A 57671-nucleotide genomic window follows, 5' to 3' on the forward strand; every position below is an offset into this window, starting at 1 on the left:
AGAGGTCACACCCGTTCCCATGCCGAACACGGAAGTTAAGCTCTCTAGCGCCGATGGTAGTTGGGACTTTGTCCCTGTGAGAGTAGGACGTTGCCAGGCTTATATGGAGGATTAGCTCAGCTGGGAGAGCACCTGCCTTACAAGCAGGGGGTCGGCGGTTCGATCCCGTCATCCTCCACCATTTATAAAGCCGGTGTAGCTCAATTGGTAGAGCAACTGACTTGTAATCAGTAGGTTGGGGGTTCAAGTCCTCTCGCCGGCACCACTTGTACGAGCCATTAGCTCAGTTGGTAGAGCATCTGACTTTTAATCAGAGGGTCGAAGGTTCGAGTCCTTCATGGCTCACCATTTGATTGTCCGCGGGTGTGGCGGAATTGGCAGACGCGCTAGACTTAGGATCTAGTGTCTTATGACGTGGGGGTTCAAGTCCCTTCACCCGCATCTTAATTAAATACTTTTGCGCGGAAGTAGTTCAGTGGTAGAACACCACCTTGCCAAGGTGGGGGTCGCGGGTTCGAATCCCGTCTTCCGCTCCACAAAAAGTCCTGCCGGGGTGGTGGAATTGGCAGACACACAGGACTTAAAATCCTGCGGTAGGTGACTACCGTGCCGGTTCAAGTCCGGCCCTCGGCACCATTTAAATAGCGCCCGTAGCTCAATTGGATAGAGCGTTTGACTACGGATCAAAAGGTTAGGGGTTCGAGTCCTCTCGGGCGCGCCATATTATACTAGTTACATGAAAATGTAACGGGGAGTAGCTCAGCTTGGTAGAGCACATGGTTTGGGACCATGGGGTCGCAGGTTCGAATCCTGTCTTCCCGACCATTAAACAACTTTTGGGGCCTTAGCTCAGCTGGGAGAGCGCCTGCCTTGCACGCAGGAGGTCAGCGGTTCGATCCCGCTAGGCTCCACCAATTATAATTCATAAATCTTTTCGATATGGCGGTGTAGCTCAGCTGGCTAGAGCGTACGGTTCATACCCGTGAGGTCGGGGGTTCGATCCCCTCCGCCGCTACCATATTGAAGGACCTTTAGCTCAGCTGGTTAGAGCAGACGGCTCATAACCGTCCGGTCGTAGGTTCGAGTCCTACAAGGTCCACCAGTTGAATCGAAGGATATATACGGAGGAATACCCAAGTCTGGCTGAAGGGATCGGTCTTGAAAACCGACAGGGGTGTCAAAGCCCGCGGGGGTTCGAATCCCTCTTCCTCCTCCATATTAACTTAATATGTTTGATATTTATATTATCGCGGGGTGGAGCAGTCTGGTAGCTCGTCGGGCTCATAACCCGAAGGTCGCAGGTTCAAATCCTGTCCCCGCAACCAAAGTGGTCCCGTGGTGTAGCGGTTAACATGCCTGCCTGTCACGCAGGAGATCGCGGGTTCGATTCCCGTCGGGACCGCCATTTTAAAAAGGCTCGGTAGCTCAGTCGGTAGAGCAATGGACTGAAAATCCATGTGTCGGCGGTTCGATTCCGTCCCGAGCCACCATTTTAAAGATAAATAATGGCGGCTGTGGCGAAGTGGTTAACGCACCAGATTGTGGCTCTGGCACTCGTGGGTTCGATTCCCATCAGTCGCCCCATTATAAATTTAAAAATGCGGGTGTAGTTTAATGGTAAAACCTCAGCCTTCCAAGCTGATGTCGTGGGTTCGATTCCCATCACCCGCTCCAAATAGGGGCCTATAGCTCAGCTGGTTAGAGCGCACGCCTGATAAGCGTGAGGTCGGTGGTTCGAGTCCACTTAGGCCCACCATCTATTATTCCACAGTAGCTCAGTGGTAGAGCAATCGGCTGTTAACCGATCGGTCGTAGGTTCGAGTCCTACCTGTGGAGCCATTATACGGGGAAGTACTCAAGTGGCTGAAGAGGCGCCCCTGCTAAGGGTGTAGGTCGTGTAAGCGGCGCGAGGGTTCAAATCCCTCCTTCTCCGCCAGAGTAATTTAAACTATTATCTTAGGCCCGTTGGTCAAGCGGTTAAGACACCGCCCTTTCACGGCGGTAACACGGGTTCGAATCCCGTACGGGTCATCATAACAAAAAGCAGTTTGCATTTATGCAAACTGCTTTTTGTTATGTCATTTAATCTGTAAACTTTTTATACTCATCTACAAAACGTTTTTGCCCAGGATTAGATAAATCGAAATCCGAATAAATACCTGTATAAGGTCCTCTAAACATATCAACTGCTAAAATCTTATTATCTGGTGCTTCAAAATAAGGTTTGATTTCTTCGTTTATTTCTGGTTGCTTATTTTTTTTTGCCATTTTATTTTCTCCATTTATTCGTTATGACGTTACTTTCATTTTCTGCATTACAAATAGAAATATACTTTTTAATTAAGAAAACAAACATCATTCATGTAGTGAAAGCAGTTTTGTCGCAAAATGTCGGAATAAAAAGAAAGATTAAAGGAGGTTTTTTGCAATTTTTCTTGAACTTGGTTATGTATTACCAAAATGATGGTTGAGAGGGTGACGAAAATTGGAATCAACAATTCAACCTACAGAATTCGATGTTCATCTCTTTCATGAAGGTAGCTTATATGAAAGCTATTCTTTATTTGGAGCACATTTGGTTGAAGAAAATCATGTACAAGGTGTCCGTTTTTGTGTATGGGCTCCTCAAGCAAAAGAAGTTCGAGTAGTAGGGGATTTTAACGATTGGAATGGTTCAAATCATCGTTTAATGAAAATAAGCGAGCAAGGTATTTGGATGTTATTTGTTCCATCATTAAAACAGGGAACAATTTATAAATATGAAATTCATACGTTAGACAATCGTTCTTTCCTTAAATCTGATCCTTATGCATTTTATAGCGAAGAAAGGCCAAATACGGCTTCTGTTGTTTACAATTTAGAAGGCTATAAGTGGAATGATCAATATTGGAAGCGAAAGAAAAAGACGAAAAAACCATATGATTCACCTCTTTTTATTTATGAACTTCATGCAGGAACATGGAAAAAGCATAAAGACGGTAGTCTATATACGTATTCAGAATTAGCAGATGAGCTTATTCCATATATATCAGAACATGGATTTACTCACATTGAATTATTACCTCTTGTTGAGCATCCATTTGATCGATCATGGGGATATCAAGGTACAGGGTATTACTCAGCTACTAGCCGATATGGCTCTCCTAAAGAACTAATGGATTTTATTGATCGTTGTCACCAGGAAAGTATTGGAGTTATTTTAGATTGGGTTCCTGGCCATTTTTGCAAAGACCAGCATGGACTTTATATGTTTGATGGTACTCCTACATATGAATACCAAAATGAATCAGATCGAGAAAATTATGTATGGGGAACAGCTAACTTTGATCTCGGAAAACCAGAGGTGCAAAGCTATTTAATTTCTAACGCTTTGTTTTGGATGCACTATTTTCATATTGATGGATTTCGTGTTGATGCGGTTGCTAACATGTTGTATTGGCAAAATGCACCTGATCTATCTGAGAACCCTTATTCAGTTGCATTTTTAAGGAAGCTAAATGAAGCGGTATTCTCAAGTGATCCAACGGTACTCATGATTGCAGAAGACTCTACAGATTGGCCTTTAGTAACAGCTCCTACGATAGATAATGGACTAGGCTTCAATTACAAATGGAATATGGGTTGGATGAATGATGTTTTGCATTATATGGAGGCAAGTGTAGATGAACGTAAAGGTTTACACAATAGGATAACGTTTTCGTTGATTTATGCGTTTAATGAGAACTTTATTTTACCTTTTTCTCACGATGAAGTCGTTCATGGAAAGCGTTCATTGTTAAATAAAATGCCAGGAGACTATACTGATAAATTTGCACAACTTCGCTTATTATATGGGTATTTACTAACTCATCCAGGAAAGAAGCTACTTTTTATGGGCGGAGAATTTGGTCAATTCGATGAATGGAAAGATTTAGAGGATTTAGATTGGGTATTATTTGATTTTGATATGCATAAAAAGATAAATCATTACTTCAAAGAGTTAGTAAAGCTTTACCGTAGAAGTAAACCATTGTATGAACTAGATCATCAATCAGAAGGATTTGAATGGATTGATGCAAATAATGCAGAGCAGCAAATTTTCTCTTTTGCTAGAAAAGGGAAAAAAGCGGATGACCTTTTTGTCGTTGTATGTAACTTCTCAGATGTTTCATATGAAGGTTACAAGATAGGGGTTCCATTATTAACAGATTATATTGAAGTTCTAAATAGTGACGATGCTGCATTTGGGGGATCTGGTTGTGAAAATAAAAAAGCAGTAACTGCTGTAGAAGGCTCATATCATGAAAAGCCCTTTCATATTGAAATCAATATCCCTAGATTCGGGATTAGTGTATTGCGAGCGAAGAAAAAACGAGGGGAGAGAAAGAAATAATGTTAAAGAAAAATTGTGTAGCCATGCTATTAGCTGGAGGAAAAGGAAGTCGATTGAGCTCACTTACAAAAAACATTGCAAAACCAGCCGTACCGTTTGGAGGCAAATATCGCATTATTGATTTTGCTCTTAGTAATTGCACAAACTCTGGTATTGAAACTGTAGGTGTATTAACACAATACCAACCTTTAGTATTAAATTCATATATTGGAATTGGAAGTGCATGGGACTTAGATCGACATAATGGTGGTGTAACAGTATTACCTCCATATTCGGAATCTTCAGGCGTTAAGTGGTATAAGGGAACAGCAAGTGCTATTTATGAAAACTTAAATTACTTACATCAATATGATCCAGATTACGTACTTATTTTATCAGGAGATCATATTTACAAGATGGATTATAGCCTTATGTTGGATTATCACCTTGAAAAAGAGGCAGATGTAACCATTTCAGTTATTGAAGTACCATGGGAAGAAGCTAGTCGATTTGGGATTATGAATACAAATAGCCAATACGATATTTTAGAATTTGAAGAAAAACCAGCATTTCCAAAGAATAATTTGGCTTCAATGGGCATTTACATCTTTAAATGGAGTGTGCTGAAAGAGTTCTTAGAAATGGATGCACGTAATCCAGATTCTAGCCACGATTTCGGAAAAGATGTAATTCCTCTACTTTTAGAAGAAAAGAAAAGAGTCATGGCATATCCATTTACAGGCTATTGGAAAGACGTAGGTACAGTTAAAAGTTTATGGGAAGCCAATATGGATTTACTGCTTAAGGACACAGAATTAGATCTATATGATTCATCTTGGAAAGTATATTCTGTTAACCCGAGTGAACCACCTCAATATATTGCACCATCTGCACAAGTCATTGAATCTCTTGTAAATGAAGGATGTGTAGTGGAAGGGGAAATCAAGCATTCGGTATTATTTCAAGGTGTACATGTAGGAGCAGATTCAGAGCTAACACGAACCGTCGTAATGCCTTACGCTAAAATTGGTAGCAATGTGTATATTGAAAATGCCATTGTACCTGAAGGCGTTGTAATTCCAGACGGAACCATTATTAAACCGTTAAAAGAAAGTGATGAAGTAATTCTAGTTACAAACGAACTGGTCGAATCATTAGCATAACATTATTTATACAACGAAAGGATGACCAATATGAATACACAAATGCTTGGAATTATTGACGCTTGTACAAATACAAAATCGCTACAACCTTTAACCTCTTATCGATCTATTGCAGCATTACCGTTTGCGGGAAGGTATCGATTAATTGATTTTGCATTATCAAATATGGTTCATTCTGGCATTCATAGCGTTGCGCTTTTTCCTCGTTATCATTACCGCTCATTAATGGACCATCTTGGTTCAGGGAAAGAATGGGACCTTAACCGTAAAAGAGATGGCTTATTTATTTTTCCACCAATGATTGAAAATAATCTTTTTGAAGCACCATCTGTCTTTTCACAGTTACGTTATCATATCAATTACTTTTTAAGAAGCACTCAAAAATATGCGGTTATTGCAAATAGCTATACTGTTTGTAATATTAATTTTCAGCAAGTTTTAGCCAGACATATTGATACGGGAGCGACAATTACAGAAGTCGTACAAAATGGTGAATCCCTTCACATGTATATAATAGAGACTGAAACATTAGTCGATATGTTACAAAACAGCACATACGACTTTGCGACTATTGAGGACTTTGTTGCATATATGGCCCAATGCTCAAAAGTATTACCATATGAACACGTAGGGTACGTAGCCACTATTTCAAGTACTCAATCCTATTTCGAAGCAAGTATGGATATTTTATCATCTCAAACATGGAAGCAATTATTTATGAAAGAGAGACCTGTTTATACAAAGGTTAAAGATGAACCACCTACTCGATATGCGACTGGTGCAACTGTCAAAAACTCTGTTATCGCGAATGGATGCATCATTGAAGGACACGTTGAAAACAGTATTATTTTTAGAGGTGTTAGGATTGAAAAAGGAGTAGTAATAAAGAATAGCATTGTGATGCAAAAAGGAATTGTTAAGACGAATAGCTTATTAAACAGTGCCATTTTGGATAAAGATGTAAAGGTAGGACCAGGTTTCAAATTAATTGGAGATACAAACATGCCTCATGTTATCGCAAAAGGAAGTATTCAAGGAGCGTTGATGAAATCGTGAATGTATTATTTGCTGTATCTGAATGTGTACCATTTGTTAAAACAGGAGGGCTTGCTGATGTAGCAGGCTCTCTTCCAAAAGATTTAGTTAAGCTAGGAACTAATGTATGCGTGATAATGCCAAAGTACGGGCAGATTGCACAGAAATATAAAGAAGAAATGAAGTTGAAAAAAGTAATAAATGTGCAAGTTGGATGGAGAAACCAATATTGTGGATTAGAAGTGATGCAAGTAGATGGCGTTACATATGTATTTCTTGATAATGAGTATTACTTCAATAGAGAGACATTGTATGGTCATTATGATGATGGAGAGAGATTTTCTTTTTTTTGTAGGGCTGTTATTGAATCTATCCCATTTTTAGAGTTTACACCTGATATTATTCATTGTCATGATTGGCATACGGGTATGATTCCCTTTTTATTACGTGCACATTATGAACAGTACGATGCTATACAAACAGTCTTTACTATTCATAACTTACAGTTTCAAGGCATATTCTCAAAAAGTATTTTGCATGACTTGTTAAACATGAATGATTATTATTTTACTGAAAATCAATTAGAATTCTATGGGGACGTTAACTTTATGAAAGCAGCGATTGTTGCGTCTGATAAAATTACAACCGTCAGTCCAACATATCGCAATGAAATACAAATTCCTTATTATGGTGAAAAACTAGATGGCTTGTTAAGAGAGCGTCATGATGATTTGTTAGGGATTATTAACGGTATTGATGACACGATGTATAATCCACAAATAGATGAATGCATTCCTTATCAGTACTCAGTAGAAAATTTAGAGAATAAAGAAAGAAATAAAAGGTATATTCAGCGAAAGCTTGGATTATCTCAAGGTGAAGATATTCCAATTATATCAATGGTAACAAGATTAACAGCGCAAAAAGGACTTGAGCTAGTTAAGCATGTTTTTCATGAAATAATGGCATTGAACGTTCAAGTGATTGTATTAGGCACGGGAGATGTCGAATTTGAGGACTTTTTTGTTGAGATGGAAAAGTGTTATCCAGGAAAAGTTAAAACCATTATTGGTTTTAATGAAGAGCTCGCACATTTGATTTATGCAGGATCTGATCTATTTTTAATGCCTTCTAAATTTGAACCTTGTGGATTAGGTCAATTAATTGCCTTAAAGTATGGAGCTGTTCCTATTGTAAGAGAAACAGGTGGATTAAATGATACTGTACAATCTTACAATGAAGAAAGCGGTGATGGAAACGGCTTTAGCTTTAAGAATGTTAATGCACACGATATGTTACATACCATTAAGCGAGCGAAAGACCTTTACGAATGTAAAGATGTATGGAAACAGTTGATGGTAAAAGGAATGACTCAAGATTATAGTTGGGCTCAATCCGCATTTAAGTACAATCAGCTTTACGCGAGTTTACTATTAAAGGAGTGAAAGCATGTTCTCTAGCAAAGAAAGTTTTCAAAAAGCTTTTTTAAAGAAGCTGGAAATGACATACGGTAAAAGCTTTAGCGAGTCCACTGTTCGAGATCAGTATCATACATTAGGGAATATGGTGAGAGAGTACATTAGTAGCAATTGGATTGCGACTAATGAGAGAAATCGTAACTCAAATACGAAACAAGTTTATTATTTATCGATTGAATTTCTTCTTGGTAGACTATTAGGTCAAAACTTATTGAATTTAGGTATTCGAGACGTAGTCGAACAAGGGTTAGGAGAATTAGGTATCTCCATTGAAGATATGGAAGAAGTAGAAGCAGATGCAGGTCTTGGAAATGGTGGATTAGGACGATTAGCTGCATGTTTTCTTGACTCCTTAGCATCTACTAATCTTCCCGGACATGGATTTGGTATACGCTATAAACATGGTTTATTTGAACAAAAAATTGTAGATGGATTTCAAGTAGAGCTACCTGAACAATGGTTAAGGCATGAAAACTCTTGGGAAGTTCGAAAGTCTGATCAAGCTGTAGAGGTAGGGTTTTGGGGAGAAATTGAATCGTATTGTGAAAGAGGCAGATTACAGTTTCGACATATTGATGGTGAAACAATTACAGCTGTTCCTTATGACATTCCAATTATCGGATTTAGCAATGAGACCGTTAATACGTTAAGACTATGGAATGCAGAGCCTTCTTCATTTCCTATTTATAAAGATGTAATGGAATATAAACGAGAAACTGAAGCAGTTTCAGAATTTTTATATCCTGATGACACACACGATGACGGAAAAATTTTACGCTTAAAACAACAATATTTCTTAGTATCAGCTAGTCTCCAAAACATTGTCAATTCTCATCGTAAAACGTATGGAACACTATTGAACTTTCATGAAAAAGTAGCCATTCAAATTAATGATACCCATCCTGTATTAGCGATTCCTGAACTTATGCGTATCCTTTTAGATGAGGAAAAAATAGGATGGGATGAAGCGTGGTCAATTACTACCCAAACCATTTCATATACAAATCATACCACCTTGTCGGAAGCGCTTGAAAAGTGGCCAGTTCATATTTTTAAGCCATTGCTTCCACGTATTTTTATGATCATTGAAGAAGTGAATGAGCGTTATTGTAAAGAACTTTGGGAACGCTACCCAGGTGATTGGACAAAAATTGAACATATGGCTATTATCGCACATGGGTTAGTGAAGATGGCTCACCTTGCCATTGTAGGAAGCTATCAAGTAAATGGTGTGGCAAAAATCCACACAGAAATTTTAAAAGAGCGGGAAATGAAAGATTTTTATGAAGTGTATCCAGAAAAATTTTCGAATAAAACAAACGGAATTACTCATCGTCGTTGGCTATTAAAAGCAAATTCTCAACTTTCATCGTTAATTAGTGAAACGATTGGAGACGAATGGGTTCAACACCCGCAGCTTCTATCACGTCTAAATGAGTATGCGTATGACAATAGTTTTAAAGAACGACTTGAATACGTAAAGAAAGAAAAGAAGTTAGCACTCGCTCAGATTATTAAAGAGAAAAATGGCATTGTTATAGATGAGCACTCTATCTTTGACGTACATGTAAAAAGACTGCATGCATATAAGCGGCAGTTGTTAAATGTGCTGCATATTATGTATCTCTATAATCGTTTGAAAGAAGACTCTAATTTTTCGATTCATCCAAGAACATTTATTTTTGGTGCTAAAGCATCACCTGGCTATTATTATGCAAAAAAAGTCATTAAGCTTATTAATTCACTTGCTGATAAAGTGAACAATGATCCTCAAACTTCTCATCTGTTAAAAGTTATATTTCTAGAAAACTATCGTGTTTCTCTAGCAGAAAAAGTGTTTCCTGCTGCAGATGTAAGTGAGCAAATTTCTACGGCGAGTAAAGAAGCATCAGGAACGGGAAACATGAAATTTATGATGAATGGAGCTCTAACAGTAGGAACATTAGACGGAGCAAATGTTGAGATCTGCGAAGAGATTGGTGAGCATAATATGTTTCTTTTTGGCTTAAAAGCTGAGGAAGTTCTACACTATAATCGTAATGGAGGGTATCGATCTTACGATTATTATCATCACGATAAACGAATTAAGCAAGTAATGGAGCAATTAATCAATGGATTCTTTCCTCATTCTTATGATTCGTTTGAACCAATCTACGATTCATTGCTTATGCAAAATGATGAATATTATGTGTTAAGAGACTTTGCTTCTTACGTGATGGCACATGAACAAATAAATGAAGCCTATCAAAATAAGCCTAAGTGGTTTGAAATGAGCACCATTAATATTGCTCAATCAGGTTACTTTTCGAGTGACCGAACCATTAAAGAATATGCTGACCATATTTGGAACATCAAACCAACTAATCGTGTTCAACATTCTTAATCGTTAGTAAAGAGCTGTGTTAAAAGTTAACACAACTTTCTTCAACATTCCTTGCTGCTTAAATCCAATCATACGATTATTGGATAGACGGGCAAGGAATGTTGAAAAAAATAATCTGGTTCAACCTATAGAAAAGCTTTTAGTCTTCAACATATGGATCTTTTTCATAACCATGTAAATCACCAAATACAGACATGGTTCCTTCTTCATCAAGCGCTTTTTCATACATGTCATGTTTTTTTGTTGGATAGATTGGTAATGGATGACCATACAAATCATTAGCAGCAAAGTTTTCATAATCTTCTACATAGCCAAGGCGTTCATCAGCTTCAACATATGTTTCGCTATAGTACTCAGTATCTTCAACAAAATCTGATGGTGAATCAGACGTTCCGTAACGAGCGACATCTTGCCATGTATCTTCAGAGTCATAAGGCTCTGCATATTTTTCATCGTACTCATATTGGCCAAACGGATGATTTAATACGGCCTCTTCAATTGGACGATCTGTTGATGTGTGTTGAGATGGACTATGCTCTTTACAGTATTGTGTAGTAGGAACAGCTTGTAATCGTTCAAATGAGATGTCTTGTCCACATACTTTACATACCCCATATTTATTTGCTGCCATTGCTTGCAAAGCTTCATTAATTTCTGTTAATTCTTCTTGCATATGTTCATTTAATGCATAATCTTTTTCACGCTCATAGGTTTCAGTTGCTGTATCAGCAGGGTGATTATCATAGCTTGATAATTCGCCTGTTGAATCATGTGCATCGCTACGAGTTAATCCAAATGAATCATTTTGTTCAAAGTGATCTTCGATTGCTTGTTTGCGATTCATAAGCTCTGTCTTTAGTTCATGTATTTGAGCTGATTGTAACAAAATCATATCCCCCTTTAGAAAGTAACGCTTCTTCTTTTGCTATTATTTACGAAAAGAAATAAAAAAACACGACCCTATGCTAAAAGGAGGAAAAAGGGTTTTATTTGTTAGAGACTAAAAACCCTCTGTTTCATCCAGCCTTTAAAATGGTTGGAGAAAGCAGAGGATTTTATTGAACATATTTACTTATCTTTTACAATAACTGTGACTACGTGCTTAGAGAAAATAACTAATAAATAAACCAACTGATAAAAGGAAACCAAAAATCGTGTTTGTTTGAGCAGTCGCCTTCATGGCTGGCATCATTTGAATCGGGATGGTCTTTCCAATGAATCCCTTTACAGCTTTTACAGGCTTTGGAATACTTAGAAAGACAAGAAGGATCCAAGGGCTGGCATAGCCAACTACCACTAAACCAATAATCCAACTATAAGAAACCACAAACATAGCGGCCAATAAATAAATGGATCCTTTTCTTCCTACTAAGATGGCAATGGTCTTTCTGCCAAATTCTTTATCTCCATCAAGATCTCGAATATTATTAGCAAGAAGGATGGCTCCAACAAGAATGGCAATGGGAATTGAAATCAGTACACTTTCAGTTGTCACTGTACCAGCTTGAATAAAGAATGAAATTAAAATGATTGTTAACCCCATAAAAAGTCCAGCGGCTAATTCTCCAAAAGGCGTATAAGCAATTGGTAGTGGTCCACCAGTATAAAAGTAACCGGCTGCCATACAAACTAATCCAACTACTGCAAGCCACCAGCTACTGTTCATACAAATATAAACACCTAGTAGGAGTGCTAGACCATAGCAGCCTAAAGCTAAATTCAACACGGTAGAGGGTTTAAATCCATCTCGAACGATGGCTCCACCAATTCCAACAGATTCAGCTGTATCAAGTCCACGTTTATAGTCGTAATATTCATTGAACATGTTTGTAGCTGCTTGTATGAGCAAACAAGCTACTAACATCGCAACGAACAGAGAGACATTAATGTTGGTGTAGAACATGGCTAATGCTGTGCCGATTAAAACAGGTACAAATGCAGCAGTAAGCGTATGTGGTCGAGTTAATTGCCATAAAACTTTACCACGGCTTTGTTTTGCTACTGCTGTGTCATTCTGGATGTTTGCTTGCATGAAGCTTCTTCCTTTCTTTATGAAAAAGGTCACTAGTTAGTTTACACCTTTTCTTCGTTTACCTTTCAACTAAGAAATAGGTAACAAATACATGTCAAATTATTTTCCAACGAGTACACGTTAATAATAGAACAAATGGTACATATTTAGTGTAGAAAAAGCCTTATAGAGTGTCAACGTTTTTCGATTGAGAAAGAAACATTCCTTTACGTAAAATTATGGATAAACACTTGTTACAATGGCCAAAGCTAGATTTTTTATATGTAAAAGATTATAATAAATTAGTTAAAGATAACAAATAAATGGATGGGGGGACGTAGTGTGATTGCAGTAACAGATCAATTCATACAAAAACAACTTAAAGAAGTGATTGAATGTGTAAACATAGACGGCAAAACAAAACTCGTCAGCTTAGTGAAAAAAGTGAAGCCTATTGATCCCCTTATATTTTATAGAAATGGTACGAAAGAGTTTTCTCATCAACGTTTTTTCTGGCAAGATCCAGATCGAACGTTTTCACTAGTAGGATTAGGATACACTCATATCATAAGCACAGAACGTCATCAAGATCGTTTTCACTATATCGAAAAAGAATGGAAGCGCTTTATAGATAGAGATGTTATTTGCATGGGTGATATTCCAAGTGGAACAGGTCCATTGTTATTTGGCGGTTTTTCTTTTGATCCTAAGCAAGACAAAGACACAAGATGGAATGAATTTTCAAGTGGGAAATTTGTTGTCCCTGCTTATTTATATACAGTAAAGGGTGGCGAAGCTTTCTTCACGGCGAACCTTCTTATCCATCCGACAGATGAAACACAAAAATATAACCATTTCTTTGAAGAGAAGGAGAAACAACTATTTCAACTCAATGGGACTCCTCGTGTGCAAGAAGAGCTTTCACATATCATCAGTAAGCACGAAGTGGAACCAGATTTGTTTAAGCAATCAGTTCAAGAAGCTACAAATCGTATAAAAAGAGAACAAATTGAAAAAGTCGTACTAGCTCGCCAGCTTGATCTTTTCTTTAATGAACCATTGAAAAAAGATGTAATTCTAGAACGTTTAACAAAAGAACAACCAACCAGCTATGTCTATACATTTGATAGCAAAGGTTACTCCTTTATAGGAGCTTCACCCGAGCGGTTAATTAAAAGAAGCGAAAATAATGTATTCTCTACTTGCTTAGCAGGTTCGATTCGTCGCGGCTATACGTTAAGAGAAGATGAAGAACTTGGTCAACAATTACTGGCAGATGAAAAAAATTTAATCGAGCATGATGTAGTTGTTCATATGATCAAAGAAGCTATGATTGAGAACTGCACAGATATCCAATTACCTAAAGGCCCTTCTTTATATAAAACCAAACATATTCAGCACTTATATACACCAGTAAAAGGTGTAATTCGAGATGGAGTCACTCTCTTTTCATTTTTAGAAAAGCTACATCCAACTCCTGCTTTAGGTGGTTTTCCACAGAAAAAAGCTTTAGAAGTCATCAGAGAATTAGAGAATTTTGAGCGTGGGTGGTATGCCGCTCCAATCGGATGGATGGATATGAAAGGGAACGGTGAATTCATTGTGGGAATTCGCTCAGGTCTTCTTTCCGAACAAGAAGCTACACTATTTGCAGGGTGTGGAATTGTTGCTGATTCTGATCCTGAAAGTGAGTACGAAGAAACAAAAATTAAGTTTAACCCAATGTTATCAGCTTTAGGAGGAGTGGATCATGTCACACATTAACACCTTAACTTCATATGTTGCGTCTTTTATCGATGAGCTTTCAAATGCAAATGTACACGATGTAGTTGTAAGCCCTGGCTCTCGGTCGACTCCATTAGCCCTTTTAATGGCTGAACATCCAGACATTCGTGTTCATCTAAATATTGATGAACGCTCGGCTGGTTTTTTTGCGTTAGGCATTGCAAAAGCAAAGAAAGTACCAGTTGCGTTATTATGCACATCAGGAACGGCAGCAGCTAATTACTATCCAGCCGTTGTGGAAGCTCATTATTCAAGAGTGCCACTTTTAGTCATTACGGCTGATCGTCCTCATGAATTGCGAAACATTGGAGCACCACAAGCCATTGATCAACTACATTTATTTGGAAAATATGCCAAGTGGTTTGCAGAAGTAGCGTTGCCGGAAGAAACACCTAACATGATACGTTATATTAGAACGATAGCAGGACGAGCTGTTAACACATCTTTAACAACTCCAGCAGGGCCCGTACATATCAATTTTCCTCTGCGCGAGCCTCTTGTCCCTAATCTATCTTTAGAAGAGCTATGGGAAAAGGAAAAGAGGGAAGGATCTTCTTATGCTCAAGGAACAATGGGTCGTTCGACATTAACGAAACAGCAATACGAGCAATTAGCCAATGTACTACAGCGTTATGAGAAAGGGTTAATTATATGTGGCGACCATGTACAAGAAGATTTAGCTACTTCCGTTTGTGCATTAGCTGAAAAACTACAGTTCCCAATCATTGCTGATCCATTATCTCAAGTGAGAAGTGGTGCGCACGATAAGCGCTATGTCGTGTCCGCTTACGATACGTTTTTAAAAAATAAACACTTACTTGAATCGCTAAGACCAGATGTCGTTATACGATTTGGTGCAATGCCTGTATCAAAGCCGTTAACGGTTCTTTTAAAAGAGCATCCACCCGTTGAGATGTATGTGATTGATGAAGGAAATGGTTGGAGAGATCCTACCTTATTAGCAACTAACATGATTCATTGTGAGGACAAAGTATTTTGTGACGCCATTGTAGAGTGTATGGAGTCAGAGTCACTTAAAAGTAGCCAATGGATGGATATGTGGCAACATTTAAATCAGTTAGCCACTCAGTTGCTTCAAGATTTAACGAATGGTTATCCTACCTTATTTGAAGGAAGAATCGTAAGTGAATTAGTAGAGGAGCTTCCAGAACACTCAACCTTATTTGTTGGAAACTCAATGCCGATTCGAGATGTGGATACATTTTTTATCAATAATGATAAGTCAATTCGCGTGTTGGCAAATCGAGGAGCAAATGGAATTGACGGAGTTGTTTCCACAGCTTTAGGCGTTAGTATGGTTCACGAGCATACGGTCTTATTCATCGGTGATTTATCATTTTATCATGATTTGAACGGACTTTTAGCAGCAAAAATGTTGAAGCTGAATTTGACGGTTGTGTTAGTAAATAATGATGGAGGTGGAATCTTCTCTTTCTTGCCTCAATCAAAAGAAGAGAAGCATTTTGAATCTTTATTTGGAACACCAACGGGCATTAATTATGAGCATGTTGTTCATATGTACGGAGGGACATTTCTACAGGCAGAAACATGGGAAGATTTTCAGATGCATCTTCGCGATTCAATTCGTGCAGAAGGTCTACATGTTATTGAGGTTAAAACAAATCGACAAGAAAATGTGCAGCTGCATCGAAAATTGTGGAATGATGTTTCCCAGGAAATGAATAGAATGGTGAAAAAACCATGAAATTATCAGTAAATGATATTTCGTATCATGTCGATGTTCAAGGCGAAGGAGAACCATTGCTTCTTTTACATGGTTTTACTGGTTCAAGTGAAACATGGAAATCATGTTATGATGAATGGGAAGGCTATCGACTGATTAGCCTTGATATTATCGGCCATGGACAGACAGATAGCCCAGAAGATGTCGCTTTTTATAAAATGGAGGCGATGTGTGAAGCAATTGCTTCTATTCTTCAAGAATTAAACGTGTCCAAAGCTCATGTACTCGGTTATTCAATGGGTGGTAGGCTTGCATTATCTTTTGCAACACGTTATCCTCACTATGTTCAATCTCTGATTCTTGAAAGTGCATCACCTGGACTTCTGACCGAGGAGGAAAGAGAGAGTCGTAGAAAAAGCGATAACGACTTAGCTCAGCAAATTGAGTCTTGTGGAATTGAATCGTTTGTGAATAAATGGGAGAACATACCACTGTTTGCATCGCAAAAGAAGCTTCCAGCAGAGATTCAACGTACGATTCGTCAAGAACGATTGCGAAATACAGAAAGAGGGCTCGCAAATAGCTTGCGGGGCATGGGAACTGGCGAACAAAAGCCCTTATGGGACACGTTAGCGTCCTTGCATCTCCCGGTTTTGTTAATAGCAGGCGCAGACGATCAGAAGTTTTGTGACATTGCAAATCAAATGGAGAAATGGCTACCTAAATCGACAAAAAAAATAATTTTGAGTGCAGGTCATGCAATCCATGTGGAACAACCGCAGATTTTTGGTAAAATAGTAAATGGGTTTATATCTACATAAAATGCTAGGAGGAAGAAAAATGTCAGTTGAATGGACATCTGAACGTCAATACGAAGATATTTTATATGAAACATATAATGGTATCGCAAAAATTACCATTAACCGTCCAGAGGTACACAATGCATTCCGTCCAAAAACCGTAATGGAATTAATCGATGCGTTTGCTTATGCACGTGATGATTCGAATGTTGGGGTAATCGTTCTTGCAGGTGCTGGAGACAAAGCATTTTGTTCAGGAGGAGACCAAAAGGTTCGTGGACATGGTGGATATGTTGGAGAAGATGAAATCCCACGTTTAAACGTACTAGATTTACAACGTTTAATTCGTGTAATTCCAAAGCCTGTTGTTGCAATGGTATCTGGTTATGCGATTGGTGGAGGGCACGTTCTTCACATTGTGTGTGATTTAACGATTGCAGCAGACAATGCGATCTTTGGTCAAACAGGGCCTAAGGTTGGTAGCTTTGATGCAGGATATGGTTCTGGATATTTAGCGCGTATTGTCGGCCATAAGAAAGCGCGTGAAATCTGGTTCTTATGTCGTCAATACAATGCGCAAGAAGCGCTTGATATGGGGCTTGTTAATACAGTTGTTCCTCTTGAGCAACTAGAAGCAGAAACAATTCAGTGGTGTGAAGAAATGTTAGAAAAGAGTCCGACCGCTTTACGCTTCTTAAAAGCAGCGTTTAATGCAGATTCAGATGGACTAGCTGGTTTACAACAATTGGCTGGAGATGCTACACTTCTTTATTACACAACAGAGGAAGCGAAAGAAGGAAGAGACGCGTTTAAAGAAAAGCGTACACCTGACTTCAAGCAGTTCCCTCGTTTTCCATAAGAAGCAAAACAGCTTGGTGAGTGATCATCAAGCTGTTTTTGTACCATTCTTTTTATGAAAGGAGTGAAAGACGGTGCAAGATGTGACAACCATTCCAAATTGGTTAGCAAAAAGAGCATTTATGACCCCGGATCGAGTAGCAATTGAAACGGGTGATGAAGTTGTAACATTTAAAGAGCTACATGAACATGCATTACATGTTGCACAACAAATCTCTTATTATGGCATAACGCAAGGGGATACAGTTGCTGTTCTTATGTCTAACAGCCTGTCGATGGTTTATGTTATACATAGCCTTAAATATATTGGTGCTAAAACGGTTCTTTTAAATACCCGCTTAAAGGCACATGAAGTTGCATATCAGTTAAAGGACTCACAGACAAACTTACTTATTTGTGATGATGATTTGCAGAGGGTTGGAAAAGAGAGTGTGTCAGAGAAGACGTTATCCATGGTAACAGCCTCTGAATTGTTTAAAAGCCAAAGAAAAGAAATCGATGTGATAGAGGAATTTTCTTTGGCTGATGCAGATACAATCATGTACACATCAGGAACGACCGGGCAGCCAAAAGGTGTCATTCAAACATACGGAAACCATTGGTGGAGCGCAATGGGATCGGCACTTAATTTAGGGATTCACGAAAAAGATTGTTGGCTCATAGCCGTGCCGTTATTTCATATTAGTGGATTATCTATTTTAATGCGCAGTATCTTTTATGGAATGAAAGTGATGTTACATCATCAGTTCAATCCAAAGGAAGTAAATGAAGCCATTAAAGAAAAAGAGGTAACCATCGTTTCGGTAGTGACAACGATGCTCACTAAGATGCTTGATGAATTAGCGGAGCAGCAGTATCCAACCACATTTCGTTGTATGCTAGTTGGTGGAGGACCAGCTCCTTTATCGGTTCTTAAGCAGTGTGTCGTGAAGCAAATTCCTGTTTATCAAACGTATGGTATGACGGAAACGGCCTCACAAGTCGTCACATTAGCTCCTGAGTATAGTCTATCTAAATTAGGTTCAGCAGGAAAAGCATTGTTTCCTTGTGACATTCGAATTATAAATGAACAAGGAGACGTTCTACAAGCCAATCAGTCAGGCGAGATTATTGTAAAAGGTCCGAATGTGACAGCTGGCTATTTAAACAACGAACAAAAGACGAGGGCCACCATTAAAGATGGTTGGCTTCATACAGGTGATATTGGTTATCTAGATGAACAAGGCTTTTTATATGTGTTAGATCGACGATCCGATTTAATCATTTCGGGTGGAGAAAATATCTATCCAGCTGAAATTGAAAATGTCCTTCGTTCTCATCCTTCTGTTGCAGATGCAGGAGTAACGGGTGTTTCAGATGACAAATGGGGACAAGTCCCGTATGGATTTGTTACACTACAATCAAATGTAAGCAAGGAAGAGATGATGTCTTACTGTGAGTCACGTTTAGCTAAGTACAAAGTACCGAAGAAGCTATTTATTGTAAAAGAACTTCCAAGAAACGCTTCAAATAAATTATTACGTCGAAATTTGCTGTCGTTAGTGAGTGAGAAGAGTGAAAATTAAAGAGGTCAAACTGCATTTTATTGAAATGGAATTAATCAATGCGTTTTCAACAAGTTACGGTACCGTTAAAAATCGAGAGTTGATTCTCGTTGAAGTAAAAGATGAAGCGGGATTAGTTGGATGGGGAGAAGTCGTAGCATTTTCTACACCATGGTATACAGAAGAAACCATTCAAACTTGTTTTCATATGCTTGAAGATTTTTTAATTCCGGCATTATTAGGTGAAGAGATAAAGCATCCTAATGATGTAGCAGTAGTGTTTAGCGGTGTGAAGAGGAACAACATGGCAAAAGCAGCTTTGGAGTGTGCTGTTTGGGATTTGTATGCCAAACAAAAACGAGTAACACTCAGCACTTTATTAGGTGGTACACGTAAAACAGTGGAAGCGGGTGTGGTTGTAGGAATCAGTGACCTATCTAGTATGATTAACAGCATTGAGCAGCATGTGAAGGAAGGATATAAGCGATTTAAGATTAAAATTAAACCAGGAATTGACTATGAATTAATTAAAGGTATTCGAAAGCATTTTCCTACTTTACCATTAATGGCAGATGCTAATTCTGCGTATACGTTACAGGATATAGATGGACTAAAAAGATTAGATGAATATAACTTAATGATGATTGAACAACCTCTAGGATCTGATGATATTGTTGACCATGCCTACCTTCAAAGGGAATTAAAAACACCTATTTGCTTAGATGAGAGCATCGTTTCATACGAAGACGCTCGAAAAGCAATTGAATTAGGAAGCTGCCGAGTGATTAATGTAAAAATTAGCAGAGTTGGTGGACTATCGGAAGCGAAAAGAATTCATGACTTATGTGAACAAAAAGGTGTACAGCTATGGGTTGGAGGTATGTTAGAGTCGGGGATTTCAAGAGCTCATAACATTGCGCTCGCTTCATTACCTCACTTTACAATTCCAGGAGATATTTCAGCTTCTGCTCGTTATTGGAATCAGGATGTGATTATTCCTGAAGTGATGGTTGATAAGGGAGATATTATGGTCCCTACACGTTCGGGAATAGGATACGAGGTAAACGAAACATACATTCAACAAATTGAAAAGCAAGTCAAACAGTATACGTTATAAATTCTTTGAAAGTAAATAGAAGAAAGAGTGTCTCAAAAGGTTCTTCTTGTGAAACGCTTTTCTAAGGTCAGGATTGTCATAAAAACCCAGTAATACTGGGGTAGGTGACAATCCTGATTTCGTTAAACAGATAAATAATCTGTCTTTAAACTTGTAGGATTGCTCCTTTTTTCCATTGTATGTACTAAAACGATGTTAGACTTTTATCACCGCTTTATTTTGAGTAAATAGACGGAGTCGAAAAATCTTTTTAAAAAATGGTTGATACTATTCTTACTTGTCCTATATAATGTGTATAGAACACAATATCTTGTTTGTTTTATTGAATTTAATACTATATTTTGTGTTATCCACTAAAAAAGGTGTCGTGCATCGACTTAATAGGGAATCTGGTTGAAATCCAGAACTGTCCCCGCAACTGTGAGTGCTGATGAAATAAGGGAATCCACTGTGATCATCATGGGAAGGCCTTAAAGTAAAATGAAGCATAAGTCAGGAGACCTGCCTTTTTTATTTCGTTTTATCTTCTTCGGGAGGTGAGAGGGTAGAACGGGGATTCAAAAAGAGTGTTTCTCTCTTTTTATCTTCGTTCTATTCGCTCACCGTGCATCGGTGGGCGTTTTTATTTTAGAGAAAAGGGAGGAACTAGAATGGTAAATGTAATCCAACCAACAACACTTCAACGTGTCGAAACATATATTGAAAAAGTAAAGCAGGTGTTTCCACAGCTTGACTTTACACAGTATGAAGAAAAAGTGGTACAAACAATATCAGCAAAAGAAAACATGAGTGAAGAGAAAATAACCAATGCGCTTATTTTAGCAGCATTAGACTATATCTCAATGGAAGAACCAGCATGGACATTTGTGGCGGCTAACGTATACCTAGATGAATTGTATCGTCAAGCTTCTATGAACCGAGGGTATAATGTTACTCAAAAGTATGGGTCCTTTTATGAGCTAATTCAGTACTTAACTAGTATTGGCATCTATAGTGAGGAACTAACGAAAGCCTATTCAAAAGAAGAAATAGATGAACTTCAAAATGTAATTGATTCATCGTGTGATCAGCTTTTTACATACATAGGGTTATTAACACTTGCTGATCGTTATTTAGCCAAGTCTCATGATAAAAAGGTGTATGAGCTTCCTCAAGAGCGCTTCTTAGTTATTGCTATGACATTAATGATGAAAGAGGATAAGACAAAGCGTATCAATCTCATAAAAGAAGCATATTGGGCAATGTCTAACTTATATATGACGGTTGCTACTCCAACTTTAGCGAATGCAGGAAAATCATATGGTCAATTATCTTCTTGTTTTATTGATACAGTAGAAGACAGTTTAGAAGGAATTTACCATTCAAACACAGATAGCGCAAAATTATCAAAGTTTGGTGGTGGAATTGGCGTTTATGTCGGAAAGATTCGTTCATTAGGCTCTGATATTCGAGGATTTAAAGGAAATTCTAGTGGAATTGTTCCATGGATTAAACAAATTAATAATACAGCAGTTTCGGTCGATCAGTTAGGACAACGACAAGGCGCCATCGCCGTTTATTATAACGTGTTTGGAAAAGACATTATGAGCTTTCTTGACTTGCGTTTAAACAATGGTGATGAAAGACTTAGAGCCCATGATATTTTCACAGGCGTATGTATCCCAGACAATTTTATGAGAGCAGTAGAAAATCGAGAACCTTATTATCTATTTGACCCTCATCCGATTAAAAAGAACTTAGGCTTTGAATTAGATGACTTCTTTGATGCAAAAGAATTACAAGAGGGAGAAGCACCAAATGCTGTTGATCATGCGTTTACGTATCACTATAACAAGTGTGTGGAAGCAGCTAAGGATGGTCTATTAGAAGATGGATATGATGTTGTTCCTGCTATTGATATTATGAAAAGAATCATGATTTCACAACTAGAGACAGGCACTCCGTATATGTTCTACCGAGATACGGTTAACCGTGGAAATGCTAATAGTCATAAAGGGATGATTTATTGTAGCAATTTATGTACGGAAATTGCACAGAACATGAGTGCAACGACAGTAACGGAAGAGTATGTAACAGAAGACGGAAAAGTTGTAACGGTTCGAGAGTCTGGCGATTATGTAGTATGTAACTTATCGTCTATTAATTTAGCGAGAACAGTGAGTGGCAATGTACTACCTCGTCTCATTTCCATTCAAGTACGCATGCTTGATAATGTTATTGAGCTTAACACAATTCCTGTGTTACAAGCGCAAGTAACCAATCAAAAGTACCGTGGAATTGGATTGGGAACATTTGGTTTTCATCATCTTTTAGCATTAAAAGGAATTACATGGGAGTCAGAAGAAGCTGTTCAATATGTAGATGATTTATATGAAGAAATTGCTTACCATACTATTCAAGCATCAATGGAGTTAGCGAAAGAAAAAGGTGCGTATCCTGTATTTAAAGGATCAGCGTGGGAAACCGGCCACTATTTTACAAATAGAGGATATGATAGCGAGGAGTGGGATGAACTACGTCACCAAGTAAAAACAAATGGTATTCGAAATGGTTATTTAATGGCTGTAGCGCCAAATTCATCAACTTCCATTATTGCAGGTTCTACTGCTAGTATTGATCCGATTTTCCGTAAATTCTACTCGGAGGAAAAGAAGAATTATAAAATACCAGTTACCGCACCTGATTTAAATGAAAAAACAAACTGGTATTACAAGTCTGTGTATTTCATTGATCAAAAGTGGAGCATTAAGCAAAACTCAAAACGTCAACGTCATATTGATCAATCCGTTTCCTTTAACTTATATATTCGAAATGACATTCGTGCAAAAGATTTACTCGACTTGCATGTGATGGCTTGGAAAGAGAAGCTAAAAACAACCTATTATGTACGTTCAACATCAAACGACGTTCTTGAAGAATGTGAAAGTTGTCATAGTTAAAGGAGGAGACGAATCAATGTCAACGTTATTACGAAAGCGAGTATTAATGGATGAACAAGCACCGAACCGATCAACGGGAATTATTAACGGAGAGAGCTCTAACATTTTAAACTGGGATGATGTGCGTTTCTCATGGGCTTATCCAAAGTATAAGAGAATGCTAGCAAACTTTTGGACGCCTTTTGAAATTAACATGAGTCAAGATATTAAACAGTTTCCACAACTATCAAAAAATGAGCAGGAAAGCTTTCTGAAAATCATTGGTTTACTAGCATTATTAGATAGTATTCAATCAGATTATGCGAGTAAAGTAGCAGATTATGTAACGGACTCTTCAGTAAATGCTCTAATGATCATTTTAGCTCAACAAGAAGTGGTGCATAATCATTCCTACTCGTACGTATTATCTAGTCTTGTATCAAAGTCAAAACAAGATGAAGTGTTTGAATACTGGCGCACAGATGAAAAGCTTCGAAAGCGAAACGATTTTGTAACGAATGGATACAAGCAATTTGTTGAGAATTCAACAATTGATAATTTCTTAAAGTCTATTGTGTTTGACGTGATTTTAGAGGGGCTCTTCTTCTATAGCGGATTTGCCTTCTTCTATAATCTAGCGCGTAATCAAAAAATGGTCGCCACTTCAACCATGATTAATTATATAAATCGAGATGAGCAGCTTCATGTAGGGCTTTTTGAAAAGATTTTTAAAGAAGTACTACGTGAAAACCCTGAATATGAGACGGAAGAACTGAAGCAATTCGTTATTCAAACGTTTCAGGAAGCTGCAACATTAGAAATCGAATGGGCAGAGTCTATTATTGGTGAGAAATTTGATGGCATAACGATGAAAGAAGTTGAACAGTATATACAATATATGGCGAATAAGCGATGCAATCAACTAGGATTTGGACGAGATGCATTTCCTGATGCACCTATTCAAAATCCTTTACGATGGATTATCGCATATCAAGAGGTGGATTTAGGTAAAACCGACTTCTTTGAACAAAAATCTAGACAGTATACAAAAGCATCGGATTTAAACGGATTTGATGAACTTTAGGAAGGACTTGTTATGGAACAAAAAATTCCAATGCAGCAATCAAAAGTCGTTCAAACGAGGCTTGTTTTACCACCAGATACCAATCATATGGGTTCAATTTTTGGCGGTAAAGTGCTAGCCTACATTGATGAAGTAGCGGCTATTTCGGCGATGAAGCATTGTAGGTCAATTGTTGTAACAGCATCAATTGACTCTGTTAACTTTCTTTCACCTGTAACGGTTGGAGATGTTCTTATTTCGGAAGCCTTTGTTACATCTACGGGCCGAACCTCAATGGAAGTATACGTGCGTGTGAAGCGTGAGAGTTGGAAGAATGGAGAACAAACATTAACAACTACTAGTTTTTTAACGATGGTTGCCGTTGATGATCAAGGCTATCCAATACAAGTGCCAACTGTTTATCCTGAAACAAATGAAGAAAAGCAACTTTATCAGTCGGCCATGGAAAGGCGTCAAAAGAGAAGAACGTAAGAAAAAGGTTTGTCTTAGATGGGAAGTTTTTCATCTTTAGACAACCCTTTTTTTATTTAATTGAGAATTTCTATCAATTAAATGTTGACAAAGAGAATCATTATCAATTAAGTTATAGATAGAGAGTTAAACAAGACGTTTAAGATAATCAGCAATTGAATAGATATATACATAAATTAAAAATAAGGAGGAGTAATCATGTCTTCAATTATGGTAGTTGGTGGAGATCGGTTAAAACATATAACAGATCGATTAGAAGGAGAAGGATTTAAGCAAATCATTCATTTAGATGGCCGAAAGAGCAACATGGTAAAAAGGGACATACCAGATCATATTAATTTTATTTTGGTGATTACCGATTTTATCAATCATAACATGGCAAAAGTCATTAAAGAGAAAGCAAAGAAACAGCAGAAACCCATTTATTTTGTAAAACATTCATGGAGTGCAATTCGTAAAGTCATTGAGCAAGCGTAGCTCTTTCTTTTTTATTATCTATTGATAATAATTATCATTATCATGATTTGTGGTGATTAACATGGATTTTTTAAACGTTCACATTAAAACCATTTCAAGTGAACACCTAGAAGAATTTATTCGATGTCCGTATAAGTTTTACCAAAGGCAATTGCTAATGAACAAAGGCAAGAACATCGATTGGCGCAAGATGGTTCAAGTAACGACACACCGTATTGTTAAAAGCTATTATGAAACACCTGCTAGTCAACGTTCAGCTTTTTATATTTTAAGATTAATTGAGCAATATTGGCGTTTTATTCATGTCGATTTATTTGAATCAAAAGTCCAATATTATGAAGTGTTAGCAAAGGTTAGTGATCATTTACTGCAATTTTTATCAAACGATAGCGAACAAGAGATGCCACTTTTTCTGTTTAATCAATATTGTGTACATGTAGAGGAATTAGAAAGTAATATTTCCTTAACGATCGATGTTGCACAGTGGACTGAGAATTCCTATGTTGTGAAAAAGTTTGTTACGGATGATCACCCACAAATTCAACAAATGATGAAAGACTTTATTGTGGTGTTTTCTAGGCATGCTTTTCAGAAAGTGCCAGAAGTCATCATATTTCATTCTATTCTAACGGGTCATACATCAAGTTTTACCGTACAAGAGCAAGATTATGATGAAGCGCTTCAACGCTTAAGTTTAATAAAAAGTACGCTAAAGGAACCTAAGTATTTTCAAAAAACAGCATTAGTTACAGAGTGTGATAGCTGTCCTTTAAAAACAGAGTGCTTAAATGACAACAAAGATAGACTGACAATGTTTATGTAAGAGATAAAGGAGAGAGTAAGATGTCTAATGTATTATTAATTTATGCAAGTATGTCTGGAAACACAGAGGCGATTGCGGACATTTTAGAAGAAGAACTGATCAAGGAAAACATTAATGTCACTCGAAAAGAAGTGTTTGAAGTAGATGTTAATGACTTAAACAAGTTTAATTACATTCTTTTAGGAGCTTACACATGGGGAGATGGAGAGTTACCTGACGAATTTTTAGACTTTTATGACGACATGGAATCCATTAGTTTAGAAGGCAAAAAAGTAGGTGTATTTGGCTCAGGGGATACTGCTTACGATATCTTTTGTGGTGCAGTTGATTTAATTGAAGCAAGAGTAAGAGAGTTAAGTGGCGAATTAATGACTGAAGGATTAAAAGTAGAGCTTGCTCCCTTTGGAGAAGATGTTGAAAAGTGCAGAAGTTTTGCTGCGAGTATAATCAATGCTATGAAGGTACATTTATAAAAGCAGGACACCTATTTAAATAGGTGTCCTGTCTTTGTTAATACGGTTTCTTTTTGACATACTCTTTGTTTTGCTTCATGAACAAACGCCAGAAATAATAAAACCCAGGGAATAAAATAGCAAATCCAACGATGTAGGAAATAAATAGAGCACGAAAAGCATTAGGGTGCGTAAATCCAGTCTCAATCGTAACTTCAGGATAGACAATATAAGGCAAGTGTCCTCGTCCATATGCATAGCTAGCAAAGAAATATTGAAGTAAGACGGCTACTACAGCTAATCTTGGCATTCCTTTTTGTCCTTTATATGGAATAATCAATGCAACACCTGCTACAACAAACATTGCAACCGAAGCGAATAAAGCCCAGTTAAAATCCATCATATTTGAAAATAGCCAATTGGCTTCGTTACGCATCGTCACCATAATAAGAGCAGCCATAATTAAAGAAAGAGGGCCGGTGATTAGTGCATCTCGACGGTAAATGTCATAGGCTCTTAGTTCATCTGAGGACTTTGAATAATCGGCTAAAAGTAAAGAAGATAAAAAAAGCGATGAACTGACTGCGAACCCAATGAATGCGTAAACATTCGGGCTTGTGAACACTTTTATTAAATTAAGCTTTTGGTTACCATCAATTGTATCAATAAAGCCTCCTTGACTAATCGGTAACACGCAAATTAAAAAGGCAGGAATTAATACCCCTGAAATGCCAGAAATATAGGTTAAAGCTTTTTGGTGTCGATAGCCTTTTGTGTAGTTTGCAAATACGAGAAAGCCACTTCGTAACGCTAGCAATAAAAGAATAATGCTCCCAGGTATAAGAAGAACGGTTCCTAACGTAAAGGTTGCACCAGGAAAAAAGCTAAATAAAGCAACTACGATAGCTACAATAAATACATTTGTCACTTCCCATGTGGGAGATAGATAGGTATTTGCAATATTAGTAGCATTTGTTTTGTCTCTGTTAATGTATACCATTGACCAAAATCCGGCGCCAAAATCCATTGTACCCATCAATGCATAAATGAAAATAAATCCCCAAACAACTGTAATTGCAATAACTGAATCTGTCATAGTATCACGTCCTTATTGCTCAGCATGTGCAGCAAGTTCTTTTGATAGTGGATTGCGTTTAAAATAATAAATTAATACTAGTGCCACCGCGGCCATTAACACGATGTAAATGAGGAGAAACAATGTAAATAAGAATCCTAAATTGGCTGAGGTCGTTACTGATTCTGACGTACGCATAATGCGGTAAATGACCCAAGGTTGTCTACCTGTACATGCAAAAATCCAGCCAAATTCAATAGAAGCCATTGATAAAGGTCCAGCTAATACAAAGGCCCACATCAGTGGTTTTGGAAATGTTTTTTTCTTCAAAAATTTATACCAGACCACACCAATCATAGATAAAAGAATAAGCATAGAGCCAATTCCAACCATCGCATTAAAGAGCGTATGAACAAAAAGTGGAGGCCAATAATCTTCAGGGAAGTCGTTTAGTCCAACAACGACTGTATCAAAGCGATCATTTGCTAAAAAGCTTAGCGCCCAAGGGATTTCAATTCCCCATTTTACTTCTTGAGATTCGCGGTCAGTAAACCCACCAATCGCTAGAGGAGCATAACTTTGAGTTTCAAATAATCCTTCTGCAGCAGCTAACTTCTCCGGCTGATATTCGTGAAGTAGCTGTGCAGACTCGTGACCATTTAAGGCAGTTAAGAACGAAAAGATTAAGCCTACCACTAATCCCATCATGAGTGCTTTATGATGGAACTTATATAATCGCGGATCTTTCTTTCTCGTGCGTAGCATTTTGTAAGCTGCAATTGATGCAATAATGAATGCACCAGTCATATAAGCTGAAACAGCTACATGTCCAGCTGTTACAAAAAAGCTTGGATTGAAAAATGCAGCCCATGGATCAACGTCAACAATCTCTCCATTTTCAATCCGAAATCCTGCAGGAGTACCTTCAAACGCATGAACATTTGTAATTAACACAGCGGATCCAAGTGCTCCAAGTGCCACAAGAATTAAACTAATAATGCGCATTTTTCGTGAGATACGATCTGCAGCATACACATAAATAGAGAGAAACAGTGCCTCGATGAAGAAAGCATAAATTTCAATTTGAAAAGGGAGAGACATCACTTTCCCGACAACTTCCATAAACCCAGGCCATAATAAAGCGAGTTGTACACCTGCAATGGTACCCGTTGGAATCGCAACACCTAATAAAATTGCTTGTGCTTTTGTCCATCGTTTAGCCATTAATTCATAATCGGTATCTTTTGTTTTTTGATAGAGTAATTCAGCAAGTAAAATCATAAGTGGAATGCCGACACCAAGGGTTGCAAAGATGATATGAACTCCCATTGTCATACCGAACATCGACCGTGCGGTGACTAAATGATCCATTAAAAACCAACCTTTCAAGTAGAGTATTGATGCCCATTATTGTCCACTTTTTACCACGAATTATGCATAAATAGGAAATCATATTTTTTATAAGCTTAATACTTGAAAATAAGAATCATTACGATATAATGGTTATAGTCATAATTAAAAAGGAGAGATAATATGAAACCAAATACACATCCTGAATATAAAAAAGTCGTATTTATGGATACAAATAGTGGATTTAAATTCTTAACGGGTGCGACAAAATGGTCAAACGAAACAATTGAGTGGGAAGATGGTAACACATACCCATTAATTAAAGTAGAGGTTAGTTCTGACTCACATCCGTTCTACACAGGTAGACAAAAGTTTGCAGATCGTGGAGGACGTGCAGACCGATTCATGAAAAAATACAATATGACAACAAAATAAACCAGCCACTTGGCTGGTTTATTTGTTTAGTTTAGTGCTTTTTTCAACGTTTCAATGTTTTTCTTCATAATAGAGAAGTAATCTTCATTATTTTGAACGTCTTCTTTTGTTGCTGATTCTAAGTTATGAAGAGTTAAAGCTTCAGCATCAATTTCTTTTTGAACCAGTTCCGCGATTTTAGGCTGTAGGTTCTGTTCGAAAATAATATATTTAATTTGATGTTCTTGTGCTTCTTTAATAATCTCTTTTAACTGTTTTTGTGAAGGCTCATTCGTTGGAGATAAACCAGCTACACTGATTTGTTGTAATCCATAACGCTTTTCCCAATAACCATAAGCAGCATGGGCAACAAGAATTTCTTTCTTAGAACTAGTTTCAATTGTCTGTTTGAACTCTTGATCAAGTGCTAGTAAGTCCGCTTTTACTGCTTCAAAGTTCTTTTCAAAGTCTTCTTTTGCGTCAGGCTTTAATTCAACAAGTGACTTTTTAATGTTTTCAGCTAGAGTGATAGAAAGAATAGGATCAATCCATACGTGCGGATCTTCATCTCCATGAGCGTGAGCATCATGACTTTCCTCTTCATGAGCGTGATCATTATGGTTTTCCTCTTCATGAGCATGAGCATCATGATTTTCTGCATGTTGAGCTAACTCAATATCTTCAGCTGCTTCAACAAGTTGTACCTCTTCGTTTACTAATGTTTTCTTTGCATTATCTACAAAGCCTTCTAATCCAATGCCTGAATAAATAAAGGCGTCAGCTTGAGCAAGATTTACCATTGTTTTAGAAGTAGGTTCGAATGTATGTGCATCTACTCCAGGTGGGAATATACTTTCTACGTTAACATGTTCTCCGCCAATTTTTGTTGCGAAATCTTGTAGAGGGTAAATCGTTGTATATATGTTTAATTTATCATCTGAACTGCTAGTAGAACTAGCTTCTTCTTTTACATCAGAGCCACATCCAGCTAATGCTGTGCTTGCTCCTAAGAGTAAAGCCATCAGTGTTGCTTTTAGCTTCATTTATCATTTCTCTCCTTTTTATCGTTCTCTGTTTCTTATGACCTAAGCCATTATATCGTAAGTGTTACGATTTGAAAACAGTGAAATTAGGATGAAACGGTGAATGGAGGAAGAGGATCATAAAATGTAGACCAATCTTGTTCCATTTCTTCATCAGTTAAAAGGCACATATCTAATGATTTCTCCACTTCATCTCTATTCATCTCAAGTCCGATAAAGACCAATTCATTCATTCGATCCCCAAATTTCTCATCCCATTTTTCAAGTAATTCAGGCTCTTCTCTTAACGTTTGTTGTTTTTCTTCTTCCGAATAAGCAGCAACCCACTCACCTGCACCTTGAATCATAATAGAAGTACCAGCTTGAGAAAGGAGCCCGGACATATCATTTCGAGAGGCTAACCAGAAGAATCCTTTTGCACGCACAATATCTACTGGCCAATCTTCCAACCACTTCATTAATCGTTCAGGATGAAAAGGACGTTTTCTACGATAAACGAAAGATGAGATACCAAACTCTTCTGTTTCAGGTGTATGGTGTTCTACGTTTAACTCTTTAATCCAACCAGCCGCTTGACTTGCTTTATCAAAATCAAACAAGTTTGTGTGTAAAACTTCAGATAATGCAACATGACTGTTTACAGTTTGAATGATCTTTGCTTCAGGATTTAATTTGCGTAATACATGTTCTAACTCAATTGCGTCTTCCTCCTCTAACAAATCGACTTTGTTAAGTAGAATGACATTCGCAAATTCAATTTGATCAATAAGTAAATCAACCACTTCTCTTGTATCATTTTCATCTGTACCTTCTTTACGGTCTAATAAGCTTTCTCCGCATGAGAAGTCATCCCAGAATCGATTTCCATCCACAACGGTTACCATTGTGTCTAATTGACAAGTCTTTGTTAAGTCAATTCCTAACTCTTCATCAATGTAAGTAAAAGTTTGCGCAACAGGAACAGGCTCACTAATTCCTGATGATTCAATGACAATGTAATCAATATTTCCTTCTTCAACGAGTCGTTCTACTTCTTTCATTAAGTCATCACGTAGTGTACAGCAAATACAGCCGTTTTGCATTTCAACTAACTTTTCTTCTGTACGAGAGAAGCCACCTTGATTGACTAAATCAGCGTCAATGTTCACTTCACTCATGTCATTGACAATAACTGCAACCTTTAATCCTTCACGATTTTGTAAAATATGATTAAGTAAAGTGGTCTTACCAGAACCTAGGTAACCACTTAAGACAGTAACAGGTACTTTTTTCATTTATGTATCCTCCTTGAGATAAATAAGAATTGTTACGATTTAACTTTTACATCATACAGAATAATTAAGTATAATACAAGTATGAAATGTTAGATGAAAAAAAAGGAATTTCTACTAAGTAATGATGAACTTCTATGATAAGATGGTTAGTATAGTCATTCATCACTTTTTTTGCTTATAATTAATAGTATATTCAATCATGAAGGAGAGAGTAGAGGTATGAGTTTACTAAAAGACGTATTAACCTATAATGAAAGGTTTGTAGAAGAAAAAGAATATGAAAAGTATCATACGACGAAATTTCCAGATAAAAAGTTAGTTATTTTATCTTGTATGGATACAAGGCTAGTTGAATTACTACCAAGAGCTATGAACCTTCGTAATGGTGATGTAAAAATCGTTAAAAATGCGGGGGCAATTGTATCTCATCCTTTCGGAAGTATTATGAGAAGTATATTAGTAGCGGTATATGAGTTAAATGCGGACGAAGTGTGTGTAATTGGTCATCATGATTGCGGGATGGGAAAACTGACGCCTGAATCAATTATTGAAAAAATGCAAGATAAAGGGATATCAGAAGAAGTATTTAATACACTTGAATATTCCGGTGTTGAATTAGACAAATGGTTAAGAGGCTTTAATTCCGTTGAAGAAAGCGTCACACATAGCGTGAGCACGATTAAGAATCACCCATTATTTGCAAAAGAAATTCCTGTACATGGCTTAGTCATTGATCCAGGCACAGGAAAATTGGACTTGGTTGTAGATGGATATGAAAATAACTAACTAATGATGTGACTGTTTTTTTTCAGGGACTTCATCAATGCCACCTGGGTGAAATGGGTGGCATTTTAAAATTCGTTTAATCGTTAGCCAGCCACCTTTTATAGCTCCAAAACGCTTAATAGCTTCAAGTCCATAATGCGAACATGTCGGGTAAAAGCGGCACGTTGGAGGCTTAATAGGTGAGATAACTTTTTGATAAAAACGAATAATGGCTAAAAAAACTTTAGCTAACATGTTATTCACGTTCCTTTTTTCATGTACTTTGTCGTTACTATAGCTGATTTTATGTGAAAAATGCAACCAAATAAAGTTAAATCAGATTAAATGGATGAAATATATCGGAATTGAGTGTATGATAGAATAAGAGTTAAAAAAAGGAGTGGTGATAATGCCATCAGTAGAAAGCTTTGAACTTGATCATAATGCCGTAAAAGCACCTTATGTGAGACATTGTGGAGTCCACAAAGTAGGTAGTGACGGATTAGTGAATAAATACGATATTCGTTTCTGTCAGCCAAATAAACAAGCAATGAAGCCAGATGCTATTCATACGCTTGAGCATTTATTAGCGTTTAACATTCGTACTCATGCAGAGAAGTATGATCACTTTGATATTATTGATATTTCACCGATGGGTTGCCAAACGGGTTACTATCTTGTAGTAAGCGGTGAACCAACAGTTGATGAAATCATTGACTTATTAGAAGATACAATGAAAGATGCAGTTGAAATTGTTGACATTCCAGCTTCTAACGAAAAACAATGTGGGCAAGCAAAACTTCATGACTTAGAAGGTGCAAAGCGTTTAATGCGTTTTTGGCTAGAACAAAGTAAAGAAGATTTAGCAAAAGTATTTGGATAAACAAGAAGAGCTGACTTTTAGGAGTCAGCTTTTCTTGTTTATAAACTGTTTACGATTAACTGAGCAGCTTGTCGAGCTCCTGATATGTTCCGAGCAATAGGACCAACTTGTAGCTCTGCTAATGCACCAGTAACATATAAATTAGGTCCCCACTGCAAAGAATGAGAAACAATCGGATAGCCACAAGATGCACATTTCAAATTTTGATCGTGAATTAACGGCTCAATCCACTCTTTTCCAGGCAAAGTTCCTTCAAATCCAGTTGCTAATAAAATATTTGCCGTTTGATGAGAAGGATGCTTTTTAAGCAGCAAGTTTATTTGATTATCTAGCTTATAGTCAACAACGGTATCGTCAATGATGGTTAAGTGCTTTTTACGCTCAAGGTGCTTCATCTTTATTGACAATTCCCGTGGAATTGAACCTTTGTTTCTAGCTTTTTTTATTGCTTCACGACGTTGGCGGTAGTCATCTAAAAGACGGAAAGATACTTGATTTTTAGGTCCGAGCCAAGCTGGATTGCTATCAAAGTCATGAACCCGAAAAGGATGTCGTTTAATCATTGTGACCATCCCCGGATGCAAGCTAGCCGCTTTAATGGCTGTATGTACAGCTGTAATTCCTCCACCAATAATAGTGATGGAACCTTCAAGGGTAGGAATAGATGGACAAGAAGAGTCAAAGATATGATGGACGCTATTTTGATTTTCCTCTTTTAATTGTATGGCCCATTCTGGCCAATGCCTTTGCTCGCCAATCCCAATTGATAGAACTAAATTTCTCCCTACTAGTTCTTCCCCTTGGTTAGTCATCACTGTCCAAACTCCGTGTTGTTTGTTTACATGTATCACTTTTCCTTGATGCCAGCTTTCTTTTAAACCAATGTCTTCAATGATATGGTCACAATGGTCATTAAATAGTGGCAAGGAAGGACGTTTATATTGGCCGTAGAAGCGATCTGTATGAAAGGTTTGCTTTTCCTTATTGGCAAAAGCTTGTAAGCTAAACGGAGCTACGTCAATATGATGAACAGAAGGTGAACGAAGAAAAGGCATGGATATCATACCTGTACAATGCTTCCAATTGGCTAATGGTTCATCATGTGGATCAACAATGGCTAGTCGATCCATTGTTGTTTTTTTTTCTTTAATAAGAAAGGTAGCAAGTGTTATACCTTGCATTCCTCCTCCAACAATAATCCAATCGTACATACGTTATGCTCCTTTCGTTTATGATAATCGTAACCATTACGCTTTGATGATTAAAATATACTAAAAGAAATGGAAAATAGTCAAGAGGGTGTCTATATGAAGAGGGGAATGAATGTAATCCGCTCGTCACGGATAAAGCAAGGCTATTTTATACTCTCGTCATGAAAATCTGTTTCTTCTCGATTCGGGTTATCTTCTAAAGAATCTACCTTATGTTTATAGTCATAGGCTTTGGATGTTGTAACGACGCTTAATAATAAGACAATGGCTACGATAACAATTGAAACAATGAGGATCGTATATAGCATAGTAGCTCTCCTTTTTTTACTGTCATAATCTTTCCTTCATTCTACCATAATAGGAGATGTGAAAAGTTGAAAATGATGTTTTAAACAATCGAAAACGGGTACTACTATATGTAGAAGGAGTGAGATGAATGTCAGAACAATTAACAGGTGTTGTAAACAATCAAATTGCAAATTTTAGTGTATTGTATATGAAATTACATAATTACCATTGGTATGTAAAAGGTCAACAATTCTTTACTCTTCATGAGAAGTTTGAAGAGTTATACAATGAAGTGGCTACAAATATTGATGACTTAGCAGAGCGCTTACTCGCTTTAGAAGGAAACCCAGTCGCAACAATGAAAGAGTGTCTTTCTATGTCAAGTATTCAAGAAGCAAGTGGGAACGAAACAGCGACAGACATGGTTGCTACCCTTGTTTCAGATTTTGATACACTTACAAAGGAATTAAAAGACGGCATGGATATTGCTGGAGAAGTAGATGACGAAACAACAGGTGATATGTTATTAGCCATTCATAAAAGCTTTGAAAAACATGCGTGGATGTTAAAATCATTCCTCGGTAAATAAGAAAAAGAATGAGCATGACCGCTTTTGGTCGTGCTCATTCTTTTTCTGTTCTAGGGAAGTTTGAAAATTTGTTAAAGTTGCTCTTCAACTTTTGTTTTTACATAAGAGAATAACAAATCGTGGATGTCTTTTTCACTCATGTTTTGAACGATTTGTGATAGTTGGTCTTTTGTCATTTGCGACACGAAGGAATAGATAAGAGCATCAACGTCTTCATTATCTCTTTGTCCTCGCAATTTAACTTCTTCATGTATAGAATCAATCCAGTTCATATCATTCACCTTTCTAAATTTAATTGACATGGCTACTTAGTAATTGTGAACACGTTTATTCTCTGTTTCATATTATAAAGATATAAGTCATTTTTAGAAGGAGGGGTGCAAAATGCAAAAGTACAGTTTATTTACTTTGTCTGGATTAGGCTCTCTTTCAATTTTCTTATTTGGGGGATGGGATTATTTATTAATGGTTCTAATAGCCTGTGTAGCATTAGATTATATAACGGGCGTCTTAGCTGCATTTGTAAAAAAATCACTATCCAGTAAAGTAGGTTTTAAAGGAATTGCCAAGAAAATCTTCATTTTTATCTTAGTTGCTGTTGCGAATTTTTTAGATTCATTATTGTGGGACAACCACCTTATTCGTGATGCTACCATTTTATTTTATGTTGTGAACGAAATTATCTCCATCACTGAAAATGCTGGGGTTGTAGGGCTACCGATTCCCGGACCTATCTTAAAAGCAATTGAGCAACTGAAAGACCGTTTAAAATAGCCGATGAATAAACTTACGCATTAATTGGCATAAGAAAAGTAGAGAAGGAAAAAAGGAGTTGCTTGCATTGGAACAAAAGAAAAAAACATATTACATCTCATTAGGGGCAGGCGAGATTTCACAAGTTCGATCAGCTTCTGAATGGAATTATGAAATCAAAGCAACAGACGATGAAGTGACCGTGCTAAGAGAATACTTTGATCAGCGTTTTTCGAGTGATTGGCAAGGTTTTTTCCGAGCTCATGTTCCTTATTTAGAATATCATTACGATCGCCAAAATGATGCGTATGACCAAACCACCACAAAGATATTTGAATTGATACACAACTTAGGAAATGATGAAACACGTACACATATTGAACAAATGGGTATCCTATCACAACACAACGAGTAGTTCTAAGTGAATTACTCTTTTTTTATCGTTTCATACTTTTTCTCCTAAGAAAGTCTTCAATCTATGATAAAATGATAAAAAAATTAAATGGGGCTTGAAGATAACATGTACACTTTTAAGGATGCATATAATAACCAAGTATTTTTATCATTTGAACGTCATCCATTCTCAAAAAATCCTCGTCATGTTTGGGTTGTATGTACCTATGATGGTAAGTGGTTGCTTACAAAACATTCTAAGCGTGGAATGGAGTTTCCAGGTGGGAAACTAGAGATTGGAGAGACACCTGAACAAGCAGCGGTGCGTGAGGTATTTGAAGAGACGGGTGGAAAAGTGGATACACTGACGTATATTGGTCAGTATAAAGTAGTTAGCAAAGGTGCACCGATTATTAAGAATATTTATGTAGGTAAAGTTAAAGAATTAGTCGAACAACAAGATTATTTTGAAACAAAAGGGCCTGTACTTTTAGATGAAATTCCTCCCTCAATTCAAAGAGAAGAAGGATTTAGTTTTATTATGAAAGACAATGTGCTTCAATACGTCATGAAGTATATAAAGCGAATTAAAGCTATTTAATGACTAGATGAATCTGTGATAAAAAACTTTATTTGTTAGCAGTAAAACACATCTGTTGTCTCCTTTATTTAGCGGAAACAGGATAAGGTGTTAAATGGGAAAGTCATCCCTTTTGAAACAACTTCCTGAAAGCTGGACCGTCATCAAAGCCTAATCACAGGTTTTGGTTGACGGTCCTCTTTATATAAAACAGAAAAAGACTCGTTGGAAAGTCCATTTGATCCCGTTTTTAAGTGTAATATGCTCACTTTTCATGTTGTTTTATTAATTTTCGTTCTAAATAATTCACACCTTGGTACATCATAGTTGCACATACAGCGATCAGTAATAAGCTTAATAGGACTAGTGTAAAGTTGAATACCTGAAATCCGTAAATGATCATATATCCTAATCCTTTAGAGGAAACAAGAAACTCTCCAACAATGACTCCAACCCATGATAATCCTACATTTACTTTAAATGTAGAGATAATGGCTGGTAGTGAAGCAGGAAGAACGGCTTCCTTAAAGCATTGATGCTTTGTAGAGTTAAAGGTCTTTAGCAGTTTGATGTAATTTTCATCTACTTCTTTAAATGCGGTATACACCACAATGGTTGTAATAATAACAGAGATAATAGCACCCATGACAAGGATAGAGAAGAACCCAGGACCAATGGCTACAATCAAAATAGGGCCTAATGCTACTTTAGGCATTGCATTAAGAATGACTAAATAAGGATCCAGCACACGAGCGAGCCGAGGTGAATACCACAGCGCGGTAGCTAGTAATACACCGGCTAATGTCCCCATTATAAATCCTAAGACCGTCTCAAATAATGTAAACGTAATGTGGGGAAGTAGAGATCCATCGGCTAACTTGATTGTGAATAAACTCCAAATTTTAGATGGTGAGCTAAAGATTAAGCGATCAATCCATTGGTATAAAGAAGCAATCTCCCACAATGCAAAAAATAAAACGAAGATAAGAGCTTGAAGAGTCATGACGACTCTCTTTTCTTTTTTTAAGTTATCTTTATATTGTTTATGAAGAGAGTTAATTCTTATTTTTTGATTCAAGGTGATCAAGCTCCTTCCAAATGCTTTGAAATAATTCATTGTAGGCAGGATGCTGCCTTGCATCAAAGGGAGAAAGTGATCGAAGTTCTTTAGGTACAATAAATGTTTTAGCAACGGTTCCAGGACGATTAGAAAGAAGGAAAATGCGAGTACTCATGGCAATCGCTTCTCCAATATCATGAGTAACAAGAACGGCTGTTTTTCTTAATGACATGAGGGTTTTAGAAACAAGCTCTTCTAACTTTAACTTTGTCTGAAAATCGAGCGCTGAGAAAGGTTCATCTAACAAAAGAATAGAAGGATCAATGGCAAGTGTGCGTACAAGAGCAACGCGTTGTCTCATTCCTCCAGACAGTTGACGTGGATACAAGTCTTCAACATCGGTGAGGCCAATATCTTTTAATAAGCGAAGAGCAATCTCTTCTTTTTCTTTCGTATATTCTTTTCTCATTTTTAATCCAAGAAGGATATTTTCCTTAATTGTTTTCCAAGGAAACAAGTAATCTTGCTGTAACATGTATCCGATTCTTGAATCATTAGTATGAATGTCTTCATGATTAATGGTCACGACTCCCTCAGTAGGTTTAAGGAGTCCAGCAATAATAGAAAGTAGTGTAGTCTTTCCACAGCCACTAGGGCCAAGGAAGGAGACAAATTCCCCTTCCTCAATTGTTAATTCAATGTTCTCTAATGCAGTAATAGCAGATTCTTTTGTAAAATACGTATGTTGAACGCGATGGACATGTAAGTTAGACATGTCGATCCTCTCCTTATTCAGAGATTACTTTTTCTGCAAAGCTTGTATTGACGAGTTCAGAATAGTTCACTTCAGCTGGCAATTCTCCTGCTTCATCCATAATATCTTGAAGGTTTTTCCAAGCTTCTTCAGGCAGTAATGGTGTTTTTGCATAAGACTGTTGAGCTTTATAACGTTCAACGACTGTTTCAATAATATCGAGTGATGTGTCCTCAAATTGAGGTTGAATAGACTTTGCCACTTCTTCAGCGCTATGTGTATCGACCCATTGTTGAGCTTTATAGATAGCACGTGTGAACTTTTCAATCGCTTCTTTATTTTCTTTGATAAAGCTTTGCTTACTCATATAAGTTGTATAAGGAACACTTCCTGATTCTTCGCCAAAAGATGCAACGATATATCCTCTGCCTTCTTTTTCAAAAATACTGGCTGTCGGCTCAAATAATTGAACATAATCTCCTGTTCCAGAAGCAAAAGCATTAGCGATATTTGCAAAGTCTACATTTTGAATAAGGTTTAAATCTTTTTGAGGGTTAATATCATGCTGCTTCAGAACGTATTCCCCCACCATTTGTGGCATACCGCCTTTTCGTTGACCTAAAAAGGTTGTGTCCTTCAATTGATCCCATGAAAATGACTCTATTTTTTCACGTGAAACAAGGAATGTACCATCTGTTTGAGTAAGTTGTGCAAAGTTCACAACAGGATCACTTGCTCCTTGAGCGTAGACATAAATAGACGTTTCAGCACCTACTAAAGCAATATCAACTCCGTCTGAAAGAAGAGCGGTCATGGTCTTGTCTCCACCCCATGTAGTTTGTACCTTCACATCTAACCCTTCCTCTTCAAAGAATCCTTCAGAAAGAGCTACATATTGGGGAGCATAAAAAATAGAATGTGTCACTTCACCAACACGCAATGTATATGTTTCTTCTTGTTTATTACACGAGATAAGTGGAACAATTAGTATGAAGACAGCAAGAATGGAGAGAATCCATTTGAATTTTTTAATCATACGCCATCTAATCCTCCTTAAAGTTGCAAATGTACTTTATGATAAAGTATGAAGAGAGAGGGCATTTGGTGAGTGCCTAGTTCCAAATGAAAGGTAAAAAAGATGGGAGGTGAAAAGATGAACAATGGTTTAATTATAGACAAACAAAGATTTCCGTCTCCTAATTCGAAAATCGAGCTTTATATTGTCACCTATCTATCAAATGGATTAAAAGTAAAAGGATTACTTGCAGAGCCAAAAGAAGAAGGGAACTATGATGGTTTTTTATATTTAAGGGGTGGAATAAAAAACGTAGGAATGGTTCGAGTGGGACGAATTGTTCAATTTGCGTCAGAAGGGTTTGTTGTGATGGCGCCTTTTTATCGAGGTAATCAAGGAGGAGAAGGAAATGAAGATTTCGCTGGTGATGACCGTGAAGATGCACTTTCCGCTTATGACTTATTAAGAAATCATCATCGTGTACACCAAGACCGCATTCATGTCTTTGGCTTTTCACGTGGCGGGGTGATGGCATTATTTACAGCGATTTTTCGTAAAAGTGTTTCATCACTTGTTTTATGGGGAGGTGTCAGTGACATGACACTTACTTATTATGAAAGAGAAGATTTACGTAGAATGATGAAAAGAGTGATTGGTGGCACACCTAACAAATATCCAGAACGCTACGAGTGGAGAACCCCATTGTATCAATTAGAATATCTTCAAGCTCCTGTTTTATTAATTCATGGTGAAAAGGATAGAAATGTATCCATTGAACATTCTTATAAGTTGGAAGGGAAGTTAAAAGAGTTAAATAAGCAGGTAGATAGCTGGTATTTTAACGATTTCACTCATTACTTTCCACCAGTAAAAAATAGAGAGACAGTACATAAACTCACAAAATGGATGAAGAAGCAGTCATAAGAAAAGGAGTTTTCCTTTTGAAATAGACGTTGTACAATACAAGAAAGGCACGAAAAAGGAGGGCTAAATATGGGCATGCCGTTAGAGTTAAATACGATGATTGTAACAAAAGGATTAGAAAAACGAATGGATGAAAATCTTTTTGTATTAGAGAAAGCAGGATACCGTTTGTATCCATTAGATATTCCAATTAGTGTACATAAAACAAAAGAGGGAGAGCGCACAGGAACAGGTGTTATCCGTAAAGTAGAGCTCGTTAATAATCAAACACGCATTACATATGAATTAGTAAAATTAAATTCAACGAATTAATCCACTAAAAAAACCTGACATGACAGAGTAGCTGTCATGTCAGGTTTTTTTAATTGAATCGTATGCTTAGGTAAGCGACTTTTACTCGTTTCGTCAAATCGGGACGCTGTTTGCTTTTAAGACAAAACGCTTCCATGTTAATGGATAACGATTATGTTAATGGACCGCCAGCATCTTTAATAATACTTGGAACATTCGAGAATTTCTTGAAGTTTTCTTTAAACTTAGAAGCTAATTCTTTTGCTTTTACTTCATATTCTGCACCATCTGCCCATGCTTTTGCTGGCTGTAGTACTTCATCAGGTACACCAGGAACATGAATAGGGATCTCTAAGCCGAATATAGAATCTTTCACTGTCTCAGCGCTATCGAGTTCACCTTCTAAAGCTGCTTGAACCATAGCGCGTGTATAGCGTAATTTCATTCGTTCTCCAACTCCATACTCTCCACCAGTCCATCCAGTGTTAACGAGGTACACGCTTACATTATGTTCATCAATTTTCTTTCCTAGCATTTCAGCATATGTTGTTGCCGGCAAAGGTAAGAAAGGAGCTCCAAAGCATGTAGAGAATGTAGCTTCTGGAGATGTAACACCACGCTCGGTTCCAGCAAGCTTACTAGTGTAACCGCTTAAAAAGTGATACATTGCTTGTTCTTTAGTTAACCTGCTGATTGGAGGTAACACACCAAACGCATCAGCTGTTAAAAATACAATGGCTGTCGGATGGCCAGCAACACTTGGATCTACGATGTTATCCATTGCTTGAAGCGGGTATGCTGCACGTGTGTTTTCTGTTAACGAATTATCATCGTAATCTGCTAATCTTGTATCATAATCAATCGTCACATTTTCAAGGACGGCACCAAATCGAATAGAATTGAAGATTTGTGGCTCTTTTTCTTCTGATAGATTGATACACTTTGCATAGCAACCACCTTCAACGTTAAATACGCCAGAGTTTGACCAGCCGTGCTCATCATCTCCAATTAATCGTCTATTTGCATCAGCAGATAATGTTGTTTTCCCCGTTCCTGATAATCCAAAGAATAATGCAACATCACCTTCATTGCCTACGTTAGCTGAACAATGCATAGATAAAATATCTTGTTGAGGAAGAAGGAAATTCATAACTGAGAAGATGGACTTTTTCATTTCACCTGCGTATTCAGTACCACCAATTAAAATCACTTTGCGTTCAAAAGAGATAATAATAAACGTTTCAGAATTTGTACCATCTACAACTGGATCAGCTTTAAAGTTTGGAGCTGATACAATCGTAAATTCAGCAGATTGAGAAGTTTCATTGTTGTCAGTTGGACGGATAAATAATTGATGAGCAAATAGGTTATGCCACGCGTATTCATTAATTACACGAATTGGAAGAGTGTATTTTACATCGGCACCTGCATAGCCGTTAAAAACGAATAATTCATCTTTTTCCTTTAAGTATGCTAAAACCTTTTTATATAAAGAATCAAATTTCTCAGCAGAAAATGGTTTGTTCACTTTACCCCAATCAATCAAATGCTTAGTCGCTTCTTCTTCTACGATAAATTTGTCTTCTGGAGAGCGTCCTGTATATTTTCCAGTCTCTACACGTACAGCACCTGTAGACGTTAATGTTCCTTCACTGCGTTGTAGCACTCTCTCTACGAGTTGAGGCACAGAAAGGTTCTGTTGAATTGTTTGTAGTTTAAGTAGTTCAGATAACTCAATAGACATATCCACTGTACTCATTTGCAATACCATCCTTTGTTTTTTGTTGCGATACAATAAATTCATAAATAGTATAACACATTTATATTAATAGTCTATACTAATTATCTAAAATTGTTTATATATAATGTAAAAATAGGCTTGGACTAACTCATCATTTTTATTTTCTAGCTAAATTGTCTAGATAAACTTGTATGACAAATACATTTTAAAGCGCTTTCAATAATACTTCAACATAATTCGTTGAAAAAATTGTATTTTTAGCATACTTTTTATAATGGATGTAGAATATCTATTCAAAGTAGAGGGAAGTTCATGCTTTATGAAAAGAGAATTTCAAATGAGTAAGGAAAAAGGAACATTTATTTTGATATAGACGTAAAGAATGGGCCAACTTTCAAAAGTAAAAACATGAATAAAATTATTTGAACAAGGTTGACACTACAAAGGAAAATAGGGTATGATATGTCATTGAACGGATACTCTCTTATCCCGAGCTGGTGGAGGGACAGGCCCTATGAAACCCAGCAACCATCACCATTTTTTTACATATTTAGGTGATAAGGTGCTAACCTGATGCAAGGCATGACCTTGATCGATAAGAGTGAAAGGCTAAGTTGAATTTGATACCTTTCCTCGAATTTAGGAAAGGTTTTTTATATTTTCAATTGTTTTTATAAACAATATAAAGGGAAATGAGTACCGTATCACTATGCAACTGTATTAAAGGAGGAAAATTGATGTCAACGAAACGTCGTTTATTTACGTCAGAATCTGTAACAGAAGGCCACCCAGATAAAATTTGTGACCAAATTTCTGACTCTATTCTTGATGCAATTTTAGCAAAAGATCCAAATGCTCGTGTAGCTTGTGAAACAAGTGTTACAACTGGTTTAGTATTAGTAAGTGGTGAGATTACAACATCTACGTATGTAGATATTCCAAAAACGGTGCGTGAAACAATTAAAGAAATTGGCTACACGCGTGCAAAATATGGTTTCGATGCTGAAACTTGCGCTGTTTTAACATCAATTGATGAGCAATCTGCTGATATTGCAATGGGTGTTGATAAAGCTTTAGAAGCTCGTGAAGGTCAAATGACTGACGAGGAAATTGAAGCAATCGGTGCAGGTGACCAAGGTTTAATGTTTGGTTTTGCTTGTAACGAGACAAAGGAATTAATGCCTCTTCCAATTTCTTTAGCTCATAAATTAGCTCGACGCCTAACAGAAGTTCGTAAAGAAGAAATTCTTCCTTACCTTCGTCCAGATGGAAAAACACAAGTAACAGTTGAATACGATGAAAATAACAAGCCAGTTCGTATTGACACAATTGTTATTTCAACTCAACACCACCCAGAAATTACGTTAGAGCAAATTCAACGTAATTTAAAAGAGTATGTAATTAACCCAGTTGTTCCTCAAGAATTAATTGATGAAAATACAAAATATTTCATTAACCCAACTGGTCGTTTCGTAATCGGTGGTCCTCAAGGTGATGCTGGTTTAACAGGCCGTAAAATCATCGTAGATACTTACGGTGGTTATGCTCGTCACGGTGGTGGAGCATTCTCTGGTAAAGATGCAACAAAAGTAGACCGTTCTGCTGCATATGCGGCTCGTTACGTTGCGAAAAACATCGTAGCTGCAGGTCTTGCTGATAAATGTGAAGTTCAATTAGCATATGCAATTGGTGTTGCTCAACCAGTATCAATTTCAATTGATACATTTGGTACAGGTCAAGTTTCTGAAGAAGTGTTAGTAGAAGCAGTTCGTAACAACTTTGACCTTCGCCCAGCAGGTATTATTAAAATGCTTGATCTTCGTCGTCCAATTTACAAACAAACAGCTGCATACGGTCACTTCGGTCGTACAGATATTGATGTTCCTTGGGAGCGTACTGACAAAGCACAAGCACTAAAAACAGCTGCATTAGGTAACTAATAAAAAAACAAGCCCTCCTTTAAAGGAGGGCTTGTTTTTTTATGCGAGTTGAATAGACTGCTTTCTATTTATTAAGGCTTCTTCATATTCCATTAATAAGCGTTCAAAGATGCTATCCCACGTTTGAGTTAATGCATAATTCCGGCCTTGATGTCCAAAATGAATTCGCTTATGAAGATCCTCTAACAGTTCTACAATATGATGCACAAACTCTTGTACTGAGTTAGGGTTGCAAAGATAACCGTTTCGCCCTTGTTGAACAATGGTTTTTACACCACCAGCATTTGCACCAACCACTGGTGTTCCACAAGCAAGAGATTCTAGTACAACATTTCCAAAGGTTTCGGTTGCTGAAGGGAAAACAAATAAATCAGAAGCAGCATACACTTTTGCAAGGTGTTCACCTTGAAGGAAACCAGTGAATGTCATATGCTCAAGAGATTCTTTTTGAAGCTGTTCTTTCAAAGGTCCATCTCCAACAATTAGCCAGTGAATTTTATGTCGAATATGAGGAGGCATAGATTTTGCAATTTCCATAAAGGTATTTAAATTTTTTTCAGGCGCAAGTCGTCCAACGTACGTTAAGATATAAGGCTTTTTGATGTTGTATTTAATCCTCACATCAAACCGATCATAGTGAGGGTGAAATAATGTGTGATCTACACCGCGTGACCAAATCGAAAGATTTGTAAAGCCTTTGCTTTGCAGATGATCTTTTGTTGCTTGAGAAGGTACAAAGATACGTTCTAATGGTTGGTGAAACCATTTCATATATTTCCATAAAAAAGGAGATAGGAAGTTCAAGTCATAATAAGACAAATATTGTTCAAAATCAGTATGATACGAGCCTACAATTGGAATATTCATTTTTTTGGCGTAATGCAAACCGCAGAGTCCAATATTAAAAGGGGTAGCGATATGGATGATATCTGGTTGAAACTCTTGTAGCTGTGTTTTAATTTTTAGCATGTTTGGTAAAGCCAAGCGGCACTCAGGATATAGAAAAAAAGGCAAACTTATAAAGCGATGAATCTGCTTTGAAAATAAGTCTTCGTTAATACTTTCAGGAGCAAAAACTTGATAATCTATTTTTTGGTGCTCAAAATAATTTGTTAATTTAGCTAACGTTTTTGCCACACCGTTTACATCAGGTATAAATGTATCTGTAAACAAAGCCACTTTCATTCTATCTCCCCCTATCCATTCAATGATGGTTGTGCATATCTATCTATTCTTTGAAATAAATAAAGTTTGTATATATTTCTTTATATCGTAAGAAAGTAAAGAGATAATATACCGACTGAAGTTCCAAGAATCATGCCGGCACCAACATCCGTTGGATAATGAAGCCCTAAATAAATACGAGATAACCCTACACTTAATGCAAATGGTAATAACATCATAGCAAGAGATGGTAAGTAGAAAATAAAGGGAATTGATACTGAAAAGATAGCTGTTGTGTGACCAGAAGGAAATGAGTGGTCTTTTAAAGGATTCTCTAATACTTTTGTATTTTCGATTTGTAAATAGGGTCTTTTTCGAGGATAGATACGTTTTAAGATTGCTACAGGAATATGACTGATTGCAAGTGAGATAGCGCTAGCTACAGCAATCATCTTTAAAGGTCCTTTCATGACTAATAACATAGCTAATACTGTAGCAATTGTAAAAGTTGCTCCACCTAGATGTGTAACAGTGCGAAAATAAACATTAGCTAGTTTACGATCAAAATGTTTATTAACACTTCTAAATACATAGCACTCAAAATCATATAGTTGGCGAATTAACTTGGTTCTCATTTTTAAGTCCCCTTTAATAAAAAAGTGTTACTTTTATTTTAAGAGGGAAATGTTTAGGAAGTAATAAGGTAGTGTAAATTAATAGAAAATTTAGATGAGATTGGGTTGAAAAGCCTAAAGCGATAAATGGATAGGTATATCATCTATTTTAGCGTTGGTAGGAGGAGATTGAGGTGACAGTATTTTAGCCGTAAAAAGCCTTTTAATTCGATGATTATATCTAATTGTTCAAACAACCTATAAGCAAGGCATAGGTCTTACTTATAGGTTATGAAAAGTTGTTATACAATATAGAGAAAAGGGAGTCAGTGCATTGTGACGGTGTAAAAAAAGAAGGCAGTCTTTTTTCGTAATTTTGAGAGCACCTTTTGTTCTATTTGACGCACTGATTTATAATGAGAAAAGAGATTATTTATTTTAATGAACGATAATATTGGCCTTTTTCAACGTAGCTTTTTCGGATACGGTCCATGTCTTTTCGATCATCGTCTGTGAGTTCACGTATCACTTTCGCTGGTCTTCCAAGAGCAAGTGTGTTAGGGGGAATTTTTTTCCCAGGTGGTACAAGACTTCCGGCACCAATAAAAGCACCTTCACCAACTTCAGCTCCATCTAAAATAATGGACCCCATCCCAATTAAGGAATTTTTTCGAAGAATAGCGCTATGTAAGATAACTTGGTGCCCAACGGTTACGTCGTCTTCAATGATAAGTGGATTGTCTGGACTTTGGTGAAGGGTTGATTGATCTTGGATGTTGACGCGATTACCAATAATGGTAGGAGCTACATCACCGCGGATAACGGTGTTAAACCAAATGCTACTTTCTTCTCCAATTGAAACATCACCTGTAATGGTTACATAATCAGCAATATAGACGCTTGATGAAATAATAGGTGTTTTGTCTTTGTATGGATAAATCATATCGTCATCCCCTTTATAGTAGTTGAAAAAAATGAATAAATCTTCTAATGTAAGTGTACAAAGTTTTTTGAAGTGAGTAAACAAAAGAAAGGAAGTAGCTTTTATGAGGAAATGGGAAGCTGAAAACCCTAAAGGTGTAATAGTCATGGTACACGGAGCATCGGAACACCATGGTCGTTATCGTTGGCTAATTGAAATGTGGCGCTCCGTCGGTATGCATGTCATTATGGGAGACCTTCCTGGACAAGGAATGACAACAAGAAGAAGAGGGCATATTAAATCATTTGATGAGTATATAGAAGAGATTGATACGTGGGTACGAGAAGCTCAAACATATGATTTGCCAATCTTTTTATTAGGTCATAGCATGGGAGGCCTTGCTGTCATTCGTACATTGCAAGAAAAAAAACTACCGGTGTGGGGAGCCATTTTATCATCCCCTTGTTTAGGTTTAAAAGAGCATCCCCCAGCTTATGTTGATTTATTATCAAAAGGATTAAATAAATTAATGCCAAGCATGTTATTTAATACGATATTAACGGTTGATAAAGTAACAAGAAACAAGGAAATTATGGATGAAGATCAAAATGATTCGTTATATGTAACAAAAGTATCTGTACGTTGGTATCGAGAGTTAATGCATGCAATGAATATGGCTTTTCGCGAAGTAGAGAAAACACCCGATGTACCAATTTTATTAATGCAAGCAGGAGAAGACAAAATTATCGAGAAGCTAATTGTAAAGCAATGGTTTGATGAAGTCGACTTAAGTGAAAAAACGTATAAAGAATGGACATCTCTATATCATGAAATCTTTAACGAACCAGAAAGAGAGCAAGTTTTTGCTTATGCCAAAAGCTTTGTGGACCTTCACATATAGGTAATTACCATGCTGGTGATCTAAATTTGAGGTGATTAATACGATGAAAATTCCTTCTCATCCTTTTTGGTTAATGAAGAGAGTGTACAAAGATATATTGCCAATTGTTCATAAAGAGTTAGCGCATTGGAGAGCGTTTGCAGAAAAGATTCCAAATGATGAGCTTCGAAAACAAGCACTTGCAAGTATCAATGAAAAAACGTTTCATTGTGAAGGTGGAGGCATTCTTGCTATTTTAGCAAAAGAACATATGAGTGAGTGTGTACGTTTTATTGTCGCGTATCAAACCATTAGTGATTATTTGGATAATTTGTGCGATCGAAGTAATTCATTAGACCCTCATGATTTTGCTGCTTTGCATGAATCCATGCCTGATGCATTAACAATAGGAGCTCCTTTACGCAACTATTATCGATTTCGTGAAGATCAAGATGATGGTGGATATTTAGCTGCATTGGTTCAAACATGTCAACAAGTATTAACCAATACGTTACACTATCCGACTGTTTCCAAACACCTTTTAGAATTAGCAGCTTACTATTGTGATTTGCAAGTACATAAACATGTCAAAGTGGAAGAGCGTGTACCACGTTTAGAAAGTTGGTTTTCTTCGTACAAAAAAAATCTCCCTAAAATGGAATGGTACGAGTTTTCCGCATGTTCAGGATCAACTCTCGGCATTTTTTGTTTAGTCGCCTACAGTTTTCAATCTACCTTTACAGAAGAGCAAGCACTAAAGGTGAAAAGTGGTTATTTCCCTTATATACAAGGACTGCATATTTTATTAGATTATTTCATTGACCAAGAAGAAGATAAAGCAGGAGGAGACTTGAATTTTTGTTTTTACTATCCTCATTATGAATCAATGATGGAGCGATTTTTACACTTTGTAACAGAAGCTGATTCTCATATAAAAGGTTTGCCAAATGAAAGTTTTCATCGTTTTATCAATCGAGGATTATTAGGCGTGTATTTATCCGATGATAAGGTAAGAAGTCAGAAAGAGGTTCACACGAAGGCGAAGCAACTGATTAAATCAGGTGGAAAGCTTAGTTATTTCTTTTATGTAAATGGACGACTTTATCGAATGTTATCTAGAAGCTAAGTCACAATGAGTAAAAATGCTCATTGTGACTTAGTTCATGCAATCATCTTCACAGTACCTTCTATCTCTTCTCGATGGCTACAATAAATGGAGGATTGTTTTGCTGATTAATGAATTGATATTGAAGAACATGAACCAATGTCTGATCAAGCTGTTGAACATATTGAAGTAACGCTTGTTTTTCTACTTTTCCCTCTGCATGTCCATGGTAAATAACGAGAACAATGACGCCCTCTGGTGCAAGCCAGTCAATTAATTGTTCAATCGCTTTAATAGTAGAATCAGGAGTGGTCACAATGTCTTTGTCCCCACCTGGTAAATACCCTAAATTAAAAATAGCTCCTGTTACTTTTCCTTTTAAGGAGGGGGGAACGAAAGCAGAAAATTGTTCATGACTAGCATGGAATAACGTTACACGATCATAGACACTATGCTCTTGTAGCCGCTTAGCTGTTTTTTCTAAAGCGTCTTGCTGCACATCGAATCCATACACATGTCCGTGTTCCCCAATTAAATTGCTCAAAAACAATGTATCATGTCCATTTCCAATTGTTGCATCCACAACTATATCACCTGGATGAACTGCTCGTTCTAATACCGTACGAGCAAAAGGTAAGATACGTTCTAATTTCATGGCGCTATCACTTCCTTTTCAAAATACTTCCCTTGATAGCTATTTCTCCGAACAAGTTCATGGTCAATCGCATTTAATACTCCCCATTTATTTACACTCCACATAGGGCCAATCATCAAATCAATAGGTCCATCCCCTGTAATGCGGTGAACAATCATTTCAGGAGGTAAAATCTCTAACTGATCACATACAAGATTGACGTAATCATCAAAAGTTAAAAACTCAACCAAGCCTTTTTCGTACTGCTTTACCATTGGTGTTCCTTTTAGTAAATGTAATAAATGAATTTTAATGCCTTGTACATCAAGTTTAGCTACTTCACGAGCCGTTTCCATCATCATTTCTGGTGTTTCAAGTGGTAGCCCATTAATAATATGAGAACAAACGCGAATTCCATGTTTACGAAGTTTATTCACACCCTCTACATAACATTGATGATTGTGAGCACGATTAATCAATAAAGATGTTCGCTCATGAACAGTTTGAAGTCCAAGTTCTACCCATAAATAAGTGCGTTCATTTAGTTCAGCTAAATACTCTACCACGTCATCAGGTAAACAGTCTGGTCGTGTAGCAATAGAAAGGCCCACAACACCAGGAAGGTTGAGAACAGCTTCATATTTTTCACGCAACACATCAACAGGAGCATGAGTATTGGTGAAGGCTTGAAAATAAGCCATGTACTTTCCATTTTTCCATTTATCATGCATTTTATTTTTAATTTCATCAAATTGTGTAACAAGATCATCTATACGATTCCCGGCGAAGTCTCCAGATCCAGCGGCACTACAAAACGTACAGCCACCATGTGCAACAGTGCCATCACGGTTGGGACAATCAAATCCTCCATCAAGTGCTACTTTGAATACTTTATGGCCAAAGGTTTGACGTAAATGATAATTCCATGTATGGTAACGCTTATTTTCGGTTGTATAGAGAAACGGATTATGCTGTTTCAAGTGATTAAGCTCCTTTTTAAGACAAAATAAAAGCATACATCAACAAATTTTATCAAAAACAAAAAGTATATCCAAATGAAAATTTTATTAGCAGTTTCTTCTATATAAAAATGCTGTCGTAAACAACGATGATTTTGCACAAAATAGTGTTGAGAGCCGCTTTATTATGTTTTTTAAATGGAGGTAATTAAATGGCAACTCGTCAATCGGTTGATAAATTAATGCAACAATGTGAAGATGCAATGTGTTTTGCAAAAGAACAGCTTCAAAATGGTATGCAGCAAGAGCATTATAATGGTACAGAATATACTAGCGCCCAATTAGGATTAGAAAACGCGTACAAAGAGTTAGAAGAGTTAGCTCATAGCGCAAATCCTCAACAACGCGAGCAGTTATACCGAATGAGATTACAAATTCAACAATTACAAAATGAAATGATTGTGACAGAACATTAAAACAGGGGGCTATTATATGAAGAAACGTTCAAAGCAAAATAACCCAGAGCAAAAAACAAAAAATGGTATGAACAGTAATGATATTGAGGTAGGAAAAGACTTTGATCCAGTTAAAGAATTGAAACAAAAAAATAGTAAGCTTGCTCAACCTGCAAAATCGAATAAAGCATTTAAGTAAGAGATTGAAAAAGCGTCAATTGTATGAATGGAAGTTCGTTCATACAATGGGCGTTTTTTTAGTTTAAGTTTTTTTGTAAGGAGCCGTTATCGATACGTGTAAAGATACAATAGGATGCAAGGGTGTTTCTTTGAAAAGTAATGATTAAGCCGATCTTGAAAAACCTAGTGTATAAATAATGAGTAGTAAATGCAGGGGTTGAAAATTAAAAGAATTTGCATTGTTTTTTTAATACTCTTTTTACGAAAAAGAGGTTGCGAAAAGCCAAACAAAAGACTACAATTTATTTTGGTTTTCGAAATAAACCAGTTCTTGTTTTGTTAATAAAATAAATCGAATGTTGAAAGTCGTTGCCTTGAGCCTACGACTTTTAATTAAGTATGAAAGGGCCTATAGGAGAGATATATTGCCCAGCTAAAAAGAATTGTTTAATAAAGGAGAGAGCATATATGCCAAAAGCGTTATGGCTTTTAGTCATTGGAATGCTCATCAATGTAACAGGTGCTTCGTTTCTTTGGCCATTGAATACAATCTACATACATGAACATCTTGGAAAGTCATTGTCTGTTGCTGGATTTGTATTGATGTTGAATGCAGGAGCAAGTGTTGTTGGAAATCTAATTGGTGGAACTCTTTTTGATAAAGTCGGAGGGTATAAATCCATTATTGTTGGAATTTCGATTACATTGATGGCGTTAATTGGCTTGATTTTCTTTCATGGATGGCCAACTTATGTCATCTTGCTTATTATCGTTGGATTTGGATCTGGTATGGTGTTTCCATCTATGTACGCAATGGCTGGAACCGTTTGGCCAGAAGGTGGAAGAAAAGCGTTCAATGCCATGTATGTGGCACAAAACGCAGGTGTTGCGATTGGAGCGGCTCTTGGGGGATTAGTTGCTTCTTATTCATTCACCTATATTTTTGTGGCAAATGCATTTATGTATTTGATATTCTTCATTATTGCTTTTGTTGCGTATCGTCATATTACAACCACTCATACGAAGCAAACGAGTGTCTTGAATGAAGCAAAACCTGTTCAAGACCGAGCAAAATTTGCTGCATTACTTATGCTATGTGTTGGTTATTTATTATGTTGGATGGCATATGTTCAATGGCAATCGACTATTGCAGCACATACTCGAAATATTGATATTTCCCTTGCGCAATATAGCATGCTTTGGACAATTAATGGTGTATTAATTGTAGTCGGTCAACCATTTATCCTACCTGTAGTAAAGTTTTTTGCCAAAACATTAAAAGTGCAAATTTTAATTGGTACGGTTATCTTTATTCTTTCTTTTGGTATGGTATCAGTTGCGACAACCTTTACACATTTTGTTTTAGCGATGGTTGTTTTAACAATTGGAGAAATGTTTGTGTGGCCAGCTGTTCCGACTGTAGCAAGTCAGTTAGCGCCAAAAGGAAAAGAAGGATTTTATCAAGGTGTTGTAAATAGTACAGCAACCGGTGGAAGAATGTTAGGGCCTGTGATTGGTGGATTATTCGTTGACTTCTCTACTATTCATACATTGTTCTATGTCCTAATGGTTGTTCTAGTATGCTCATTAATTCCAACAGCCATTTACGATAAAAAACTAAAGAAAGTTTACCAAGACGAAATGATTACAAAGCCTGTTTCAACGTAATAGCTTGAATGAAAAGAAATCTCTGTACTTTATCTATACATTAGATAAGGGTACAGAGATTTTTTAGTAGAAAAAAAGCATATAAAAAAAGATAATAGGTTAGAAAATTAAGAATTTACTGATTAAATTCTTAATACTATAATATAGACTGTGGCAAGCACTTGAAAGGAGGCTGCGACGCAGTTAATTTTGCAAGCGCTTTCTTTGTGTTAAGGAAAGACAGACAACTTATAGGGGGATGAACAAATGCTTAGTATGATTGGGTTAATTGGGGGGCTTGTATTACTTATTGTATTGACCATGCGCGGAATGAACTTGCTTATTGCAGGTCCATTGTGTGCATTATTTGTAGCCCTTTTCAGCGGTTTACCACTTTTTCCTCAATTAGTAGGTGAAGGGGAAGCAAACTTTGTGGGTAACTATATGTCCGGATTCACTGGGTTTGTTGCTTCTTGGTATTTAATGTTCTTACTAGGAGCTATATTTGGAAAAGTAATGGAAGATAGCGGTGCAGCAGATAGTGTTTCAAAATGGGTAGTAGATAAACTAGGTATGAAACGAGCTGTACTTGCGATTGTATTAGCCTGTGCAATTTTAACATATGGCGGTGTAAGCTTATTTGTTGTTGCGTTCTCTGTTTATCCAATGGCCGTTAGCTTATTTAGACAGGCAGATTTACCACGTCGGTTTATCCCAGCTGCGTTAGGATTTGGTTCTGTTACATTTACAATGACTTCAGCGGGATCTCCAGAGATTCAAAACTGGATTCCAATTGAATACCTTGGAACAACTCCTTATGCGGGATGGGAAGTTAGCTTAATTGTGGGTGTATTAATGGCGGTTTTTGGCTACTGGTGGCTAAAGCGTCTAATCGGAAAAGCTGTAAAAAGTGGCGAGAAGTTCGTGGAACGCAAAAACGATCCAACTATCGTAGAAGGAGCGGAATTGCCAAATCCATTAGTAAGTTTAATTCCTTTACTTGTTGTATTAGTTATCTCGTTTGTTTTCCATGACTCATTAAAACAATCAGCACTTATTGTTGCATTATCGGGTGGAGTCATTGCTACTTACTTATTGAATCGTAAATACTTTAAGAACTTTTGGAGTGCAATATCTGAAGGAACGCTAGGAGCGCTTATTGCAATTGGTAACACAGCTGCTGTTGTTGGCTTTGGTGGGGTGGCTAAAGCTGTACCAGCATTTGCTGTGGCAGTAGAGGCTATGACAAACATTCCAGGAAGCCCATTGATTGGTGGAGCAATTGCAGTTAGTGTGATTGCAGGTATGACGGGTTCAGCTTCAGGAGGGCAGGCGATTGCGTTACCAATTTTAGCTCCTCATTATATTGATGCTGGGGTAAACCCTGAAGCACTCCACCGTGTTGTTGCCATTTCATCAGGTGTATTAGATTCTCTCCCACATAACGGATATGTTGTTACGACAATTACAGCCATTTGTGGTGACACACATAAAGCTGCCTATTTACCAATGGCAGCGATGACAGTTATTGTGCCATTAATTGGATTAATGCTTGCGATTATTTTATTCTCATTCGGTTTAGGAATCTAATAAGAGACAAATAGATCATTTGAGGCTGAGTCAATAGGAGCGAGAAATGCTTCATTCGACTCAGTCTTTTTATCATTGTGTTAAAAAATTAATAGTTGTAAAATACTAAATCTCAAAATAAACCATTCATCAAAAATCGGCAAGGATACTTCCACTTCAAACAGACTGTAAGGTCGTTAAGTAGTGGGTAGTTGACAATAGAGCAAATCAAAAGTATAAAAAGAAGCTAGAAAAGAAATAATAAAAATATTATTAATAAAATAACAGGAACAACTTGCAGATTAGAAACATATTATTTACAATACATATAGGAATCTACATATATTCTAATAACAATGATGAGGAATAGTAGTGAACGAAACGAGCAAAGAGAGTTGACGGGTGGTGCGAGTCAACAAACGTGCGTTCATGAACTCGCCTTTTGAGTTGCAAATGCGAACAGCATAAGAGTAGCATTTGTCGTCCATCCGCGTTAAGGAGTTTGAGCGAGCGCAATACGTTTGCGCTAATGTGGGTGGTACCGCGGGAAGTTAATTCAACCTCTCGTCCCTTTTTAGGGATGAGAGGTTTTTTATTTGAATTAAAAGTGAAAGTGACTGTTGTAAGCTGCAGGAACTTGCTTATAGATTACCATTATAAGGAGGATTATCATGGCTTTTAACCATCAACAAATTGAAAAAAAATGGCAAGACCAATGGGAAAATAATCAAACATTTAAAACAACAGAGGACGAGGGAAAGCGTAAATTTTATGCATTAGACATGTTTCCTTATCCATCAGGGGCAGGACTTCATGTAGGGCATCCAGAAGGATATACGGCAACGGATATCTTGTCTCGTATGAAGCGTATGCAAGGCTTTAATGTATTACATCCAATGGGGTGGGATGCATTTGGTCTACCGGCAGAGCAATATGCGTTAGATACTGGAAATGACCCAGCTGAATTTACAGAGCAAAATATTAATAATTTCCGCCGTCAAATTAAAGCATTAGGGTTCTCTTATGATTGGGATCGTGAAGTGAATACAACAGATCCAAGCTACTATAAATGGACGCAATGGATTTTCTTAAAGCTATATGAAAAAGGATTAGCTTATATTGACGAAGTAGCGGTAAACTGGTGTCCAGCCTTAGGAACGGTATTAGCAAATGAAGAAGTCATTGATGGGAAAAGTGAGCGTGGAGGGCATCCAGTAGAGCGCCGTCCAATGAAACAATGGATGCTAAAAATTACAGCATATGCAGATCGTTTACTTGAAGATTTAGAAGAATTAGATTGGCCAGAAAGTATTAAAGATATGCAACGCAACTGGATTGGTCGTTCAGAAGGTGCACACGTTCATTTTGATATTGATGGTCATGATGAGACATTTACTGTATTTACAACACGTCCTGATACATTATTTGGAGCAACTTACGCTGTTCTTGCACCAGAACATGAACTTGTGGAGAAGATTACAACAGCTGAACAAAATGAAGCCGTACAAGCATATTTAGAAAAAGTAAAAATGAAGAGTGATCTTGAGCGTACAGATTTAGCGAAAGAAAAAACGGGCGTCTTTACAGGTGCTTATGCTATTAATCCAATCAATAGGGAAAAGATGCCAATTTGGATTGCAGACTATGTACTTGTTAGCTACGGCACAGGGGCAATTATGGCTGTTCCTGCTCATGATGAGCGTGACTTTGAATTTGCAAAAGAATTCGATCTACCAATTAAAGAAGTAGTAGCAGGTGGAGATATCACAAAAGAAGCCTACACAGGTGATGGTGAACACGTTAATTCAGACTTTTTAAATGGCTTAAACAAAGAAGACGGTATTGCAAAAGCAATTGCTTGGCTTGTTGAACATAACAAAGGTGAAAAGCAAGTTACGTATCGTCTTCGCGATTGGTTGTTTAGCCGCCAGCGTTATTGGGGTGAGCCAATTCCAGTAATTCATTGGGAAGATGGTACAATGACAGCTGTTCCAGAAGAACAACTTCCGTTAATGTTACCAAAGACAACAGAAATTAAACCTTCTGGTACAGGTGAGTCTCCGTTAGCGAACATTGCTGATTGGGTTAATGTTGTAGATCCAGAAACAGGTAAAAAGGGACGTCGTGAAACAAATACAATGCCGCAATGGGCAGGAAGCTGCTGGTATTACTTACGCTATATTGATCCGAAAAATGATCAGTACTTAGCGGCACCTGAGAAATTAAACGAATGGTTACCGGTTGATATTTATATCGGTGGAGCAGAGCATGCGGTTCTTCACTTACTATACGCACGTTTCTGGCATAAATTCTTATATGATATCGGTGTGGTACCAACAAAAGAACCATTCCAAAAGCTATTTAACCAAGGGATGATTCTTGGTGAGAACAATGAAAAGATGAGTAAATCAAAAGGCAACGTTGTGAATCCAGACGAAATTGTTCAAAGTCATGGAGCAGATACGTTACGTTTATACGAAATGTTCATGGGGCCTCTTGATGCATCGATTGCATGGTCTGAAAAAGGATTAGATGGCTCTCGTCGTTTCTTAGATCGTGTATGGCGTTTATTCGTAGAAGAAAACGGTAAACTAAGCAGCAAAATTCAAGATAGTACAGACACATCATTAGAGCGTGTCTATCACCAAACTGTTAAAAAGGTGACAGAAGACTACGAGGCTCTTCGCTTCAATACAGGAATTTCACAATTAATGGTGTTTGTTAATGATGCTTATAAAGTAGAT

At 37.1% G+C, this 57671-nt stretch carries 53 protein-coding genes, 21 tRNA genes, 1 rRNA gene, 1 pseudogene, 2 riboswitches and 1 other annotated feature (1 of these 79 running past the window's edge); of the genes and pseudogenes, 56 read left to right on the plus strand and 20 right to left on the minus strand.

From position 1 onward, the window contains the following. The 22 genes from rrf to JOC83_RS18155 all read left to right on the plus strand — a co-directional run. A 5S ribosomal RNA gene (gene rrf / locus JOC83_RS18050) occupies positions 1–99 on the plus strand; the annotation flags it as partial. A gap of 6 nt (positions 100–105) precedes the next feature. Beyond that, positions 106–181 (plus strand) — tRNA-Val (locus tag JOC83_RS18055). Between the two features lie 8 nt (positions 182–189). After that, positions 190–265: transfer RNA gene (locus JOC83_RS18060), tRNA-Thr, on the plus strand. Positions 266–272: 7 nt separating this feature from the next. Continuing rightward, positions 273–348, plus strand: a tRNA-Lys gene (locus JOC83_RS18065). Between the two features lie 11 nt (positions 349–359). Continuing rightward, positions 360–441, plus strand: a tRNA-Leu gene (locus tag JOC83_RS18070). Positions 442–461: 20 nt separating this feature from the next. Then, positions 462–536 (plus strand) — tRNA-Gly (locus JOC83_RS18075). A gap of 11 nt (positions 537–547) precedes the next feature. After that, positions 548–636 (plus strand) — tRNA-Leu (locus tag JOC83_RS18080). Positions 637–644: 8 nt separating this feature from the next. Next, positions 645–721 (plus strand) — tRNA-Arg (locus JOC83_RS18085). Positions 722–748: 27 nt separating this feature from the next. Further along, a tRNA-Pro gene (locus JOC83_RS18090) sits at positions 749–825 on the plus strand. 13 nt (positions 826–838) lie between these two features. Then, a tRNA-Ala gene (locus tag JOC83_RS18095) sits at positions 839–914 on the plus strand. Between the two features lie 27 nt (positions 915–941). Continuing rightward, positions 942–1018, plus strand: a tRNA-Met gene (locus JOC83_RS18100). 7 nt (positions 1019–1025) lie between these two features. Beyond that, a tRNA-Ile gene (locus tag JOC83_RS18105) sits at positions 1026–1102 on the plus strand. A 21-nt stretch (positions 1103–1123) separates the two neighbouring features. After that, positions 1124–1216 (plus strand) — tRNA-Ser (locus tag JOC83_RS18110). A gap of 32 nt (positions 1217–1248) precedes the next feature. After that, positions 1249–1325: transfer RNA gene (locus JOC83_RS18115), tRNA-Met, on the plus strand. 4 nt (positions 1326–1329) lie between these two features. After that, positions 1330–1405 (plus strand) — tRNA-Asp (locus JOC83_RS18120). A gap of 9 nt (positions 1406–1414) precedes the next feature. Beyond that, positions 1415–1490, plus strand: a tRNA-Phe gene (locus tag JOC83_RS18125). Positions 1491–1508: 18 nt separating this feature from the next. Next, positions 1509–1584 (plus strand) — tRNA-His (locus JOC83_RS18130). Between the two features lie 16 nt (positions 1585–1600). Beyond that, positions 1601–1674, plus strand: a tRNA-Gly gene (locus JOC83_RS18135). Positions 1675–1679: 5 nt separating this feature from the next. Beyond that, positions 1680–1756: transfer RNA gene (locus JOC83_RS18140), tRNA-Ile, on the plus strand. 8 nt (positions 1757–1764) lie between these two features. After that, positions 1765–1839, plus strand: a tRNA-Asn gene (locus JOC83_RS18145). A 6-nt stretch (positions 1840–1845) separates the two neighbouring features. Further along, positions 1846–1936 (plus strand) — tRNA-Ser (locus JOC83_RS18150). Between the two features lie 23 nt (positions 1937–1959). After that, a tRNA-Glu gene (locus JOC83_RS18155) sits at positions 1960–2031 on the plus strand. A 51-nt stretch (positions 2032–2082) separates the two neighbouring features. Here the strand turns inward: JOC83_RS18155 and JOC83_RS18160 are convergent. Then, complete coding sequence (locus JOC83_RS18160; protein ID WP_205188801.1) at positions 2083–2268, minus strand: hypothetical protein; 186 nt, start codon at positions 2266–2268, stop codon at positions 2083–2085. 229 nt (positions 2269–2497) lie between these two features. On the opposite strand from JOC83_RS18160, the pseudogene glgB reads away from it, so the two are divergent. From glgB to JOC83_RS18185, 5 genes and pseudogenes are all read left to right on the plus strand, one after another. Then, a pseudogene (gene glgB, locus JOC83_RS18165) lies at positions 2498–4493 on the plus strand (1,4-alpha-glucan branching protein GlgB). Further along, positions 4396–5514 carry a glucose-1-phosphate adenylyltransferase gene (locus tag JOC83_RS18170; protein ID WP_378912559.1) on the plus strand — a complete coding sequence of 373 codons (1119 nt, stop codon included), beginning with the start codon at positions 4396–4398 and terminating at the stop codon, positions 5512–5514. The pseudogene glgB and the gene JOC83_RS18170 overlap by 98 nt, the downstream one beginning before the upstream one ends. 30 nt (positions 5515–5544) lie before the next feature. Further along, positions 5545–6570: a GlgC family sugar phosphate nucleotidyltransferase gene (locus JOC83_RS18175; protein ID WP_205188802.1), complete on the plus strand. Its 1026-nt coding sequence runs from the start codon at positions 5545–5547 to the stop codon at positions 6568–6570. Continuing rightward, positions 6567–7994, plus strand: coding sequence for a glycogen synthase GlgA (gene glgA, locus JOC83_RS18180; protein ID WP_205188803.1), 1428 nt, complete (start codon positions 6567–6569; stop codon positions 7992–7994). Before JOC83_RS18175 ends, glgA begins: the two co-directional genes overlap by 4 nt. 4 nt (positions 7995–7998) lie before the next feature. Continuing rightward, positions 7999–10410: a glycogen/starch/alpha-glucan phosphorylase gene (locus JOC83_RS18185; protein WP_205188804.1), complete on the plus strand. Its 2412-nt coding sequence runs from the start codon at positions 7999–8001 to the stop codon at positions 10408–10410. Between the two features lie 139 nt (positions 10411–10549). Here the strand turns inward: JOC83_RS18185 and JOC83_RS18190 are convergent, their stop codons facing one another. Next, positions 10550–11296 carry a TraR/DksA C4-type zinc finger protein gene (locus tag JOC83_RS18190; RefSeq protein ID WP_378912280.1) on the minus strand — a complete coding sequence of 249 codons (747 nt, stop codon included), beginning with the start codon at positions 11294–11296 and terminating at the stop codon, positions 10550–10552. Positions 11297–11512: 216 nt separating this feature from the next. Further along, entirely contained in the window at positions 11513–12442 is a 930-nt protein-coding gene (locus JOC83_RS18195) for a 1,4-dihydroxy-2-naphthoate polyprenyltransferase (RefSeq protein ID WP_205188806.1), read from the minus strand. A gap of 321 nt (positions 12443–12763) precedes the next feature. On the opposite strand from JOC83_RS18195, the gene JOC83_RS18200 reads away from it, so the two are divergent. The 12 genes from JOC83_RS18200 to JOC83_RS18255 all read left to right on the plus strand — a co-directional run bounded on the left by JOC83_RS18200 (position 12764) and on the right by JOC83_RS18255 (position 26476). Then, complete coding sequence (locus tag JOC83_RS18200) at positions 12764–14185, plus strand: isochorismate synthase (protein WP_205188807.1); 1422 nt, start codon at positions 12764–12766, stop codon at positions 14183–14185. Further along, the gene (gene menD / locus JOC83_RS18205; RefSeq protein WP_205188808.1) at positions 14172–15932 is read left to right on the plus strand and encodes a 2-succinyl-5-enolpyruvyl-6-hydroxy-3-cyclohexene-1-carboxylic-acid synthase; all 1761 of its coding nucleotides are present in this window, start codon (positions 14172–14174) and stop codon (positions 15930–15932) included. Before JOC83_RS18200 ends, menD begins: the two co-directional genes overlap by 14 nt. Further along, on the plus strand, positions 15929–16732 hold the full coding sequence (gene menH / locus JOC83_RS18210; protein WP_205188809.1) for a 2-succinyl-6-hydroxy-2,4-cyclohexadiene-1-carboxylate synthase: 804 nt from the start codon (positions 15929–15931) through the stop codon (positions 16730–16732). Before menD ends, menH begins: the two co-directional genes overlap by 4 nt. A gap of 19 nt (positions 16733–16751) precedes the next feature. Beyond that, entirely contained in the window at positions 16752–17570 is an 819-nt protein-coding gene (gene menB / locus JOC83_RS18215) for a 1,4-dihydroxy-2-naphthoyl-CoA synthase (RefSeq protein WP_205188810.1), read from the plus strand. Between the two features lie 82 nt (positions 17571–17652). After that, positions 17653–19134 carry an o-succinylbenzoate--CoA ligase gene (locus JOC83_RS18220; protein ID WP_205188878.1) on the plus strand — a complete coding sequence of 494 codons (1482 nt, stop codon included), beginning with the start codon at positions 17653–17655 and terminating at the stop codon, positions 19132–19134. Continuing rightward, the gene (gene menC, locus JOC83_RS18225; RefSeq protein WP_205188811.1) at positions 19124–20230 is read left to right on the plus strand and encodes an o-succinylbenzoate synthase; all 1107 of its coding nucleotides are present in this window, start codon (positions 19124–19126) and stop codon (positions 20228–20230) included. The genes JOC83_RS18220 and menC overlap by 11 nt, the downstream gene beginning before the upstream one ends. A gap of 343 nt (positions 20231–20573) precedes the next feature. Then, a riboswitch (cobalamin riboswitch) is annotated at positions 20574–20753 on the plus strand. Between the two features lie 127 nt (positions 20754–20880). Then, positions 20881–23169, plus strand: coding sequence for a ribonucleoside-diphosphate reductase subunit alpha (locus JOC83_RS18230; RefSeq protein WP_205188812.1), 2289 nt, complete (start codon positions 20881–20883; stop codon positions 23167–23169). A gap of 16 nt (positions 23170–23185) precedes the next feature. After that, positions 23186–24232 carry a ribonucleotide-diphosphate reductase subunit beta gene (locus JOC83_RS18235; protein WP_205188813.1) on the plus strand — a complete coding sequence of 349 codons (1047 nt, stop codon included), beginning with the start codon at positions 23186–23188 and terminating at the stop codon, positions 24230–24232. Between the two features lie 12 nt (positions 24233–24244). Continuing rightward, positions 24245–24703, plus strand: coding sequence for an acyl-CoA thioesterase (locus JOC83_RS18240; RefSeq protein WP_205188814.1), 459 nt, complete (start codon positions 24245–24247; stop codon positions 24701–24703). Positions 24704–24901: 198 nt separating this feature from the next. Continuing rightward, positions 24902–25180 carry a DUF2325 domain-containing protein gene (locus tag JOC83_RS18245; protein ID WP_205188815.1) on the plus strand — a complete coding sequence of 93 codons (279 nt, stop codon included), beginning with the start codon at positions 24902–24904 and terminating at the stop codon, positions 25178–25180. 61 nt (positions 25181–25241) lie between these two features. Beyond that, on the plus strand, positions 25242–26003 hold the full coding sequence (locus tag JOC83_RS18250; protein WP_205188816.1) for a hypothetical protein: 762 nt from the start codon (positions 25242–25244) through the stop codon (positions 26001–26003). A gap of 20 nt (positions 26004–26023) precedes the next feature. Continuing rightward, on the plus strand, positions 26024–26476 hold the full coding sequence (locus JOC83_RS18255) for a flavodoxin (protein WP_205188817.1): 453 nt from the start codon (positions 26024–26026) through the stop codon (positions 26474–26476). A gap of 37 nt (positions 26477–26513) precedes the next feature. On the opposite strand, the gene JOC83_RS18260 is transcribed toward JOC83_RS18255, so the two are convergent. Both JOC83_RS18260 and JOC83_RS18265 read right to left on the minus strand, forming a co-directional pair. After that, positions 26514–27551, minus strand: coding sequence for a cytochrome d ubiquinol oxidase subunit II (locus tag JOC83_RS18260; RefSeq protein WP_205188818.1), 1038 nt, complete (start codon positions 27549–27551; stop codon positions 26514–26516). Between the two features lie 12 nt (positions 27552–27563). Beyond that, entirely contained in the window at positions 27564–28901 is a 1338-nt protein-coding gene (locus JOC83_RS18265; RefSeq protein ID WP_205188819.1) for a cytochrome ubiquinol oxidase subunit I, read from the minus strand. Positions 28902–29063: 162 nt separating this feature from the next. Here JOC83_RS18265 and JOC83_RS18270 point away from each other — a divergent pair, with 162 nt between their 5' ends. Next, entirely contained in the window at positions 29064–29315 is a 252-nt protein-coding gene (locus tag JOC83_RS18270; protein ID WP_205188820.1) for a type B 50S ribosomal protein L31, read from the plus strand. A gap of 26 nt (positions 29316–29341) precedes the next feature. Here JOC83_RS18270 and JOC83_RS18275 read toward each other — a convergent pair whose 3' ends face one another. Both JOC83_RS18275 and JOC83_RS18280 read right to left on the minus strand, forming a co-directional pair. Next, the gene (locus tag JOC83_RS18275) at positions 29342–30337 is read right to left on the minus strand and encodes a metal ABC transporter substrate-binding protein (RefSeq protein WP_205188821.1); all 996 of its coding nucleotides are present in this window, start codon (positions 30335–30337) and stop codon (positions 29342–29344) included. 86 nt (positions 30338–30423) lie between these two features. Further along, on the minus strand, positions 30424–31611 hold the full coding sequence (locus JOC83_RS18280) for a GTP-binding protein (protein WP_205188822.1): 1188 nt from the start codon (positions 31609–31611) through the stop codon (positions 30424–30426). A 219-nt stretch (positions 31612–31830) separates the two neighbouring features. Here JOC83_RS18280 and JOC83_RS18285 point away from each other — a divergent pair, with 219 nt between their 5' ends. Further along, positions 31831–32397, plus strand: coding sequence for a beta-class carbonic anhydrase (locus JOC83_RS18285; RefSeq protein ID WP_205188823.1), 567 nt, complete (start codon positions 31831–31833; stop codon positions 32395–32397). Here the strand turns inward: JOC83_RS18285 and yidD are convergent, their stop codons facing one another. After that, positions 32398–32631 (minus strand): membrane protein insertion efficiency factor YidD, encoded by a 234-nt coding sequence (gene yidD, locus JOC83_RS18290; protein ID WP_205188824.1) that lies wholly within the window; start codon positions 32629–32631, stop codon positions 32398–32400. Between the two features lie 154 nt (positions 32632–32785). On the opposite strand from yidD, the gene JOC83_RS18295 reads away from it, so the two are divergent. After that, complete coding sequence (locus JOC83_RS18295) at positions 32786–33259, plus strand: S-ribosylhomocysteine lyase (protein WP_205188825.1); 474 nt, start codon at positions 32786–32788, stop codon at positions 33257–33259. Between the two features lie 38 nt (positions 33260–33297). On the opposite strand, the gene JOC83_RS18300 is transcribed toward JOC83_RS18295, so the two are convergent. Both JOC83_RS18300 and ytzI read right to left on the minus strand, forming a co-directional pair. Beyond that, positions 33298–34470 (minus strand): FAD/NAD(P)-binding protein, encoded by a 1173-nt coding sequence (locus JOC83_RS18300; RefSeq protein WP_205188826.1) that lies wholly within the window; start codon positions 34468–34470, stop codon positions 33298–33300. A 143-nt stretch (positions 34471–34613) separates the two neighbouring features. Beyond that, positions 34614–34778, minus strand: coding sequence for a YtzI protein (gene ytzI, locus JOC83_RS18305; protein WP_205188827.1), 165 nt, complete (start codon positions 34776–34778; stop codon positions 34614–34616). A 128-nt stretch (positions 34779–34906) separates the two neighbouring features. Between ytzI and JOC83_RS18310 the strand changes: the two genes are divergently transcribed. Beyond that, on the plus strand, positions 34907–35347 hold the full coding sequence (locus JOC83_RS18310) for a Dps family protein (protein ID WP_205188828.1): 441 nt from the start codon (positions 34907–34909) through the stop codon (positions 35345–35347). 71 nt (positions 35348–35418) lie between these two features. Here JOC83_RS18310 and JOC83_RS18315 read toward each other — a convergent pair whose 3' ends face one another. Then, the gene (locus tag JOC83_RS18315; protein WP_205188829.1) at positions 35419–35619 is read right to left on the minus strand and encodes a hypothetical protein; all 201 of its coding nucleotides are present in this window, start codon (positions 35617–35619) and stop codon (positions 35419–35421) included. A gap of 112 nt (positions 35620–35731) precedes the next feature. Here JOC83_RS18315 and JOC83_RS18320 point away from each other — a divergent pair, with 112 nt between their 5' ends. The 3 genes from JOC83_RS18320 (at position 35732) to ytkD (ending at position 37094) form a co-directional block, all read left to right on the plus strand. Further along, the gene (locus tag JOC83_RS18320; RefSeq protein ID WP_205188830.1) at positions 35732–36121 is read left to right on the plus strand and encodes a phage holin family protein; all 390 of its coding nucleotides are present in this window, start codon (positions 35732–35734) and stop codon (positions 36119–36121) included. Between the two features lie 67 nt (positions 36122–36188). Next, positions 36189–36515: a hydrolase gene (locus tag JOC83_RS18325; protein ID WP_205188831.1), complete on the plus strand. Its 327-nt coding sequence runs from the start codon at positions 36189–36191 to the stop codon at positions 36513–36515. Between the two features lie 105 nt (positions 36516–36620). Further along, positions 36621–37094 carry an RNA deprotection pyrophosphohydrolase gene (gene ytkD / locus JOC83_RS18330; protein WP_205188832.1) on the plus strand — a complete coding sequence of 158 codons (474 nt, stop codon included), beginning with the start codon at positions 36621–36623 and terminating at the stop codon, positions 37092–37094. A 244-nt stretch (positions 37095–37338) separates the two neighbouring features. Here the strand turns inward: ytkD and JOC83_RS18335 are convergent, their stop codons facing one another. Genes JOC83_RS18335 through JOC83_RS18345 form a run of 3 tightly spaced genes read right to left on the minus strand, consistent with a single transcriptional unit; the run spans position 37339 to position 39923 of the window. Continuing rightward, on the minus strand, positions 37339–38076 hold the full coding sequence (locus tag JOC83_RS18335; RefSeq protein ID WP_239583632.1) for an ABC transporter permease: 738 nt from the start codon (positions 38074–38076) through the stop codon (positions 37339–37341). 52 nt (positions 38077–38128) lie between these two features. Further along, a complete protein-coding gene (locus JOC83_RS18340) occupies positions 38129–38908 on the minus strand; it encodes an ABC transporter ATP-binding protein (protein WP_205188834.1) in 780 nt (259 codons plus the stop codon). 13 nt (positions 38909–38921) lie between these two features. After that, on the minus strand, positions 38922–39923 hold the full coding sequence (locus tag JOC83_RS18345; RefSeq protein WP_205188835.1) for an ABC transporter substrate-binding protein: 1002 nt from the start codon (positions 39921–39923) through the stop codon (positions 38922–38924). 117 nt (positions 39924–40040) lie between these two features. Here JOC83_RS18345 and JOC83_RS18350 point away from each other — a divergent pair, with 117 nt between their 5' ends. Both JOC83_RS18350 and JOC83_RS18355 read left to right on the plus strand, forming a co-directional pair. Then, entirely contained in the window at positions 40041–40826 is a 786-nt protein-coding gene (locus JOC83_RS18350; protein ID WP_205188836.1) for an alpha/beta hydrolase family protein, read from the plus strand. Between the two features lie 69 nt (positions 40827–40895). Next, positions 40896–41138 carry a DUF2584 domain-containing protein gene (locus JOC83_RS18355; RefSeq protein ID WP_205188837.1) on the plus strand — a complete coding sequence of 81 codons (243 nt, stop codon included), beginning with the start codon at positions 40896–40898 and terminating at the stop codon, positions 41136–41138. A 151-nt stretch (positions 41139–41289) separates the two neighbouring features. Here the strand turns inward: JOC83_RS18355 and pckA are convergent, their stop codons facing one another. After that, a complete protein-coding gene (gene pckA / locus JOC83_RS18360) occupies positions 41290–42876 on the minus strand; it encodes a phosphoenolpyruvate carboxykinase (ATP) (RefSeq protein WP_205188838.1) in 1587 nt (528 codons plus the stop codon). Between the two features lie 463 nt (positions 42877–43339). Beyond that, a riboswitch (SAM riboswitch) is annotated at positions 43340–43460 on the plus strand. 135 nt (positions 43461–43595) lie between these two features. Here pckA and metK point away from each other — a divergent pair. Further along, positions 43596–44798, plus strand: coding sequence for a methionine adenosyltransferase (gene metK, locus JOC83_RS18365; protein WP_205188839.1), 1203 nt, complete (start codon positions 43596–43598; stop codon positions 44796–44798). Positions 44799–44837: 39 nt separating this feature from the next. Here the strand turns inward: metK and JOC83_RS18370 are convergent, their stop codons facing one another. From JOC83_RS18370 to JOC83_RS18380, 3 genes are all read right to left on the minus strand, one after another. Next, positions 44838–45983, minus strand: coding sequence for a glycosyltransferase family 4 protein (locus tag JOC83_RS18370; RefSeq protein WP_205188840.1), 1146 nt, complete (start codon positions 45981–45983; stop codon positions 44838–44840). Positions 45984–46063: 80 nt separating this feature from the next. After that, the gene (locus tag JOC83_RS18375; protein ID WP_205188841.1) at positions 46064–46597 is read right to left on the minus strand and encodes a phosphatase PAP2 family protein; all 534 of its coding nucleotides are present in this window, start codon (positions 46595–46597) and stop codon (positions 46064–46066) included. A gap of 412 nt (positions 46598–47009) precedes the next feature. Next, positions 47010–47519 carry a gamma carbonic anhydrase gene (locus JOC83_RS18380; protein ID WP_205188842.1) on the minus strand — a complete coding sequence of 170 codons (510 nt, stop codon included), beginning with the start codon at positions 47517–47519 and terminating at the stop codon, positions 47010–47012. Positions 47520–47622: 103 nt separating this feature from the next. On the opposite strand from JOC83_RS18380, the gene JOC83_RS18385 reads away from it, so the two are divergent. Both JOC83_RS18385 and JOC83_RS18390 read left to right on the plus strand, forming a co-directional pair. Continuing rightward, complete coding sequence (locus JOC83_RS18385) at positions 47623–48399, plus strand: alpha/beta fold hydrolase (RefSeq protein WP_205188843.1); 777 nt, start codon at positions 47623–47625, stop codon at positions 48397–48399. Between the two features lie 43 nt (positions 48400–48442). After that, complete coding sequence (locus tag JOC83_RS18390; RefSeq protein ID WP_205188844.1) at positions 48443–49504, plus strand: tetraprenyl-beta-curcumene synthase family protein; 1062 nt, start codon at positions 48443–48445, stop codon at positions 49502–49504. 61 nt (positions 49505–49565) lie between these two features. Here the strand turns inward: JOC83_RS18390 and mnmM are convergent, their stop codons facing one another. Continuing rightward, positions 49566–50138 carry a tRNA 5-(aminomethyl)-2-thiouridylate-methyltransferase MnmM gene (gene mnmM / locus JOC83_RS18395; RefSeq protein WP_205188845.1) on the minus strand — a complete coding sequence of 191 codons (573 nt, stop codon included), beginning with the start codon at positions 50136–50138 and terminating at the stop codon, positions 49566–49568. Continuing rightward, positions 50135–51097 carry a tRNA modification radical SAM protein MnmL/YtqA gene (gene mnmL, locus JOC83_RS18400; RefSeq protein ID WP_205188846.1) on the minus strand — a complete coding sequence of 321 codons (963 nt, stop codon included), beginning with the start codon at positions 51095–51097 and terminating at the stop codon, positions 50135–50137. The genes mnmM and mnmL overlap by 4 nt, the downstream gene beginning before the upstream one ends. Positions 51098–51288: 191 nt before the next feature. Here mnmL and JOC83_RS18405 point away from each other — a divergent pair, with 191 nt between their 5' ends. The 5 genes from JOC83_RS18405 to leuS all read left to right on the plus strand — a co-directional run. Then, positions 51289–51552, plus strand: a complete 264-nt coding sequence (locus JOC83_RS18405) for a YtzC family protein (RefSeq protein WP_205188847.1) — start codon at positions 51289–51291, stop codon at positions 51550–51552. A 16-nt stretch (positions 51553–51568) separates the two neighbouring features. Further along, a complete protein-coding gene (locus JOC83_RS18410) occupies positions 51569–51730 on the plus strand; it encodes a glycogen biosynthesis protein GlgD (RefSeq protein WP_205188848.1) in 162 nt (53 codons plus the stop codon). Positions 51731–52179: 449 nt separating this feature from the next. Then, positions 52180–53379 carry an MDR family MFS transporter gene (locus tag JOC83_RS18415; RefSeq protein ID WP_205188849.1) on the plus strand — a complete coding sequence of 400 codons (1200 nt, stop codon included), beginning with the start codon at positions 52180–52182 and terminating at the stop codon, positions 53377–53379. Positions 53380–53625: 246 nt separating this feature from the next. Next, positions 53626–54948, plus strand: a complete 1323-nt coding sequence (locus JOC83_RS18420; RefSeq protein ID WP_205188850.1) for a GntP family permease — start codon at positions 53626–53628, stop codon at positions 54946–54948. Positions 54949–55274: 326 nt separating this feature from the next. After that, positions 55275–55502 (plus strand) — a binding site (T-box leader). A 96-nt stretch (positions 55503–55598) separates the two neighbouring features. Continuing rightward, positions 55599–57671, plus strand: the 5' portion of a protein-coding gene (gene leuS, locus JOC83_RS18425) for a leucine--tRNA ligase (protein WP_205188851.1). Its footprint extends 342 nt past the window's final position; the window shows 2073 of its 2415 coding nt (coding positions 1–2073); its start codon is at positions 55599–55601; its stop codon lies off the right edge, out of view.

This window comes from Priestia iocasae, from assembly GCF_016909075.1.
Taxonomy (GTDB): Bacteria; Bacillota; Bacilli; order Bacillales; family Bacillaceae_H; genus Priestia; species Priestia iocasae.

What these genes read in the sequence shown, in the direction of transcription:
- JOC83_RS18240 (WP_205188814.1), top strand. Translation starts at nt 24,245, where the DNA reads ATGGAACAAAAAATTCCAATGCAGCAATCAAAAGTCGTTCAAACGAGG.
- JOC83_RS18195 (WP_205188806.1), bottom strand. Translation starts at nt 12,442, where the DNA reads ATGCAAGCAAACATCCAGAATGACACAGCAGTAGCAAAACAAAGCCGT.
- JOC83_RS18295 (WP_205188825.1), top strand. Translation starts at nt 32,786, where the DNA reads ATGCCATCAGTAGAAAGCTTTGAACTTGATCATAATGCCGTAAAAGCA.
- JOC83_RS18340 (WP_205188834.1), bottom strand. Translation starts at nt 38,908, where the DNA reads ATGTCTAACTTACATGTCCATCGCGTTCAACATACGTATTTTACAAAA.
- JOC83_RS18390 (WP_205188844.1), top strand. Translation starts at nt 48,443, where the DNA reads ATGAAAATTCCTTCTCATCCTTTTTGGTTAATGAAGAGAGTGTACAAA.
- menH (WP_205188809.1), top strand. Translation starts at nt 15,929, where the DNA reads ATGAAATTATCAGTAAATGATATTTCGTATCATGTCGATGTTCAAGGC.
- JOC83_RS18170 (WP_378912559.1), top strand. Translation starts at nt 4,396, where the DNA reads ATGCTATTAGCTGGAGGAAAAGGAAGTCGATTGAGCTCACTTACAAAA.
- JOC83_RS18255 (WP_205188817.1), top strand. Translation starts at nt 26,024, where the DNA reads ATGTCTAATGTATTATTAATTTATGCAAGTATGTCTGGAAACACAGAG.
- JOC83_RS18245 (WP_205188815.1), top strand. Translation starts at nt 24,902, where the DNA reads ATGTCTTCAATTATGGTAGTTGGTGGAGATCGGTTAAAACATATAACA.
- JOC83_RS18230 (WP_205188812.1), top strand. Translation starts at nt 20,881, where the DNA reads ATGGTAAATGTAATCCAACCAACAACACTTCAACGTGTCGAAACATAT.
- JOC83_RS18315 (WP_205188829.1), bottom strand. Translation starts at nt 35,619, where the DNA reads ATGAACTGGATTGATTCTATACATGAAGAAGTTAAATTGCGAGGACAA.
- pckA (WP_205188838.1), bottom strand. Translation starts at nt 42,876, where the DNA reads ATGAGTACAGTGGATATGTCTATTGAGTTATCTGAACTACTTAAACTA.
- yidD (WP_205188824.1), bottom strand. Translation starts at nt 32,631, where the DNA reads ATGTTAGCTAAAGTTTTTTTAGCCATTATTCGTTTTTATCAAAAAGTT.
- ytzI (WP_205188827.1), bottom strand. Translation starts at nt 34,778, where the DNA reads ATGCTATATACGATCCTCATTGTTTCAATTGTTATCGTAGCCATTGTC.
- mnmM (WP_205188845.1), bottom strand. Translation starts at nt 50,138, where the DNA reads ATGAAATTAGAACGTATCTTACCTTTTGCTCGTACGGTATTAGAACGA.
- JOC83_RS18335 (WP_239583632.1), bottom strand. Translation starts at nt 38,076, where the DNA reads ATGACTCTTCAAGCTCTTATCTTCGTTTTATTTTTTGCATTGTGGGAG.
- menD (WP_205188808.1), top strand. Translation starts at nt 14,172, where the DNA reads ATGTCACACATTAACACCTTAACTTCATATGTTGCGTCTTTTATCGAT.
- JOC83_RS18270 (WP_205188820.1), top strand. Translation starts at nt 29,064, where the DNA reads ATGAAACCAAATACACATCCTGAATATAAAAAAGTCGTATTTATGGAT.
- JOC83_RS18320 (WP_205188830.1), top strand. Translation starts at nt 35,732, where the DNA reads ATGCAAAAGTACAGTTTATTTACTTTGTCTGGATTAGGCTCTCTTTCA.
- JOC83_RS18410 (WP_205188848.1), top strand. Translation starts at nt 51,569, where the DNA reads ATGAAGAAACGTTCAAAGCAAAATAACCCAGAGCAAAAAACAAAAAAT.
- JOC83_RS18250 (WP_205188816.1), top strand. Translation starts at nt 25,242, where the DNA reads ATGGATTTTTTAAACGTTCACATTAAAACCATTTCAAGTGAACACCTA.
- menB (WP_205188810.1), top strand. Translation starts at nt 16,752, where the DNA reads ATGTCAGTTGAATGGACATCTGAACGTCAATACGAAGATATTTTATAT.
- JOC83_RS18420 (WP_205188850.1), top strand. Translation starts at nt 53,626, where the DNA reads ATGCTTAGTATGATTGGGTTAATTGGGGGGCTTGTATTACTTATTGTA.
- JOC83_RS18160 (WP_205188801.1), bottom strand. Translation starts at nt 2,268, where the DNA reads ATGGCAAAAAAAAATAAGCAACCAGAAATAAACGAAGAAATCAAACCT.
- JOC83_RS18260 (WP_205188818.1), bottom strand. Translation starts at nt 27,551, where the DNA reads ATGACAGATTCAGTTATTGCAATTACAGTTGTTTGGGGATTTATTTTC.
- JOC83_RS18350 (WP_205188836.1), top strand. Translation starts at nt 40,041, where the DNA reads ATGAACAATGGTTTAATTATAGACAAACAAAGATTTCCGTCTCCTAAT.
- JOC83_RS18275 (WP_205188821.1), bottom strand. Translation starts at nt 30,337, where the DNA reads ATGAAGCTAAAAGCAACACTGATGGCTTTACTCTTAGGAGCAAGCACA.
- JOC83_RS18370 (WP_205188840.1), bottom strand. Translation starts at nt 45,983, where the DNA reads ATGAAAGTGGCTTTGTTTACAGATACATTTATACCTGATGTAAACGGT.
- JOC83_RS18185 (WP_205188804.1), top strand. Translation starts at nt 7,999, where the DNA reads ATGTTCTCTAGCAAAGAAAGTTTTCAAAAAGCTTTTTTAAAGAAGCTG.
- ytkD (WP_205188832.1), top strand. Translation starts at nt 36,621, where the DNA reads ATGTACACTTTTAAGGATGCATATAATAACCAAGTATTTTTATCATTT.
- JOC83_RS18175 (WP_205188802.1), top strand. Translation starts at nt 5,545, where the DNA reads ATGAATACACAAATGCTTGGAATTATTGACGCTTGTACAAATACAAAA.
- JOC83_RS18285 (WP_205188823.1), top strand. Translation starts at nt 31,831, where the DNA reads ATGAGTTTACTAAAAGACGTATTAACCTATAATGAAAGGTTTGTAGAA.
- JOC83_RS18375 (WP_205188841.1), bottom strand. Translation starts at nt 46,597, where the DNA reads ATGAGAACCAAGTTAATTCGCCAACTATATGATTTTGAGTGCTATGTA.
- JOC83_RS18355 (WP_205188837.1), top strand. Translation starts at nt 40,896, where the DNA reads ATGGGCATGCCGTTAGAGTTAAATACGATGATTGTAACAAAAGGATTA.
- JOC83_RS18235 (WP_205188813.1), top strand. Translation starts at nt 23,186, where the DNA reads ATGTCAACGTTATTACGAAAGCGAGTATTAATGGATGAACAAGCACCG.
- JOC83_RS18280 (WP_205188822.1), bottom strand. Translation starts at nt 31,611, where the DNA reads ATGAAAAAAGTACCTGTTACTGTCTTAAGTGGTTACCTAGGTTCTGGT.
- JOC83_RS18415 (WP_205188849.1), top strand. Translation starts at nt 52,180, where the DNA reads ATGCCAAAAGCGTTATGGCTTTTAGTCATTGGAATGCTCATCAATGTA.
- JOC83_RS18265 (WP_205188819.1), bottom strand. Translation starts at nt 28,901, where the DNA reads ATGGATCATTTAGTCACCGCACGGTCGATGTTCGGTATGACAATGGGA.
- JOC83_RS18310 (WP_205188828.1), top strand. Translation starts at nt 34,907, where the DNA reads ATGTCAGAACAATTAACAGGTGTTGTAAACAATCAAATTGCAAATTTT.
- metK (WP_205188839.1), top strand. Translation starts at nt 43,596, where the DNA reads ATGTCAACGAAACGTCGTTTATTTACGTCAGAATCTGTAACAGAAGGC.
- JOC83_RS18345 (WP_205188835.1), bottom strand. Translation starts at nt 39,923, where the DNA reads ATGATTAAAAAATTCAAATGGATTCTCTCCATTCTTGCTGTCTTCATA.
- JOC83_RS18300 (WP_205188826.1), bottom strand. Translation starts at nt 34,470, where the DNA reads ATGTACGATTGGATTATTGTTGGAGGAGGAATGCAAGGTATAACACTT.
- JOC83_RS18380 (WP_205188842.1), bottom strand. Translation starts at nt 47,519, where the DNA reads ATGATTTATCCATACAAAGACAAAACACCTATTATTTCATCAAGCGTC.
- JOC83_RS18405 (WP_205188847.1), top strand. Translation starts at nt 51,289, where the DNA reads ATGGCAACTCGTCAATCGGTTGATAAATTAATGCAACAATGTGAAGAT.
- JOC83_RS18385 (WP_205188843.1), top strand. Translation starts at nt 47,623, where the DNA reads ATGAGGAAATGGGAAGCTGAAAACCCTAAAGGTGTAATAGTCATGGTA.